This is a genomic window from Eubacterium sp. CAG:156 (assembly GCF_000434315.1).
In the GTDB taxonomy this organism is placed as follows: domain Bacteria; phylum Bacillota; class Clostridia; order Lachnospirales; family Lachnospiraceae; genus Eubacterium_U; species Eubacterium_U album.
On sequence record NZ_FR878163.1, the window covers coordinates 1 to 57671 of the forward strand.

46 protein-coding genes, 1 tRNA gene, 1 other RNA gene and 1 other annotated feature (1 of these 49 running past the window's edge) are annotated in these 57671 nt (G+C 31.5%); of the genes, 37 read left to right on the forward strand and 11 right to left on the reverse strand.

Annotation, left to right across the window (positions count from 1 at the left end; genetic code table 11):
• Nucleotides 1-272: 272 nt before the first annotated feature.
• The 3 genes from ABMA45_RS06420 (at nt 273) to ABMA45_RS06430 (ending at nt 3501) form a co-directional block, all read left to right on the forward strand.
• Entirely contained in the window at nt 273-1745 is a 1473-nt protein-coding gene (locus tag ABMA45_RS06420; RefSeq protein WP_022089063.1) for a nicotinate phosphoribosyltransferase, read from the forward strand.
• A 198-nt stretch (nt 1746-1943) separates the two neighbouring features.
• Nucleotides 1944-2477 carry an RNA polymerase sigma factor gene (locus tag ABMA45_RS06425; RefSeq protein WP_022089064.1) on the forward strand — a complete coding sequence of 178 codons (534 nt, stop codon included), beginning with the start codon at nt 1944-1946 and terminating at the stop codon, nt 2475-2477.
• A gap of 10 nt (nt 2478-2487) precedes the next feature.
• On the forward strand, nt 2488-3501 hold the full coding sequence (locus ABMA45_RS06430; RefSeq protein WP_022089065.1) for an anti-sigma-I factor RsgI family protein: 1014 nt from the start codon (nt 2488-2490) through the stop codon (nt 3499-3501).
• A 4-nt stretch (nt 3502-3505) separates the two neighbouring features.
• Here the strand turns inward: ABMA45_RS06430 and ABMA45_RS06435 are convergent, their stop codons facing one another.
• Both ABMA45_RS06435 and ABMA45_RS06440 read right to left on the reverse strand, forming a co-directional pair.
• Nucleotides 3506-4414, reverse strand: coding sequence for a TIGR01212 family radical SAM protein (locus ABMA45_RS06435; RefSeq protein WP_022089066.1), 909 nt, complete (start codon nt 4412-4414; stop codon nt 3506-3508).
• 651 nt (nt 4415-5065) lie between these two features.
• Nucleotides 5066-5155: transfer RNA gene (locus ABMA45_RS06440), tRNA-Ser, on the reverse strand.
• A 145-nt stretch (nt 5156-5300) separates the two neighbouring features.
• Between ABMA45_RS06440 and ABMA45_RS06445 the strand changes: the two genes are divergently transcribed.
• From ABMA45_RS06445 to ABMA45_RS06495, 11 genes are all read left to right on the forward strand, one after another.
• The gene (locus tag ABMA45_RS06445) at nt 5301-5831 is read left to right on the forward strand and encodes an RNA polymerase sigma factor (RefSeq protein WP_022089068.1); all 531 of its coding nucleotides are present in this window, start codon (nt 5301-5303) and stop codon (nt 5829-5831) included.
• 2 nt (nt 5832-5833) lie between these two features.
• On the forward strand, nt 5834-8035 hold the full coding sequence (locus tag ABMA45_RS06450) for a beta-propeller domain-containing protein (RefSeq protein ID WP_022089069.1): 2202 nt from the start codon (nt 5834-5836) through the stop codon (nt 8033-8035).
• An 88-nt stretch (nt 8036-8123) separates the two neighbouring features.
• A complete protein-coding gene (gene leuC, locus ABMA45_RS06455) occupies nt 8124-9389 on the forward strand; it encodes a 3-isopropylmalate dehydratase large subunit (RefSeq protein WP_022089070.1) in 1266 nt (421 codons plus the stop codon).
• Nucleotides 9390-9398: 9 nt separating this feature from the next.
• The gene (gene leuD / locus ABMA45_RS06460; protein WP_022089071.1) at nt 9399-9884 is read left to right on the forward strand and encodes a 3-isopropylmalate dehydratase small subunit; all 486 of its coding nucleotides are present in this window, start codon (nt 9399-9401) and stop codon (nt 9882-9884) included.
• A gap of 21 nt (nt 9885-9905) precedes the next feature.
• Nucleotides 9906-11393, forward strand: coding sequence for a threonine synthase (gene thrC, locus ABMA45_RS06465; protein ID WP_022089072.1), 1488 nt, complete (start codon nt 9906-9908; stop codon nt 11391-11393).
• A gap of 235 nt (nt 11394-11628) precedes the next feature.
• Complete coding sequence (yfbR, locus tag ABMA45_RS06470) at nt 11629-12201, forward strand: 5'-deoxynucleotidase (protein ID WP_022089073.1); 573 nt, start codon at nt 11629-11631, stop codon at nt 12199-12201.
• A gap of 24 nt (nt 12202-12225) precedes the next feature.
• Nucleotides 12226-14298, forward strand: a complete 2073-nt coding sequence (locus tag ABMA45_RS06475; RefSeq protein WP_022089074.1) for a DNA topoisomerase — start codon at nt 12226-12228, stop codon at nt 14296-14298.
• Complete coding sequence (gene glmS / locus ABMA45_RS06480; protein WP_022089075.1) at nt 14298-16118, forward strand: glutamine--fructose-6-phosphate transaminase (isomerizing); 1821 nt, start codon at nt 14298-14300, stop codon at nt 16116-16118. The genes ABMA45_RS06475 and glmS overlap by 1 nt, the downstream gene beginning before the upstream one ends.
• Nucleotides 16119-16205: 87 nt before the next feature.
• On the forward strand, nt 16206-16865 hold the full coding sequence (locus tag ABMA45_RS06485) for a transferase (RefSeq protein ID WP_022089076.1): 660 nt from the start codon (nt 16206-16208) through the stop codon (nt 16863-16865).
• Between the two features lie 158 nt (nt 16866-17023).
• Nucleotides 17024-17231, forward strand: a non-coding RNA gene (ssrS, locus tag ABMA45_RS06490) — 6S RNA.
• A 102-nt stretch (nt 17232-17333) separates the two neighbouring features.
• Nucleotides 17334-18746 (forward strand): SpoIID/LytB domain-containing protein, encoded by a 1413-nt coding sequence (locus tag ABMA45_RS06495; RefSeq protein ID WP_022089077.1) that lies wholly within the window; start codon nt 17334-17336, stop codon nt 18744-18746.
• Here ABMA45_RS06495 and ABMA45_RS06500 read toward each other — a convergent pair.
• Nucleotides 18736-19584 carry a YihY/virulence factor BrkB family protein gene (locus tag ABMA45_RS06500; RefSeq protein ID WP_022089078.1) on the reverse strand — a complete coding sequence of 283 codons (849 nt, stop codon included), beginning with the start codon at nt 19582-19584 and terminating at the stop codon, nt 18736-18738. The genes ABMA45_RS06495 and ABMA45_RS06500 overlap by 11 nt on opposite strands.
• Before the next feature lie 262 nt (nt 19585-19846).
• Nucleotides 19847-20074 (forward strand) — a binding site (T-box leader).
• A gap of 72 nt (nt 20075-20146) precedes the next feature.
• Between ABMA45_RS06500 and pheS the strand changes: the two genes are divergently transcribed.
• The 6 genes from pheS (at nt 20147) to aroA (ending at nt 27192) form a co-directional block, all read left to right on the forward strand.
• Nucleotides 20147-21166: a phenylalanine--tRNA ligase subunit alpha gene (pheS, locus tag ABMA45_RS06505; RefSeq protein WP_022089079.1), complete on the forward strand. Its 1020-nt coding sequence runs from the start codon at nt 20147-20149 to the stop codon at nt 21164-21166.
• A 30-nt stretch (nt 21167-21196) separates the two neighbouring features.
• Entirely contained in the window at nt 21197-23614 is a 2418-nt protein-coding gene (gene pheT, locus ABMA45_RS06510; RefSeq protein WP_022089080.1) for a phenylalanine--tRNA ligase subunit beta, read from the forward strand.
• Nucleotides 23615-23623: 9 nt separating this feature from the next.
• On the forward strand, nt 23624-24121 hold the full coding sequence (locus ABMA45_RS06515) for an HD domain-containing protein (protein WP_022089081.1): 498 nt from the start codon (nt 23624-23626) through the stop codon (nt 24119-24121).
• A 249-nt stretch (nt 24122-24370) separates the two neighbouring features.
• Nucleotides 24371-24823, forward strand: a complete 453-nt coding sequence (gene dtd / locus ABMA45_RS06520) for a D-aminoacyl-tRNA deacylase (protein WP_022089082.1) — start codon at nt 24371-24373, stop codon at nt 24821-24823.
• 11 nt (nt 24824-24834) lie between these two features.
• A complete protein-coding gene (gene queA / locus ABMA45_RS06525) occupies nt 24835-25878 on the forward strand; it encodes a tRNA preQ1(34) S-adenosylmethionine ribosyltransferase-isomerase QueA (RefSeq protein WP_117910201.1) in 1044 nt (347 codons plus the stop codon).
• A gap of 27 nt (nt 25879-25905) precedes the next feature.
• Nucleotides 25906-27192, forward strand: a complete 1287-nt coding sequence (gene aroA, locus ABMA45_RS06530) for a 3-phosphoshikimate 1-carboxyvinyltransferase (protein ID WP_022089084.1) — start codon at nt 25906-25908, stop codon at nt 27190-27192.
• 52 nt (nt 27193-27244) lie between these two features.
• Here aroA and ABMA45_RS06535 read toward each other — a convergent pair whose 3' ends face one another.
• Nucleotides 27245-28345 (reverse strand): prephenate dehydrogenase, encoded by a 1101-nt coding sequence (locus ABMA45_RS06535; protein ID WP_022089085.1) that lies wholly within the window; start codon nt 28343-28345, stop codon nt 27245-27247.
• Between the two features lie 360 nt (nt 28346-28705).
• Between ABMA45_RS06535 and ABMA45_RS06540 the strand changes: the two genes are divergently transcribed.
• From ABMA45_RS06540 to leuS, 4 genes are all read left to right on the forward strand, one after another.
• Complete coding sequence (locus tag ABMA45_RS06540; RefSeq protein ID WP_022089086.1) at nt 28706-30796, forward strand: elongation factor G; 2091 nt, start codon at nt 28706-28708, stop codon at nt 30794-30796.
• Nucleotides 30797-31075: 279 nt separating this feature from the next.
• A complete protein-coding gene (gene deoC / locus ABMA45_RS06545; RefSeq protein WP_022089087.1) occupies nt 31076-31738 on the forward strand; it encodes a deoxyribose-phosphate aldolase in 663 nt (220 codons plus the stop codon).
• A 109-nt stretch (nt 31739-31847) separates the two neighbouring features.
• The gene (locus tag ABMA45_RS06550; protein WP_022089088.1) at nt 31848-33236 is read left to right on the forward strand and encodes a L,D-transpeptidase; all 1389 of its coding nucleotides are present in this window, start codon (nt 31848-31850) and stop codon (nt 33234-33236) included.
• Nucleotides 33237-33287: 51 nt separating this feature from the next.
• Nucleotides 33288-35702, forward strand: a complete 2415-nt coding sequence (leuS, locus tag ABMA45_RS06555; protein WP_022089089.1) for a leucine--tRNA ligase — start codon at nt 33288-33290, stop codon at nt 35700-35702.
• Nucleotides 35703-35800: 98 nt separating this feature from the next.
• Here the strand turns inward: leuS and ABMA45_RS06560 are convergent, their stop codons facing one another.
• From ABMA45_RS06560 to ABMA45_RS06575, 4 genes are all read right to left on the reverse strand, one after another.
• The gene (locus ABMA45_RS06560; RefSeq protein ID WP_022089090.1) at nt 35801-36361 is read right to left on the reverse strand and encodes a M48 family metallopeptidase; all 561 of its coding nucleotides are present in this window, start codon (nt 36359-36361) and stop codon (nt 35801-35803) included.
• A gap of 271 nt (nt 36362-36632) precedes the next feature.
• Nucleotides 36633-36923: a hypothetical protein gene (locus ABMA45_RS06565; RefSeq protein WP_022089091.1), complete on the reverse strand. Its 291-nt coding sequence runs from the start codon at nt 36921-36923 to the stop codon at nt 36633-36635.
• Nucleotides 36924-37032: 109 nt separating this feature from the next.
• Nucleotides 37033-37422 (reverse strand): hypothetical protein, encoded by a 390-nt coding sequence (locus ABMA45_RS06570; RefSeq protein ID WP_022089092.1) that lies wholly within the window; start codon nt 37420-37422, stop codon nt 37033-37035.
• A gap of 137 nt (nt 37423-37559) precedes the next feature.
• Nucleotides 37560-37787, reverse strand: a complete 228-nt coding sequence (locus ABMA45_RS06575; protein ID WP_022089093.1) for a hypothetical protein — start codon at nt 37785-37787, stop codon at nt 37560-37562.
• A gap of 167 nt (nt 37788-37954) precedes the next feature.
• Between ABMA45_RS06575 and ABMA45_RS06580 the strand changes: the two genes are divergently transcribed.
• From ABMA45_RS06580 to ABMA45_RS06595, 4 genes are all read left to right on the forward strand, one after another.
• On the forward strand, nt 37955-38860 hold the full coding sequence (locus ABMA45_RS06580) for a S8 family peptidase (protein WP_347996298.1): 906 nt from the start codon (nt 37955-37957) through the stop codon (nt 38858-38860).
• A 181-nt stretch (nt 38861-39041) separates the two neighbouring features.
• On the forward strand, nt 39042-40250 hold the full coding sequence (locus tag ABMA45_RS06585; RefSeq protein WP_022089095.1) for an NADP-dependent isocitrate dehydrogenase: 1209 nt from the start codon (nt 39042-39044) through the stop codon (nt 40248-40250).
• A gap of 86 nt (nt 40251-40336) precedes the next feature.
• Nucleotides 40337-41470: a PPC domain-containing protein gene (locus ABMA45_RS06590; RefSeq protein ID WP_022089096.1), complete on the forward strand. Its 1134-nt coding sequence runs from the start codon at nt 40337-40339 to the stop codon at nt 41468-41470.
• A 196-nt stretch (nt 41471-41666) separates the two neighbouring features.
• A complete protein-coding gene (locus ABMA45_RS06595) occupies nt 41667-43397 on the forward strand; it encodes an ABC transporter ATP-binding protein (protein ID WP_022089097.1) in 1731 nt (576 codons plus the stop codon).
• A gap of 151 nt (nt 43398-43548) precedes the next feature.
• Here the strand turns inward: ABMA45_RS06595 and ABMA45_RS06600 are convergent, their stop codons facing one another.
• The 3 genes from ABMA45_RS06600 to abc-f form a co-directional block, all read right to left on the reverse strand.
• A complete protein-coding gene (locus ABMA45_RS06600) occupies nt 43549-45750 on the reverse strand; it encodes a DUF2339 domain-containing protein (protein ID WP_022089098.1) in 2202 nt (733 codons plus the stop codon).
• 147 nt (nt 45751-45897) lie between these two features.
• Nucleotides 45898-46830, reverse strand: coding sequence for a carbamate kinase (gene arcC, locus ABMA45_RS06605; RefSeq protein WP_022089099.1), 933 nt, complete (start codon nt 46828-46830; stop codon nt 45898-45900).
• Between the two features lie 116 nt (nt 46831-46946).
• A complete protein-coding gene (gene abc-f, locus ABMA45_RS06610; protein ID WP_022089100.1) occupies nt 46947-48869 on the reverse strand; it encodes a ribosomal protection-like ABC-F family protein in 1923 nt (640 codons plus the stop codon).
• Between the two features lie 196 nt (nt 48870-49065).
• Between abc-f and ABMA45_RS06615 the strand changes: the two genes are divergently transcribed.
• From ABMA45_RS06615 to ABMA45_RS06655, 9 genes are all read left to right on the forward strand, one after another.
• Nucleotides 49066-49704, forward strand: a complete 639-nt coding sequence (locus ABMA45_RS06615) for a redox-sensing transcriptional repressor Rex (protein WP_022089101.1) — start codon at nt 49066-49068, stop codon at nt 49702-49704.
• A gap of 13 nt (nt 49705-49717) precedes the next feature.
• Entirely contained in the window at nt 49718-51214 is a 1497-nt protein-coding gene (locus ABMA45_RS06620) for a bifunctional ADP-dependent NAD(P)H-hydrate dehydratase/NAD(P)H-hydrate epimerase (protein WP_022089102.1), read from the forward strand.
• Between the two features lie 130 nt (nt 51215-51344).
• Nucleotides 51345-52541, forward strand: coding sequence for an alanine racemase (alr, locus tag ABMA45_RS06625; RefSeq protein WP_022089103.1), 1197 nt, complete (start codon nt 51345-51347; stop codon nt 52539-52541).
• Between the two features lie 90 nt (nt 52542-52631).
• Nucleotides 52632-52979 (forward strand): type II toxin-antitoxin system PemK/MazF family toxin, encoded by a 348-nt coding sequence (locus tag ABMA45_RS06630; protein ID WP_022089104.1) that lies wholly within the window; start codon nt 52632-52634, stop codon nt 52977-52979.
• Between the two features lie 126 nt (nt 52980-53105).
• Nucleotides 53106-53834, forward strand: a complete 729-nt coding sequence (locus tag ABMA45_RS06635) for a YebC/PmpR family DNA-binding transcriptional regulator (RefSeq protein ID WP_022089105.1) — start codon at nt 53106-53108, stop codon at nt 53832-53834.
• Nucleotides 53835-53848: 14 nt separating this feature from the next.
• Nucleotides 53849-54583 carry an HAD family hydrolase gene (locus ABMA45_RS06640; protein WP_022089106.1) on the forward strand — a complete coding sequence of 245 codons (735 nt, stop codon included), beginning with the start codon at nt 53849-53851 and terminating at the stop codon, nt 54581-54583.
• A 74-nt stretch (nt 54584-54657) separates the two neighbouring features.
• On the forward strand, nt 54658-55536 hold the full coding sequence (locus tag ABMA45_RS06645; RefSeq protein WP_022089107.1) for a DMT family transporter: 879 nt from the start codon (nt 54658-54660) through the stop codon (nt 55534-55536).
• Nucleotides 55537-55721: 185 nt separating this feature from the next.
• Nucleotides 55722-57380, forward strand: coding sequence for a serine/threonine-protein kinase (locus ABMA45_RS06650; protein ID WP_022089108.1), 1659 nt, complete (start codon nt 55722-55724; stop codon nt 57378-57380).
• Nucleotides 57381-57397: 17 nt separating this feature from the next.
• A protein-coding gene (locus tag ABMA45_RS06655) for a hypothetical protein (protein ID WP_022089109.1) crosses the window boundary here: on the forward strand, nt 57398-57671 show its start. 389 nt of this gene lie beyond the right edge of the window; 274 of the gene's 663 nt are visible here — the first part of the coding sequence; it begins with the start codon at nt 57398-57400; the stop codon falls past the right edge of the window.

A 57671-nucleotide genomic window follows, 5' to 3' on the forward strand; every position in this document is an offset into this window, starting at 1 on the left:
CAAGTTAATCAATAACTAAGATTGATTTTTAATGAAATGCGGTTAATTCGATAGGATTGACCGCATTTTTTAGGCTCTTTTTTAGCATGAGGTAATCCAAAGAGTATAATCAGGTTGCGAATAACATCCACAGTTTGGTATTTTTTATTTTAAAAGGTAGACAATTTAAACTTCAAGTAATAAAATTAAAAAGATATACAAATATAATAAAGAAATAAGACTAAGTAAAATGGGAATAGTGAAAAACAAAAAGAAAGACAGAGGTAAGTTTGATGAAAATATATAATGGATATAAACGTTTACCAAGAAATTATACTCTTATGACAGATGAATATGAATTTACAATGGCGAACGGATATTATCAGAATGGAATGCAAAATCAGATTGCTGCATTTGATGTTTTCTTTAGAAAAGTGCCTAACAATGGCGGGTATGCTATTATGGCAGGATTAGATAAAGTAATAGAATACATTAAAGATTTCAGTTTTGGAGAACAGGAATTATCATATTTAGAAAGAAAAGGATATGGTAAGTCATTTGTAGAATATTTAAAAAAATTGAAATTCTCGGGTGATATATATGCAATACCTGATGGAACTCCTGTATTTCCAAATGAGCCTATAATAACGGTAAAAGCACCTATAATTGAAGCACAGATAATTGAAACTGCAATTTTATCTATGGTTAACGGAGCAATGGAACATGCAACAGGAGCAAGAAGAATAGTAGAAGCTACTCCTGATGATGTGACAATAATGGAATTTGGAGCTAGAAGAGCAGATGGTTGTGAAGCAGCAATAGATGCGTCAATATATGGAATTATGGCAGGATGTGATGGAACAAGTAATGATATTGCTGCGGATATGCTTAATATGAAAGGACTGGGAACTCAGGCACATAGTTGGATTGAGTCATATGACACTGAGTATGATGCATTTTTAGCATATGCAAAAGCTTATCCGGATAATTGCTTATTATTAGTTGATACAATTGATACTCTAAGAAGTGGCGTTCCAAATGCTATAAGAGTTGCAAAAGAGTATTTAGTTCCAAACGGTTATAGATTAAAAGGAATTAGAATTGACTCAGGAGATTTAGCTTATTTATCTAAGAAAGCAAGAAAAATGCTTGATGATGCAGGATTAGAAGATGCAGGAATATGCTTAAGCAATGGACTTACAGCTGAATCAATAGAATCATTAATTATACAGGGAGCAGAGTTCTCAAGTCTTGGTGTTGGCGATAACATTTCTAAACCTGAAGGAAGAATGGGATGCGTATATAAAGAAGTTGCATTAAAGAAAGATGGAAATTGGATTCCTAAAATAAAATTAAGTAATGATGTTTCAAAGACAATCAATCCTGATTTTAAAAAATTATATAGAGCATATGATAAAGAAACAGGATATGCAATTGCAGATATAATGGCAAGAAGAATAGAAAATGTATCAAGGGATAAAATAGTTATTGCTGATCCGGCCAATATATTAAAACATACTACAATTACTAATTTTAAATTAGAAAAATTACAAAAAACAATATTTAAAAATGGTGAATTAGTGTATGACGATCCGGAAATTTTAGAAAAACAGAAGTATTGTAATGAACAAATGAAAAAAATTTATCCTGAAGTAAAGAGAACAAAAATGCCACATGAGTATTATGTTGACGGAACTGAAGAATATGTGGAATTTAAAAATGTTTTGATTGATGAAACAAAGAAAATAGCTAAAAATAAAATATAAAACTTAAAAAGTTGAATAGAAACTAAACTTTTTGCTTAATTTTTATTCAATTTTTTAGTTTATATGCAATAAAAATCAGTTTTGCATTTAATTTATGCAATAAAAATTGAACATATCACGTTTAATTAGTAGATAATAGAGTATGAGATGATACTAATTACGGGGTGAATAAAAAGGGGATATAATAAGGTAATATTTATGCAAAGTGAAAATAATAAAATAGATGAAGGATTATTTGCAAAAATAGCAGATGGTGATAATGAATCTTTTGCACAATTATATTATGCATCGTATAAACAATTGTATGGGTTTTTATTATCGCTTACGAGAAACAAAGAAGATGCAGAAGATATGCTGCAAAATACATATATAAAAGTGCGTAATGGAAGTCATTTATACACAAAACAAGGTACACCTATGGGGTGGATGTGTCGTGTCGCAAAAAATGTATATCTCGACCACATAAGAAAATATGGAAAAATTACAAAAGTTGATTTTGATTTGGTGGAGAATTATGTGACAGATAATGAAAATAATGTTAGTGAACAACGAATTTTATTAGAACAGGCACTTGCGTCATTAAAAAAAGAAGAAAGAACGATTGTAATTATGTACATATATATGGGGATGAAACATAGAGAAATTGCTGAAATTACAGGATTACCGCTATCAACTGTATTATCTAAATATAACAGAGCATTAAAAAAAATGAAGAGTAAAATTGAAGCATAGGAGGCATATGATGAAAGAAAAGGATATAAAAGAAATTTTAGATGACAAATTTGAATCAATGGCTCCGGATTTAGTTAATAAAATTTGTGAAAATAAAATAGAAAAAATAAAAGACGAGTCTGAACTTTTTGGTAATGATGAGCCGTTATTTAGAAAGAATAATAAAGTTATATTTGGTGGTATTGTTACTGCTATGGTGGCGTGTATTATGATTGTTATAATGGTATTTTCTCCAAAACAGCAGTTTAAGGAGGAAAAATATGCTTTTTCCATAATTGTAGATGTTAATCCAAGTATTACGGTACAATTTAATAAGGAAGGATGCGTTGAAAAAATTGTAGCAGGAAACAAAGATGCAAAGTTAATTGTAAAAAAATTGAGAAACAAATTGAATGAAAAATCTAAATGCGAAGATGTAATGAATGGAATTATAAAAGAAATATCGAATGAAGGATATTTGAAAAAAAATAAGAATTCTATGCTTGTAACAGTTGTGTCAGATAATGCAAAGACAAGAAAAGAAGTACTAAATTCAGTTCAATATAATACTGAAAAATACGAAATTGATAAGGGAAAGAAATTTAAAACAATTTATCAGGATATAAAAGTAGATAAAAAGGTTGAAAAAGTTGCAAAGAAAAATAATGTTTCACTAGGAAAAGCTGCATTGTGTATAAAATTGGCAGAAGCAGGAAAGGAAGATTATAATAAACTATGTAGGAAAAGTATTAATACCCTGGCAGGAGAAGTTGAAAAAAAGGGTGTGGCAAATGACGATGATGAGCTAATATTGAATATAGAACCAGCAATAGTTGAAGAAGAGATTTCTGAACCTTTTACTGAAGAAGAAATCACAGAAACGATAAGTGAAACAGAAAGTCAGGAAACTACTTCTGAATATGAAAGTGAAGTAACGACAGAAGAAACCAGTGAAGTAGAAAATACACAGGAAATTGAAACTACACAAAGTCAGGAAATACAAACAACTCTTGAGAGCGAAACAAAACAAGGTGTAGTTAAGTAAATAGTTAGTTGATAACTTTACTCCCTTGAATAATGTCCATATCAGATAAATATTTATTGAGAGTATTTAAAACTAATTTTTTATTTCCGCTCCATAAAGGCTCTATTAATAAAGATTTTGGACCATCTCCGGTTAATCTATGAATAACAATGTTTGAAGGAATGTGCTCAAGACATTTGCCTATCAGGGAAACATATTCATCCATAGTGAAAACATGAAAAGGATTTCGCATATAAATATCTGCAAGAGTAGTGTTTTTTAATATGTGGAGTAATTGAAGCTTAATGCCTTGAATATGTAAGGAGCAAACATAATCAACTGATTGTAATATATCTTCCATAGATTCTCCGGGAAGTCCTAATATTAAATGTACTATAATATCTATATTAGCTTGATTGAGACGTGTTACAGCGTTATTAAAACAATCCAAATTATAACCGCGATTAATGAATTCTGCAGTTTTTTCGTGAATTGTTTGTAATCCAAGTTCAATCCAGACAGGTTTAATTGAATTTAATTCATTTAAAAGTGCAATTACTTCGTCAGGCAAACAGTCAGGTCGGGTCCCAATTGACAAAGCAACAATATCAGGATGATTTATTGCTTCTGTAAATATTTTTCTTAAATATTCAACAGAACCATATGTATTTGTAAATGATTGAAAATAGGCTATGTATTTACCTGATGATATTTTCTTTGAAACTTTTTCTTTTGCTTCCTCAATTTGGGCAGTTATTGAATATGAAGGATTGCTGGCAAAGTCACCTGAACCACCTTCACTACAAAAAATACAACCACCCGTACTAATATTACCATCTCTGTTAGGACATGAAAGGCCGGAACTTATAGACAATTTATATACTTTACATCCAAATTTATTTCTTAAATAAGCATTTAAAGAGTTGTAATACATTGCGGATACTCCTTTATAAATTAGTAAAATGATAAAAGTGACAATATTGAAATTGTCAGCATAAATAATAGTATAAAGTTTATGCCAGGGGCAAAAGGTTTAAGTCCACATAAGCTTGCTAATGAGTGGGTGAAAGACCTTTTTGATTCCAACATAAAGTTATAAACTATTATAATAAACACACTTTGTAGTTTTATGTTTTTGTTTTGACATAATAATATATCTTATCATAAAAAGTAGCAAAAATAAAATATACATACAGGTGAAATAAGATATAAAAATAACCAAAAAAGAAGACGTAATATTGGCTATATTTGTCCGTGGAAAAACAAGCTTAGTCATAGAAAAACAAAGGAAAAAATGATATAATTTTATATAAATAAAGGAGACGGATTTTAGAAAGGAGGAATTCATTATGGAATTTTATGAAAACAAAAAAGGAATGGTGATTTTCTTCGGATATTTAGCTGTTATGTGCTTTTTATTATGGTGTTTTATGATGGCAGTATAATTTGATTTCATAAGGTCAAAGTCACGTAAACGAAAAAACTCATCTTACATGAAGAGTAATGCATGTGAATATGCAAATAATCATGTAAGATGAGTTTTGTTGTTATATACAAAAAAGTCATGTGTATAACAAGAGAAAAGCGGAGCGAGTGGGATTCGAACCCACGTGCCCAAGTAAATGGACAAACTGATTTCGAGTCAGTCTCGTTATGGCCTCTTCGATACCGCTCCAAAAAGCAACAAGAAATTTATAACATATTTTAAAGAAGAATGCAACAAAACGGAAAAAGAAGAACACTATATATTTGAAGGGTAAAGTGTACACAACCTGGAAAACACTATTGTTTATTCAGGAATAAATTATGGAGAAAACAATATGAATTATGAAATCAATGATGTAGAAAAAGCAAAGGTGGGAAATAAGACTGCATTTGAAAATCTGTATTCAGCAGTATATAGAGATTTGTACAAATTTGCATTTTACACAATAGGAAACAGTGAACAGGCTAAAGATGCAGTAAGTGAAACATTTTTAGATGCTTATAAAGGAATTGGAAAACTAAAAAACACAGATAAATTTGATATTTGGATTATAAAAATATTATCAGGCAAATGTAAAAGACAAATGCGGGAAAAATATGATAAAGTAACAATTCAAAATCCTAAAGTTATCCAATTTGATGAATTAACAGGTGTTGAAGGAAAAACAGATAATAAAGAAGAAAAAATCGACTTGGAAATGGCTATGAGCATATTGAATAAAACAGACAGAATGATTGTGACTTTATGCATTATAGAAGGATATAAAAGTGAAGAAGTCGGAAAAATATTACATATTAAATCATCAACCATAAGATCTAAATTGAATAGAAGTTTAAACAAATTGAAAAAATATTTGGAGGATTAGGAATGGATAAGAAAGATTTTTTTGAGGATGTAAATAAAGAAAATAAAAAAATTGCAAGTTTTATAAAAGAAGAATCTGATAAAACAATAATTCCTGACAAAATGAACAGTGAAGAATTAAACGGATTATTAAACAAAAGTAATGAAAGAAAAAAACAGGGGAAAATACTTAAAATTGGAACAATTGCCGCATGCCTTGCGTTAATTGTTGGAGTATTTAATGTTACATACAATTATATAACTAACGATAATAATAGTGGAACGTTCAATGTAGTTGTAAATGAAAAGAATAATGAGAGCAAATCAGACAATAATGAAAGTTATTCGGATATATATGATAAACTTAAAAATTTACAAATTGCAAATAATGCAATTTACTATGGAATGAAAGAAAGAAACGGACTTAAAACTGCAAAATCTGAAAGTACTAATGTAGCAGATTCTTCAGCATCATCACAATCTAAATCTTACAATACAAATGTACAGACGCAAGGCGTAGATGAAGCAGATATCGTAAAGACGAATGGCAAGAATATATTTCTTCTTAATCAAAGCAAGAGTAAAGTTTTAATATGCAATGCTGATGGAGAAAATACTAAACAGGTTGGAGCAATAAACTTATCATCAGGAAAAAATAAAAATAAATATGAGTATCAGGAAATGTACGTTAATGATAATAGACTCGTAGTTTTTGCAAGTAAATATAGTTCTTCAACCGGAAAAATGGGATGTTATGATATAGCAATTTATTCGGGAAATACAGAAGTATTGATTTACGATATAACAGATATTGAAAATGCTAAATTAGCATCAACTTTGAAGATAGAAGGCAATTATAATTCTTCAAGATTAGTTGGAAATATTTTATATACTGTTACAAATAAACCGATAGACAATATTTCAATAGATAATTGCGTACCATATGTTCAAAATGAAAAAATGGCAGCTTCGGATATTTATATTCCTGAAAATAGTGATGGTAGTGATTATGTTATTGTTACATCAGTTAATATTTTAAAACCCGACAAAATAATGGGAACAAAGGCTATAGCTGTCGGAAATACTAATGTTTATATGAGTGAGGACAATTTGTATTTATGCATATCAAAAAGCAGTGAGGAAGATATTTCTGACACAAAGGAAGGAAAAAAAATTATAAGCAAAATAGATATAAAAGATAAAGATGTAAAAATAAGAAAGGAATATAAAAAATATCTTAAAAAAGCATATCCGGATATTAATTTTAATGAAGTATATGCAAAAGAAAAAGTTGTTTATGTACGTGAAAAAAGCAATACCGAAATAATAAAAATACAATGCAAAGATGGAAATTTGAAAATAATTGCAGATGGAGTTGTAGATGGAACAATAGATGACAATTTATCTGTTGATGAATATAAAGGGCATATTAGAATGGTTACAACCGTTAATGATTATAAAAATCTTGTTAGTAGAATTGTTGTTTATAATAAACAGGATGAAGTAATCGGATACGAAGACATATATAATGAAAAAGTTTTAGAAAATGATTTCTATAAAAATGATATGCACAATAATCTGTATGTTTTAGATTCAGGCATGAAAGTTGTTTCAAAAACAGAAGGATTAGCTGAAAATGAAGAAATTTATTCAGCAAGATTTATGGGCGATTATGGATATTTTGTTACATATAGAAATACAGACCCTCTTTTTGCAGTTGATTTTTCTGATATAGAAAATCCAAGTATTATTGGAAAATTAAAAATTTCCGGATACTCAGATTATTTGCATTTCTATGGAGAAGATAGTTTATTAGGATTAGGAATGAATACAGAAAATGAAAATAATCAGGAAATAAAACTTGATATGTATAATATTAAAAATGGAAAAGCTGAATTAGAATCCAGAAAGGTGATAAGTGGAACTGAATATTCAGAAGCGTTATATAATTATAAAGCGGTTATGGTATCTTATGAGAAAAATATAATCGGATTCATGGCTGAAGAATATAAAAATGGTAATATAGAAAATTATTATTATATATTTGGATATGATAAAGAAAATGAAAAATTTGTAAGAAGAGCAAAAATAAAAATGTCCGGAAATATATATTCTTCTAGAGGATTATATATAGACGATAATTTGTACGTTATTGGATTTGATGGAAATGTAATAGTTCTCGATATGGATAATTATAATGAATTGTTAAGATTTAAAATGAAATAAATAATTATCATCAATTGACGCTGATTGAATTTTGTTATAAAATAGTGCATTAGAATAAAAGCGTATTCAATTAAGGAGGAATCTGAACATGGGAATGACTATGACTCAGAAAATTCTTGCAGCACATGCGGGATTAGATAAAGTCGAAGCAGGACAGTTGATTGAAGCCAATTTAGATTTGGTTTTAGGTAATGATGTAACAGCTCCTGTAGCGATTGGCGAAATGAAAAAAATGAATGTTGATTGTGTGTTTTGCAAAGATAAAATTGCATTAGTACCAGATCATTTTACACCAAATAAAGATATTAAATCAGCAGAATTATATAAATGCGTTAAAGATTTTGCAGAAGAAAACGAAATTACTAATTACTTTGAAACAGGAAGAGTTGGAATTGAACATGCATTACTTCCTGAAAAAGGGTTAGTTGTTGCCGGAGACGTAGTTATTGGTGCAGATTCACATACATGTACATATGGAGCCCTTGGAGCTTTCTCAACAGGTGTAGGAAGTACTGATATGGCAGCAGGTATGGCTACAGGTCAGGCTTGGTTTAAAGTTCCATCAGCTATTAAATTTAATCTTACAGGTAAACCGGCTAAATGGGTAAGTGGAAAAGATATTATTTTACATATAATTGGTTTAATCGGTGTTGACGGTGCATTATACCGCTCAATGGAATTTGTTGGAGATGGAATTAAATACTTATCTATGGATGACAGATTCGCTATGACAAATATGGCAATCGAAGCAGGTGGAAAGAATGGTATTTTCCCTGTAGATGATTTGGCTATTCAGTATATGAAGGAACATTCTACTAAAGAATTTACAGTATATGAAGCAGATGAGGATGCTGAATATGATGAGGAATACACTATTGACTTAAGTAAATTAAGACCGACAGTTGCATTTCCACATCTTCCTGAAAATACAAGAACAATTGACGAAGTTGGCGAAGTTAAGATTGATCAGGTTGTTATTGGTTCATGTACAAACGGAAGAATTGAAGATATGAGAATTGCTGCCAAAGTATTAGAAGGCAGAGAAGTTAAAAAAGGTGTAAGAGCCATAATTTTCCCAGCAACTCAGGCAGTATATTTACAGGCAATTGAAGAAGGCTTAATTCAGACTTTCATTAAAGCCGGATGCGCAGTAAGCACACCAACATGTGGCCCTTGTCTTGGAGGACATATGGGTATTCTTGCAAAGGGAGAAAGAGCAATAGCTACAACAAACAGAAACTTTGTAGGACGTATGGGAGACCCTGAATCAGAAGTTTACCTTTCAAGCCCTGCAGTAGCAGCAGCAAGTGCAGTTACAGGTAAGATTTCAGGACCGGAAGAATTAGGACTATAGGAGGCAGAAATGGAAGCTAAAGGAAGAGTGTTTAAATACGGCGATAATGTTGATACAGATGTAATTATTCCAGCAAGATACTTAAATGTTCCTGATGCAAAGGAACTTGCAAAACATTGTATGGAAGATATAGATGTTGATTTTGTAAAAAATGTCAAAGAAGGCGATATTATAGTAGCTGATAAAAATTTTGGATGTGGTTCATCAAGAGAACATGCACCAATAGCAATTAAGGCATCGGGTGTAAGTTGTGTTATAGCTGAAACATTTGCCAGAATTTTTTATAGAAATGCAATAAATATTGGTTTACCAATTATTGAATGCCCGGAAGCTGCTAAAGGCATTGAGGCAGGAGACGTGGTAAGAGTTAATTTTGATACAGGTATGATTTACAATGAAACAAAAGGAACTGAATTTAAAGGTCAGGCATTCCCGGAGTTTATGCAGAAAATCATTAAAGCAGAAGGTTTAATAAACTATATAAATAACAAATAAGGTTATCAGTAGGAGGAAAAGATGGAAGTATTATACAGAAGTACCCGTGGACAAGGTGGAGAAGTAAAGGCATCACAGGCTATTTTAAAAGGATTAGCAGATGATGGAGGATTATTTGTACCTACAACTATTCCGAAGTTAGAAGTATCTGTAAATGAATTGTCAAAAATGACATATCAGGAAGTTGCATATGAAGTTATGAAATTATACTTTACAGACTTTACAGAGGAAGAATTAAAGAATTGTATTAATAAAGCATATGATTCTAAATTTGATACAGAAGAAATTGCTCCATTAGCAGAAGTTGATGGCGCATACTATTTGGAACTTTTCCATGGCGCAACAATAGCATTTAAGGATATGGCATTGTCAATACTTCCACATTTACTTACAACATCAGCTAAAAAGAATGATGTTAAAAATGAAATTGTTATTTTGACAGCTACATCAGGTGATACAGGTAAGGCTGCTTTGGCAGGATTTGCAGATGTTAAAGGAACAAGAATTGTAGTATTTTATCCACATGGTGGAGTAAGCCCTATTCAGGAAAAACAGATGGTTACACAGAAAGGTGATAACACATTTGTTGTAGCAATAAATGGAAACTTTGACCAGGCACAGAGTGGAGTTAAAGCTATATTTGGAAATAAAGAACTTGCAAAAGAAATGGATGAAAAAGGATTCCAGTTCTCATCAGCAAACTCAATTAATATTGGACGTCTTATCCCACAGGTTGCTTATTATGTATATGCATATGTAAAATTATTTGCAGAAGGAAAAGTTGCTAAGGATGAAAAAATTAATGTTGTAGTTCCAACAGGTAACTTTGGTAACATTTTAGCAGCTTACTATGCAAAGAATATGGGACTTCCGATTGATAAATTAGTATGTGCTTCAAATGATAATAAAGTACTTTATGATTTCTTTGAAACAGGATGCTATGATAGAAACAGAGAGTTTATTTTAACCAACTCACCATCTATGGATATTTTGATTTCAAGTAATCTTGAAAGATTAATTTATAAAATTGCTGAAAATGATTCAGAAAAGAATGCTGAATTAATGGCAGAACTAGCAAAAGACGGAAAATATACTATTACTGATTCAATGAGAAAGCAACTTGCTGATTTTTATGGAAATTATGCTACTGAAGCTGAAACAACAGAAGAAATTAAACGAGTATATGACAAGACAGGATATATTATGGACACTCATACTGCAGTTGCTTCATGTGTATATGGTAAGTACAAGAAAGATACAAATGATGATAAGGTAACTGTTATTGCAAGTACAGCAAGCCCATTCAAATTTACAAGAAGTGTTATGAATGCAATTAATCCTGCATATGATAAGCTTGGCGATTTTGAATTAGTTGATGAATTAAGCAAGATTGGAAATGTTAAAGTTCCAAATGCAATTGAAGAAATCAGAAACGCAGAAATCCGTCATAATAACTTATGCAATGTAGATGAAATGGAATCTGTTGTAAAGAAATTTTTAAATATGTAAAGAGAGCATAATTGTGTAAACATGTAGTGCACAAGAGTTTGTGAAGTATTATTTTATTTCTCAGATATATATTTAAAAATTTGAAATATGAAGTTAAATAATATAAATATATTGTAAGCGAAGGTAATACCGTAAATTACAAATACAAAGGTCTTTTTGTTGATGATGTTTAATGACAAAAAGACCTTTGTATCTATTTAAAAGGTAGAAAACTTTTGTAATATGGAGAGAATAAATGAACAATTTTTTTGGTATGCTTGCCCGAATGAAATATATAAACAGATGGGGGCTTATGCGAAATACAATTCAGGAAAATATAGCAGAACATAGTTTAGATGTGGCTGTTATTTCCCATGCTTTAGCTACTATAGGAAATATCTATTTTAATAAACAAAATGATGCAGAACACATAGCGGTTTTAGCGATGTTTCATGATACATCCGAAATTATTACGGGAGATTTGCCTACACCTATAAAATATTATGCACCTGAAATAAGAGATTCTTATAAAAAGGTAGAGGAAGTGGCTACTAATCAGCTTATAAATGAATTGCCGGAAGAAATGAGAAAGGTTTACAGAACTATCTTAAAAGAAGAACAAAATGAAGAGTGGAAATATGTAAAGGCTGCAGATAGATTATCAGCATATATAAAGTGCATAGAAGAGTCAAAAATGGGAAATACAGATTTTGTTAATGCACAAAATTCAATTAAAAAGAGTATAGACGAAATGAAGATGCCGGAGATTGCTTTTTTTATTGAAAAATTTCTTCCATCATACAGTATTACATTAGACGAGATAAATTAATTACCGGACAAGGCAGGAGTGTTAATGGGAAAATCACTATTTATAGCAGAAAAACCAAGTGTTGCTGCTGAATTTGCAAAAGCATTAAAAGAGAATACAAAACGTGGTGACGGATATTTAGAAAGTGAAAATGCTGTAGTAACATGGTGTGTGGGTCATTTGGTTACTATGAGCTATCCGGAATGTTACGATGAAAAATTGAAAAAATGGAATATTCAGGATTTGCCTTTTATTCCGGAAGGAGAATGGAAATATGAAGTAATTCCTGGAGTAAAAAAGCAGTTTAATATTGTAAAAGGTCTTTTGAACAGAGAAGATGTAGAGACGATATATGTTTGCACTGACTCAGGAAGAGAAGGAGAATATATATACAGACTGGTGGCTCAGGAAGCAGGAGTACATGATAAAGTACAAAAACGTGTATGGATTGACTCTCAGACTGAAGAAGAAATTTTAAGAGGAATTAGGGAAGCAAAAGATATATCTGAATATGATAATTTGTCTGACGCGGCTTATTTAAGAGCGAAGGAAGATTATTTAATGGGAATTAATTTCTCTAGATTATTAACTCTTAGATATGGAAATTCAATTGCAAGATTCTTAAATAAAAAATACACAGTAATTTCTGTAGGTCGGGTTATGACGTGCGTATTAGGAATGATATGCAATAGAGAACGGGAAATAAGAAATTTTGTAAAAACACCATTTTACAGAGTAAATGGTAAATTGCAGATTGAAGATTACAAAGTAGATGCAGAATGGAAGGCAGTTGAAAATACAAAATATTTTGAAACACCATTTTTATATAAGGAAAATGGTTTTAAAGAAAGAAAGACGGCAGAAGAATTAATTGAGGCAATAAATGTTTCACAGCCGGTCGAATTAATGGTTAAGTCAATTACTAAAAAAGATGAAAAAAAGCAACCTCCATTGTTATTTAATCTTGCAGAACTTCAGAATGATTGCTCTAGATTATTTAAGATAAATCCTGATGAAACATTGAATGTAGTTCAGGAACTATATGAAAAGAAACTGGTAACTTATCCAAGAACTGATGCACGAGTTTTATCTACTGCGGTATCAAAAGAGATTTATAAGAATATAAATGGATTAAGAGGATTTACTCCGGTAAAAGGATTTGCTGAAAATATTTTAAAAGCAGGTTCTTACAAAGGGTTAGAAAAAACTAAATATGTAGATGATAAGAAGATAACAGACCATTATGCAATAATTCCTACAGGACAGGGATTAAATGGCTTAAATAGTTTAAAACCGGTTGCACAGAAAGTATACGTGCTTATTGTAAGAAGATTTTTAAGTATTTTTTATCCGCCGGCTATATACAAAAAAGCATCATTGATAGGAAATGTTAAATCTGTTTTCAAAGATGGTAGTGAAACAATGGAACAATTTGGAAGCAATTTTAAAATATTAGTTCAGAAAGGTTATTTTGAAATTGCAGGCGTTCCGGGCGAAAAGAAAAGCTCAAAAGATAAGCAGGAAAATGATGCTGAAAATCAAGATGGCACTAATGATAGTGAAAATCAGGAGTTAACACTAGACAGCAAATTTTTTGAATTGTTGAAAAATATAAAGAAAAATGATAAAATTTCAATGGTAGGTCTGGATATTAAAGAAGGTGAAACAAAACCACCAAAAAGATATAATTCAGGTTCTTTAATTCTTGCAATGGAGAACGCAGGTCAGCTTATAGAGGACGAGGATTTAAGAGCTCAGATAAAAGGAAGTGGAATTGGTACAAGTGCTACCAGAGCTGGAATAATAACCAAACTACAAAAAAATGAATACATTAAGTTAAATAGTAAAACACAGATTGTGACACCAATGCAATTAGGAGAAATGGTTTATGGCGTAGTTTATATGTCAATAAGATCTCTTCTTAACCCTGAATTGACAGCAAGTTGGGAATTAGGTCTTACCAAGGTTGCAGAGGGTGAAATAACAGCTGATGAATATATGAAGAAATTAGATGATTTTATAAGAGGTAGAACAGATAATGTTCTAAGAATCAACAATGCTAATCAGATGGTGAATTACTATAATTATGTGGCACAATTTTACAGGAGGAACAAATAATGTGTGGAATAGTAGGATATGTGGGCAGTAAAGACTGCGCTGATGTATTAATAGACTCATTAAGTAAACTTGAGTATAGAGGATATGATTCAGCAGGAATAGCAGTATTTGAAAAAGGTGAAATATCTGTATGTAAGGCAAAAGGAGAATTAAAGAACCTTACAGAAAAAATGAAAAAAGAACATAAACCATATGGACATTGTGGTATTGGACATACAAGATGGGCAACACATGGTGAACCATCAGACATTAACTCTCATCCACATGGAAATAAGAGAGTATCAATTGTACACAATGGGATTATAGAAAATTATAAAGAAATTAAAGATTTCCTAATTGATAAAGGATATACATTTGTAAGTGAAACAGATACAGAAACAGTTGCAAAATTATTAGATTACTATTATGAAGGTGATCCTATAGATGCAATAATTAAGACATTAAAAGATGTTACAGGTGCATATGCATTGGGAATTATTTTTAAAGATTTTCCTGATACAATTTATGCAGTAAGAAAAGACAGCCCGTTAATTATTGGAAAAGGTGAAGAAGAAAACTTTATCGCCAGCGATGTACCTGCAATCTTAAAATATACAAGAAATTATTATCTTCTTGAATATGGTGAGATTGCAACAATTAAGTCAGATAGAATTGAATTTTGTGATTTTCATAAGCAGAATATTAAGAAAGAAATTCAGGTTTCAGAACTTGATATGGATGCAGCTGAAAAGGGTGGATATGAACATTTCATGTTAAAAGAAATACATGAACAGCCAACAGCAGTAAATACAACAATTGCACCAAGAATTGTGAATGGTATGCCTGATTTATCAGAATGTGGACTTACACCTGAAAAATTAAAATCATATCATAAGTTATTTATTGTTGCATGTGGTACAGCAATGCATGCAGGAATGGTTGGAAAGTATGTAATTGAAAAATTAGCAAGAACAGAAGTCACAGTTGATATTGCATCAGAATTTAGATATAGAGACCCTATAATTGGAAAAGATGATTTGATGGTTGTTGTATCACAGTCAGGTGAAACGGCAGATACTAAGGCAGCATTGCAGTTAGCACATGAAAGAGGCGCAGAAGTACTTTCAATTGTTAATGTTAAGGGCTCTTCAATTGCAAGAGAATCAGATATGGTTCTTTATACTCATGCAGGTCCTGAAATCTCAGTAGCATCAACAAAAGCTTTCTCAGTACAGATGTCTGTTATGTATTTAATAGCATTTGAAATGGCATATGCTAAAGGATGTATAGACGAAGCAGAGTGTAAGAGACTTACAGAAGAGTTAAAGAATATTCCTGAAGTTTTAGAAAAAACAATGCAGGCTGAGAGTAAATGTAAATATATTGCCAGCAAGTTAATAACAGCGTCAAGCTTATTATATATTGGTAGAGGGCTTGATTATGCACTTAGTATGGAAGGCTCACTTAAGTTGAAAGAGATTTCATACATTCATTCTGAAAGTTATGCTGCAGGCGAATTAAAACACGGAACAATTTCTCTTATTACAGATGGTATGCCGGTAATAGCAGTTGCTACACAGAGTCACTTACTTGAAAAAACAGTAAGCAATATTGTTGAAGTTAAATCAAGAGGGGCAATGACAATTACTGTTTGTAAGGAAGGAGAGCAGTTTGCAGAAGGTGTAAATGATTATATAGTAGAAGTACCTGAATTAGAAGATGTATTAATGCCAATGGTAACAGTTATTCCGTTACAGATGATAGCTTATTATACTTCTGTATTAAAAGGATTAAATGTAGATAAACCAAGAAATCTTGCAAAATCAGTTACAGTAGAATAAGATCATATCGAAAAACTGTTACTTATATTAGTAACAGTTTTTCTTTAAATAGTGAAAGAAAAATAATTCACAAAGAGAGGTGCTAGAATGTACAAAATAAAAGATTTATATGATTTAAACGAAACAATTGCAGCTAAATTATTTGATGGGGTAGAATATCCATGGGAAGTATTAGCTAATATAGGTGATTTTATAATTGAATTAGGTAAGACTTTGCCGAAAGATAAATTTGACCATCCACAGGAAGATATATGGATTGCTAAAGATGTAACAATAGCAAAAACAGCAACATTAAACGGACCATTGATAATTGATGAAGGTACAGAAGTAAGACCTGGGGCATTTATCCGTGGAAAAGTTATTGTTGGAAAAGATTGTGTTGTTGGTAATTCTACAGAATTAAAAAATGTTGTATTATTCAATACTGTTCAGGTCCCACACTATAATTATGTTGGAGATAGTATTTTAGGAACGCATTCGCATATGGGAGCCGGATCAATTACTTCAAATGTAAAATCAGACAAAACATTAGTTGTGGTTAAAGATGGAGAAGAAAAGATTGAAACAGGTTTAAAGAAATTTGGAGCAATGCTTGGAGATTACGTAGAAGTAGGATGTGGTTCAGTCCTAAATCCGGGAACAGTCATTGGAAGAAATGTAAATATCTATCCTTTATCAAGTGTTAGAGGCGTAGTTAAAGCCAATTCAATCTACAAAAAGCAGGGAGAAATAGTAGAAAAAAGATAAGGTAAAAAATAGATTGTTATACGACAATCTTCAAGTGGAAATGCAAATTATAATGTTAAAGTTTTGTGAAAATAATAAATAGTCAGTATTTTCCATTGATAAAAAGAATAATATATTCTATAATAATATTACAAACAACACAGTCATTGATTGTGTTTGTTTCCTTGGAATGCTCGTAGACTTGTATATTTTGAACCTACATTTATCGAGACGGGATTCCTATATCTTTGCATGGATGTCAGGCCTCATATATGCCGTCAGTACATAGTACAGGTGGCTAGCTAGTGGAAGGCAGAAGTGTGAATGCGGTTGCCCACCTGGCGCAAGCTAGGACTCAAAAGGCAAGGACGGCATTTCGAGTATAAATCAAAAGATAAGTTGGCACAGCATTTTTGCTGTGCCTTTCTTATGTAATAGTAAATTTAGATATAAAGCTGTAAGTCGTATTTGAAAGGCTGGGTGCAAAAAATGAAAAAGATAATTTTTGCTTTATCTACAATACTTATAGTTACTTTTTGTGCATATACAATTAAGTGTCAGGATGTACTTATAAAAATCAATCAGTTAAAAACATATGGTCAGGATATCATAGTTAATAAAATTATATATGATGATGAAAGCAAAGCAAATGAAGAAAAAAATCAGACTGAAAAAATTATAAATATGGAATTGAATAATGTAAGAATAGTTCTTATGAATAGTGATTTTAGTTCGATTTATCACAATAATATAGAAATAAAGAAAAAAGAAAAAATAAATATTAATTATGGAAAAGACTTTCAAAATTCAGAAATTGTAAATGAAGATAAAATAATTTCATGTGGGTCAGAATATTTTAATGGAAGTAGTATAATAAAGATTTCAAATAATAAGAAAAAAATTCATATTAACTCGATAAAAAGAAATGGAAAAATCAACGGTTACAAAGGAGATATATATTTATATAAGACAGAAAATGGAATTGTTGTAGTAAATGAAGTGGGAATTGAAGACTATGTAGCGGCTGTTGTATCAAGTGAATTAAATAACTCATATCCAAATGAAGCATTAAAAGCCCAGGCTGTTTGTGCAAGAACATATATTGCAAAAAGAATTAATAATGAAAAATATAAGGAATATAATGCTTTTGGAGATGATAGTACAGCGTATCAGGTATACAATATAGTTGAGCCTGATAATAAAATAAAAGATGCGGTAGCACAAACAAAAGGCGAAGTAGTTACTTATAATGATAATTTAATAAACACTTATTTCTTTTCTACATCATGTGGGTATACTACAGATTATAAAATTTGGGGAACAAAAAAACAAAAATATCTGGAAAGCGTTCATGTAAAACAAAATTTAGAAGAAGCAGAAACGCAGGCAGATTTTGATACTTATATAAAAAAGAAATCTAAAACGGATTTAGAAAATAAATATCCGTTCTATAGATGGAATGTAAAAATGTCTAAGTCTCATTTAAGATATGTTGTAAATAATTATATAGGATACGATATAGGAAAAATTAGCAAAATAGAAATTAATAATAGAGGTGCAGGAGGTATAGTTTCTAATATTACCGTGTACGGAAAAAATAAGCAGATTAGCATAAGCAACCAAATTAATATAAGAAAAGCACTTAATCCATATGGCTTAGGGATAAAGCTTAATGATGGTGATATAAGGAGTAATATGTCAATGCTTCCTAGTAGTTTTTTTTCAATTGAAAACATTTATAGGAATGGAAAATGGTGGGGGATTAAAATATATGGTGGAGGATTTGGACACGGTTGCGGAATGAGTCAGAATGGTTGCAAAGAACTTGCACTTTCCAGCTATAGTTACGAAGATATAATTGAATTTTTTTATAAAAAAACAGCAATTGCCGTTATTGGTTAATTGCTGTTTTTTTTGAAATTTCAGGATAAAAATAAACATTTATTTCTGCTCCGATAAATAAAATGTAAATACAAAAGTAAATCCAAAACATCATAATTATAACTGCGGTTAAGCTGCCATACATATATGTCATATTAGAAAAATTATCTACATAAATTGAAAATGCAAATGAAAACAAAATCCATCCAAGAGAACTGAATACAGCTCCAGGTAATATTTTCCTGAATTTAGCTAACTTTAAATTTGCAACCTTGAATATTATTAGAAAGAATAGTGTTAATATTATAAAAACTGCCGAGTAACTTGTTATTGTATATAAAACAGAAACATTTATCAAAGGCGGAACAATTGAAATTGCAAGTTTAAACAGTTTGTTTCCAAATACTAAAAGTACTAATGTGACAACCATGGCAATTACAAAGAAAACAGTATATATCATAGAGATAAATCGTGATATAAAATAGTTCCTTGATGAATGCACATTATAAATATTATATATACCAAACATAACAGATAATACACCTTTTGACGCAGACCATATAGCGACAATAGCTGTAATGGAAATAACAGTACCGGATACATTTGAATACATCTCGTTTATTATTTGAATAATAAGAGGCTTAACGCTATCAGGTAAATAAGAATTTGCAAAATTAACTATGTAGTCTTCAGTGATTGGAGTAAGCCCAATCATATTTAAAATCAACATAGCAAATGGAAAAATTGAAAGCATAATAAAGAAAGAGGCCTGAGCACTATATACACCAACCTTGTCTTTACCAATTGCATTAACAAAATCCATGATAGTGTTGATAAATTTATTTTCTATTTTTTTCATAAATATACCCTTTTCATTTTAAATAGAAGAAAATGATATTACTTCTAATAAATAATTATATTCTTTTTGTATTTAAATAATTCCTTTAGTAATTTAAGGAAAACATATTTATTATAACATTTTTTGTTTAATGAAACAAGAAAGACGAAAACTAATAATGAACAGAGTAACAACAGCAGAATGGTTATTGCTGCAAAATGAGTTAAATAATGCCTAATTAGCGTGTTGACACTAAATTTTATGTGTGTTAGAATTACTAAAGTTAAAGGCAATGATAGTGTAAGTAAAGTTGCAGTATTCTTTAAGAGAGAAAGATTCATCGGCTGAGAGATTTTTTAGGTTACGCTGCAATTTGAATTTCCCACTGGAGCTGCATTTGTAAACGGAATTTTCTTAGTAATGAATGACGTTTATGCGCGTTAAGCATATAGAGAGCTTGATTATTTTAATCAGGAACTAGGGTGGTACCGCGGATATTTCCGTCCCTTAATCAAGGGTACTTTTTTTATGCAAAAAAATATTTTAAACAGTATCCGAAAATAAGTGAAAGGAAAAATAAATAATGAAGGAAAAGTTAAAAGCAATCAGAGAAGAAGCTGTTTCTAAAATCTTAGAATCAGAAAACTTAGATAAGTTAAATGAAATTAGAGTTGCTTATTTAGGTAAAAAAGGTCAGTTAACAGAAGTACTTAAAGGAATGAAGGATGTTGCTCCTGAAGACAGACCTAAGGTTGGACAGATGGTAAATGAAACAAGAGCAGCCATCGAAGAAAAAATGGAAGAAGTTAAAAATAATTTAGCTGCTAAAGCAAGGGAAGCTAAATTAAAAGCAGAGGTAATTGATGTTACACTTCCTGCAAAGAAAAATAAGATTGGTCATTTACATCCAAATACAGTTGCATTAGAAGAATTAGAAAAGATTTTCGTAGGACTTGGATATGAAGTTGTTGAAGGTCCGGAAGTTGAATATGATTACTATAACTTTGAAGCTTTAAATATTCCGGCAAACCATCCGGCTAAAGATGAACAGGATACTTTCTACATAAACAGAAATATGGTTTTAAGAACTCAGACATCATCAGTTCAGGTGCATGTAATGGAAAATGAGAAACCTCCTATCAGAATTATTTCACCGGGAAGAGTTTTCCGTTCAGATGAAGTAGATGCAACACATTCACCATCTTTCCATCAGGTAGAAGGACTTGTAATAGATAAGAATGTTACATTTGCTGACTTAAAAGGAACATTACAGGAATTTGCAAAAGAATTATTTGGAGCAGATACAAAGGTTAAATTCAGACCTCATCATTTCCCATTCACAGAGCCAAGTGCTGAAATGGACGTTACATGCTTTAAATGTGGAGGAAAAGGATGCAGATTCTGTAAAGGTGAAGGATGGATTGAAATTTTAGGATGTGGTATGGTTCATCCTCATGTATTAGAAATGAGTGGAATTGATCCTGAAGAATATACTGGATTTGCTTTCGGCGTTGGTTTGGAAAGAATCGCATTATTAAAATATGAAATCGATGATATGAGATTGTTATATGAAAATGATGATCGTTTCTTATCACAGTTCTAATTTTGTTTATAGAGAAAGGAAGAATTAATCATGAATACACCATTATCTTGGATTAAAGCATATGTTGATGATTTGGATTGTACAGATCAGGAATATATGGATGCAATGACTTTGTCAGGTACAAAGGTAGAAGGATTTGAAAGATTAGATGCTGACCTTGATAAAATTGTTGTAGGTAAAATAGAAAAAATTGAAAAGCATCCTGATGCAGATAAACTTGTTGTCTGTCAGGTTAATGTTGGAAAAGAAACAGTACAGATTGTTACCGGAGCACAGAATGTATTTGAAGGTGCCATCGTACCAGTTGTTCTTGATGGAGGAAGAGTTGCCGGAGGACATGACGGCTCAAAGACTCCGGGTGGTATTAAAATCAAAAAAGGAAAACTTCGTGGAGTTGAAAGTTTTGGTATGATGTGTTCAATAGAAGAATTGGGCTCAACAAATGAAATGTACCCGGAAGCACCTGAAAATGGAATTTATATTTTCCCTGAAGGAACAGAGGTAGGAAGTGATGCAGTAGAAGCATTAGGATTACATGACAGTGTATTTGAATATGAAATTACATCTAACAGAGTTGACTGCTACAGTGTAATTGGTATTGCAAGAGAAGCTGCAGCAACATTTAGAAAACCATTCCATGCACCTGAAACTCATGCAGTTGGAACAGATGGAGATGTTAACGAATATATTAAAGTAGAAGTTAAAGATTCTGATTTATGCTCAAGATATTGTGCAAAAGTAGTTAAAAACGTAAAAATTGGACCATCACCTAAATGGATGCAGAGACGTTTAGCAGCTTGTGGAATCAGACCAATTAACAATCTTGTAGACATTACAAATTATGTTATGGAAGAATTTGGTCAGCCAATGCATGCTTACGATTTAGATACAATTGCAGGTAAACAGATTGTTGTAAGACGTGCAAATGATGGTGAAACATTTACAACACTTGATGGACAGGAAAGAAATCTTGATAGTGAAATGCTTATGATATGTGATGGAGAAAAAGCAATTGGATTAGCAGGAATCATGGGTGGAGAAAATTCAAAAATCACAGATGATGTTAAAGATATGGTATTTGAGGCAGCATGCTTTGATGGAACTAACATCCGTTTATCATCAAAACGTTTAGGCTTAAGAACAGATGCATCAGGAAAATTTGAAAAAGGATTAGACCCTAATAATGCTGAAGCAGCAATCAACAGAGCATGTCAGTTAATAGAAAAACTTGGAGCAGGTGAAGTTGTTGCCGGAATAGTAGATATCTATCCTGAAAAGAAAGAAGAAAATACAGTTAAATTTGAGCCTGAAAAAATTAACAAGTTATTAGGAACAGACTTATCAAAAGAGGAAATGTTAAGTTACTTCCCTGCATTAGAATTAAAATATGATGATAATACACAGTTAATTACAGTTCCTACATTTAGACAGGATTTATACAGAACATGTGATATTGCAGAAGAAATCGCAAGATTTTATGGATATGACAAGATTCCAATGACACTTCCGTCAGGAGAATCAACATCAGGTAAGATTCCACTTAAAGTACAGATTGAAAAAATTGCAAGTTCAGTTGCACGGTTCTGTGGATTCTCTCAGGCAATGACATATTCATTTGAAAGCAAGAAAGTATTTGATAAACTTTTATTACCTGAAGATTCAGAACTTAGAAATACAGTTTCTATAATGAATCCATTAGGTGAAGATTTTAGTGTAATGAGAACTACATCGTTAAATGGAATGCTTACATCACTTGCAACAAACTTCAATAGAAGAAATAAGAATGTTAAGTTATTTGAACTTGGAAATATTTATCTTCCAAAATCAATGCCTGTAACAGAACTTCCAGATGAAAGAATGCAGTTTACACTTGGATTTTATGGAGAAGGTGATTTCTTTACAATGAAAGGTGTTGTAGAAGAATTCTTTTCACAGGTTGGAATGGATAAAAAAGTAACATATGATGCTAAAGCAGGAAAGACATTTTTACATCCGGGACGTCAGGCAAATGTTATTTATAATGATACAGTTGTTGGTTATTTAGGAGAAGTTCATCCTGAAGTATTAGATAACTATAATATTAAAGACAGAGTATATGTTGCAGTAATTGATATGCCATATATCGTTGAAATGGCATCATTTGATACAAAATATAAAGGAATTGCTAAATATCCTGCTGTAACAAGAGATATTAGTATGGTAGTTCCAAAAGAAATACTTGTAGGTCAGATTGAAGAAGTAATAGAGAAATGTGCCGGAAAGAATCTTGAAAACTATCAGTTGTTTGATATTTATGAAGGAAATCAGATTGAAGAAGGATTTAAGTCAGTTGCATATAAGATTGTATTTAGAGCAAGTGACAGAACACTTGAAGAAGCTGATATCACAAAGGCAATGGACAAGATTCTTAAAGGATTACAGGAACTTGGTATTGAATTAAGAGGTTAAAGGACAAAAATGGATCATATAGAACTTTTTAATAAAATGATTGAGTATTATGAAGGCAATCCAAAGAGAATACAGCATTTTACAAAAGTATTTGAATATTGTAGACTCATTGGAACAATGGAAAATATTCCTGAAAAAGAGCAGTTCGCTTTAGAAACAACAGCTTTAGTTCATGATATTGGAATAAAAAAAGCAGAAGAAGTACATGGAAAAGGAAACTGTAGTGGAAAATTACAGGAAAAACTTGGACCTGAAATTGCTGAAAAAATGTTAAATGAATTAGGTTATCCTAAAGATGTCATTGAAAGAGTAAGTTATTTAGTTGCTCATCATCACACATATAATGATATATGTGACAGCGATTACCAGATTTTAGTTGAAGCAGATTTTTTAGTTAATATGTATGAAGACGGATTGCCGTCTCAGAATGTAAAGGCTGCTTATGAAGCTGTATTTAAGACAGAATCAGGCAAGCGTATATGCAGAACGATGTTTGGAATTAAATAATTTTAATTCATGCATTATTTGCAAAGTTCCAATAAAGAAAGGAACATTGTCTGTGCGGATGTATGTGAACAAAGTTTTTCATATATCTGTAGGATTAAATTAAACAGGGAAGGTTGGAATAAAATTTCAACCTTTCCTTTGTTGCTATAGTAGGAAACAAAATGAACGAAGTTCATTTTTTATAAATGTTTCCGACGAATAGCCGCTGACAGAAGGGCAGGGGCATTACATATTGCACAGGAGAATAAAATGAAATTTGTAATACAAAGAGTAAATCATGCATCAGTTAAGGTTGATGGAAATGTAGTAGGTAAAATAGATAAAGGCTATATGGTACTTATAGGTATATCTGAAAATGATACAAAGGAAATAGCAGATAAAATGATTAAGAAAATGATTGGCTTAAGAATTTTTGAAGATGAAAATGGAAAAACAAATATTAGTTTAAAAGATGTATCAGGTGAACTTTTACTTATTTCACAATTTACTTTGTATGCAGATTGTAAAAAAGGAAACAGACCTTCTTTTATCAATGCGGGAAAACCAGATATGGCAAATGAAATGTATGAATACATTATAGAACAATGCAAAAAAGAAATAAGCGTTGTTGAAAAAGGAATATTTGGCGCAGATATGAAAGTTAGTCTGGAAAATGATGGACCATTCACAATTGTTTTAGATAGTAAGGAAATTATAAAATAATGGAAAAAACAATGAATTTACATGATTTTTATTATGATTTACCACAGGAACTGATAGCTCAGGACCCACTTGAGGACAGAAGTAGTTCAAGACTTATGGTATTAAACAAAAACACAGGAAAAATACAACATCATATATTTAAAGATATTGTTAAATATTTGCATAAAGGAGATTGTCTTGTAATTAATAATACAAAAGTTATTCCTGCCAGACTTTTTGGAAGTAAAGTCGGAACAGATGCGAAGATTGAAGTATTATTATTAAAAAGAAAAGAAAATGATGTTTGGGAAACATTAGTTAAACCGGGTAAAAAATGCAAAGTTGGAACTGAAATTTCATTTGGTGAAGGACTTTTAGTTGGAAAGGTTATTGATGTTGTTGAAGAAGGTAACAGATTAATACAATTTAAATATGAAGGCATATTTGAAGAAATACTTGATAAGTTAGGACAGATGCCGCTTCCACCATATATTACACATCAGTTAAAAGATAAAAACAGATATCAGACAGTATATGCAAAGTATGAAGGTAGTGCCGCAGCGCCTACAGCAGGTCTTCATTTTACAAAAGAATTGTTAAATGAAATCAAAGAAAAGGGTGTTGAAATTGCAAATGTAACTCTTCATGTCGGACTAGGTACATTTAGACCTGTAAAAGTAGAAAATGTATTAGAACATCATATGCATTCCGAATTTTATGATGTAGAGGAAGAAGAGGCTAAAAAGATTAATGAATGCCGTAAAAATGGTGGACGAGTTATTGCTGTAGGAACAACAAGCTGTAGAACACTAGAATCTGTTACAGGTGAAGATGGCATTGTTAAGGCAGGAAATGGCTGGACAGAGATATTTATTTATCCGGGCTATAAATTTAAGGCAATTGACTGCCTTATAACTAATTTTCATCTTCCTGAATCAACACTTTTAATGCTTGTATCAGCACTTGCAGGAAGGGAAAATATTATGGCAGCTTATGAAGAAGCAGTAAAAGAAAAATATAGATTTTTCTCATTTGGAGATGCTATGTTTATAACAGATAATGAAACAGAAGAATAGACACATAAACTTATATGAGGATTAGTAATGACAGATGTTTATATAGTACAGAAATTAGAAAATAATAAAGATATTATTGTAAATGTGCCGGGTTCAAAAAGCATAACTAACAGAGCATTAATGTTAGCTGCATTGTCTGATGGAGAGTGTAACTTAGATGGGGTACTTTTTAGTGATGATTCCAGAGCATTTTTAGATTGCCTTGAAAAATTGGGATTTCAATTATTTATAGACGAAAATGAAAAAAGAGTAAAGGTTGTTGGAACATCAGGGAAAATACCAAATAGAAAAGCAACAATAGATGTAAGAAGCGCCGGAACTGCAGCCAGATTCCTAACGGTTATGCTTGCAGTTACAGGAGGAGAATATACTCTTAATTCTTCAGAACAAATGAAAAAAAGACCGATGGGTGAAATTATTGATTTGCTAAGAAATGCAGGAGTTAAGATTAGTTGTTTAGAAGAAGAAGGTCATTTTCCATTTATTATTTCTTCAAATGGTTTAGACAAGAAAGAAGTTTCGATTAACACAGATACAAGTAGTCAGTATGCAAGTGCATTATTAATGGCTGCTGTTATGACAGGTTTGAAAATAAAACTAACAGGAAAACGTGTTAACGGTGCATATATAAAAATTACCTTAAATATGCTTAAGCAATTTGGAATTAAATATGTTCAATTTGAAGAAAATAAATATAATATAGAAAAACAAAGGTTCAGATTAGAAAAATATCAGATAGAACCTGATATGTCAGGAGCATGTTATTTCTATGCAATGTCATTAATGATTAAGAAAAAAGTTTTGGTAAAAAATCTGCATTTAAATTCAATGCAGGGAGATATTAAATTTTTATATGCTTTGAAAAAAATGGGATGCCTTGTAAAAGATACTGATGAAGGGATTATAATTGATGGTTCAAATGTATCTGAATACAAAGGAATAGAAATTGATATGAATGATTTTTCTGATCAGGCATTGACAATGGCGTGTGTAGCTGCATTTGCAAAAAGTAAAACATTAATAAAAAATGTAGGACATATAAAAATGCAGGAGTGTGATAGAGTAAATGCCATAATAACTAATCTTAATTGTTTAGGAATAAAAGCAAGAGAAGAATTAGCGGATGGTAAAGTTAATATTTGCATTGAACCGGGAAAAGTCAACAGTGGAGAGATAGAAACTTTTAATGACCACAGAGTTGCTATGGCATTTACACTTATTGGGTTAGTTTGCGGAGGCATAACTATAAAAAATCCGATGTGCTGTAAAAAAACATTTGAAAATTACTTTGATATAATTGATTCGTTGTATTAAATAAAAAAGTGTAACAGTTATTTTTGTTAATTGTTACACTTTTTTGTTATATTTATTGTCTCTTTACTATGTCATATTTATGTCTTTCAAGCATTTCTACAGCTCTATCAGCTGAATCCTGGTCATAGAAAGAAATTTTAAGAACACCATCTTCAAATTCCCTATTATGAACAATTCCGATATTTTTAATGCTGACGCCACTTGTTGCAAGGATAGTTGCAATAGTAGCAATTGCACCTGATTCATCGATAATATTACAGTAAATTCTGTAACTTCTAGGTATGATAGAATTGTTATGTTCTTCAATGTTATCTCTGTAATCACGGCTTTCAGTAATAAGAGCATTGATGTCTGAGCCACGTTTGTTATCAAGGCTTGATTTAATATCTTTTAAATCATGAATATATTTGTCAAGCATAATGCTGATGTTTTTGGTGTTAGTCATACAAATCTGTTCCCACATTTCAGGTGAAGAACTGGCGATTCTTGTTATGTCTTTAAATCCTCCGGCAGCTAAAGTTTTCATATACTCTTCCTTTGAGTCGTTATGTTTTACTAAGTTAACAAGACTGGCTGCAATCAAATGAGGAAGATGACTAATTGCTGCAACAACTTTATCATGTTCTTCATAAGATATACGAATTGGAATTGCTCCAATCATTTTAACAATTTTAGTTAATTCATCTACATATTTTTGCTCGACTTTATTTGTAGGAGTAAGAGGGTAGTATGCATTTTCAACAAGTCGGTCATTAGCATTTTCATATCCTGTTTTCTCAGAACCGGCCATAGGATGTCCGCCGATAAAATGTTCTTCAAGACCAAGGGCATTTACAGCCTGATGAATATTTGTTTTTACACTACCAACATCTGTTATAATACAGTTATCATTTATAATTTTTTTTAAAATACTTAGGTATTCAACATTTTTTTCAACAGGAGTGCATAAGAAAATATAATCACATTGTGAAAATGTTGAATCAACCTTATCAGTTGCAATATTTGCAGTACCATCATTTAAAGCTAATGTTCTGGATGATTCACGTCTGTTATATACAATAATTGTTGATTCCGGTAAAACACGTCGAATAGCTTTTGCAATAGAACCACCAATTAATCCGATTCCAATAAATCCAAATGTTAGTTTTCTCATTTTTTAAGTCCTTTCTTCCCGTAAATTAATCTTCCAACTTTAACGCTTTAAAGTTTAGCACTTTAAAGCAAGATATTCAATATAAAATTTAAACTTTATGTATTAAATAAAAAATTATAAGAATTATTCAAGGCATTATAACCCATTTTATAGGAAAAAACAAATTTTTATTGTAACGTTTTTTAACATAGAGGAATGTTGTAAATCATATAATAATTTTGTAAAATAGATTGTATGATAGTGAACGGATTAATTAAATATTAAAAATGGTGAACGAAATTATTTTTTATAAATGTTTCAAGAAATAAGCCACCAACCACTGGAAGGGGCAATACATAATAATATTAGGAGGGTACAGCTATGAATGTGTATAAAACATCTCAGGTTAGAAATGTAGTTTTTTTAGGACACGGAGGCGCAGGTAAAACTACATTAGCAGAAGCAATGGCGTATGCAACAGGAGTGATAACCAGAATGGGCAGTGTCGATAATGGAAACACTATAAGCGATTATGACTCAGAAGAAATTAAGCGTAAGTTTTCTATTAATGCGGCAGTTATTCCAATAGAATGGAATGGATTAAAGATTAATATATTGGATGCTCCGGGTTATTTTGATTTTGTCGGACAGACAGAGGATGCCATGAGTGTGGCAGATGCAGCTGTAATAGTAGTAAATGGCAAAGTAGGATTAGAAGTAGGAACGATAAAGGCATGGGAAATATGTGAACGAAGAAAAATCCCAAGAATATTTTTTATTACAGGAATGGATGATCCTAATGCTAAATATATGGAAACCGTAAAGCAATTAAAGGAAACATTTGGTAAACAGATTGCTCCGTTTCATTTGCCAATAATTGAAGATGGCATTTTAACAGGATATGTAAATGTTGTTAAAATGGGTGGACGAAAATTTGTAGGTGATAATGGCGAATATGTGGAAAGAGATATACCGGATAATCTTGAAAGTGATTTGATTCCATGTAGAGAACAGCTTATGGAGGCTGTGGCGGAGTCAGACGAAGAACTTATGGATAAATATTTTAGTGGGGAAGAATTTTCAAATGAAGAAATATCAAAAGCACTTAGAAAAAGTGTAATAAGTTGTGATATAGTTCCTGTACAAATAGGAGCAGGTATTAACTGTAAAGGTGTAAATATGCTTTTACAGACATGCGAAAAATATTTCCCATCACCTGATAAGGCAGAGGTATTTAAGAAAGGAAAAAATCAGGATACAGGTGAGGATGTAATAGCTGATTTTGATGAAACTAAACCTGTAACGGCATATGTATTTAAAACAATAATGGATCCGTTTGTCGGTAAATATTCATTAGTAAAGGTAAGAACAGGTATACTTAAGGCATCAACTACAGTTTATAATCCGTCAAAAGGAATCGAGGAAAAATTAGGAAAACTTTATACTATATGTGGCAAAAATATTTCTGAAATAACCGAATTACACGCAGGAGATATAGGAGCGGTAGGCAAGCTTACAGGCACCAGAACAGGCGATACTTTAGCAACAAAGGAATGGCCGGTAGTTTATCACCCGACTACAATGTCTAAACCATATACATATAAACGATATAAGGCAGTAAAGAAAGGTGAAGAAGATAAATTAGCACAGGCATTGGTTAAGTTGTGTATAGAAGATTTGACACTTAAGACAGTAAGTGACGAAGAAAACAGACAACTTTTACTTTATGGTATAGGAGATCAGCAGTTAGATGTTGTAGCAAGTAAATTAAAGGAAAAATATAAAGTAGAAATTGAATTGTTAAAACCAAAATTTGCATTTAGAGAAACAATTAAAAAGAAAGTTCAGGCTCAGGGCAAACATAAAAAACAGTCAGGCGGACATGGACAGTATGGCGATGTAGTAATTGAATTTGAGCCATCAGGAGATTTATCAAGACCATATGTATTTGAAGAAAAGATATTTGGTGGTTCAGTTCCTAAAAATTATTTTCCTGCGGTCGAAAAAGGAATACAGGAAAGCGTTTTAAAGGGACCGCTTGCAGGATATCCTGTTGTTGGAATTAAGGCAACATTAATTGATGGTTCGTATCATCCTGTAGATTCGTCAGAAGTTGCATTTAAAGCAGCAACCATGATTGCATTTAAGAAAGGATTTATGGAAGCGATGCCTGTATTACTACAGCCAATGGCATTACTTACAGTTACAATACCTGATAAATTTACAGGAGATGTAATGGGAGATTTAAATAAGAGACATGGAAGAGTTGTTGGAATGACTCCTGATAAAAATAATATTCAAATTATAGAAGCAGAAATTCCTATGTCTGATTTGTATGGATATTCAACAAGCCTTAGAGCAATAACAGGTGGACTTGGTGAATTTGAATATGTATTGTCCAGATACGAGCAGGTACCGGTTGATGTACAGGAAAAAGAAGTGCGTGAAAGAAGTGAGGCTAATAATAAATAATTTTGCATGATTCTTGTGTAAAGTATTATGTTTGAAATTATAAAAACTAAATGATATGTTAAATGTAAGTGACTATAGGGTTATTTGCTTAAGCAAATAATCCTATAGTTTAATATTGTGGTAGGATTGTGAGAGCGCGTAGCACAGAACAATCCGTAGGCATCAAAAACTCAATATTATATTGTAAAAGAAAATAAAGTGAACACGACTCATTTAGTTTAACGTTTCTAACGATTAGTTGTTAAATAAAGAAAAATAAATTATAAAGGAGAGAATGAGATGGATATTAAAGAAATATTATCAAAAGTTGATCATACGTTATTAAGACCGGAGGCGACATGGAATCAGATAAAAAATATATGTGATGAGGGCATTAAATACAATACAGCTTCAGTATGCATACCTCCTAGCTTTGTAAAACAGGCTGCAGAATATGTTGATGGAAAAATTGCAATATGTACGGTAATTGGTTTCCCAAATGGATATAATACTACAGAAGTAAAATGCTATGAAGCACAAAGTGCCGTTAAAGATGGTGCTAGTGAAATTGATATGGTTATAAATATCGGATGGGTAAAAGAGGAAAAATGGGGAGAAATATTTAATGAGATTAACAAAGTAAAAGATTCATGTAATGGAAAATTACTTAAAGTTATTATTGAAACCTGTCTTTTAACAGATAAAGAAATAGAAAAAATGTCAGAAATAGTTTCTCTTTCAAAAGCAGATTATATAAAGACATCAACAGGATTTTCCACAGAAGGGGCAACTTTCCATTCGGTAAAATTATTTGCTGACAATGTATTCAACAATACTAAAATTAAAGCCGCAGGTGGAATCAGTAGCTTAGAAGATGCAGAAAAATTTATTGAATTAGGAGCAGACAGACTTGGAACAAGCAGAATTGTAAAAATAGCTAAAGAAAAAGAAGAAAATCAGTAGGGAATATCATATATCAGGGCTTATGAGCGACGTCTATATTCTATTGCAAAAATAACCATTTGTTGTATAATATAACAGTATGCGTGAAATTATGGGAAGGAATGATTTTGTGAGTAGAAAAGATAATTCAAAAGCTAAAAATTTAAAAAATATAATTACAACATTAATAGAGGTTATTATTGTTGCAGCTATTATTTTTGGCGGCCTGATGTATGTTCAGCATAGATTACAGTTAAGAGGAACTGCAAGTACACAAGGAAAAGGAATTGACAGTAAAGAAGAAACACAGGATGAAGAGCAGAATAGTGGGACAGGTAAATATAATCTTGTGGTCAATATAAAAAAGAATGCTCTCATTGTATACGAGACAGACAAGGATAATAATGAGGTTCCTACCTATGTCTTTCAGTGTTCCGTTGGAGATGGAATAAATGAAGGCAAGGGTAAGGTTCAGAAAAAATACACTTGGCTTGATATTAATAAATCATGGCATAAATATAACTCACAGATTTCTGAAAACAGTTGGATTCAGTCAGTTAATTATAGTGAAAAATATAGTTGGACTTTAAATAAAAAATCATATAACAGTTTAGGAGAAAAGCAAAAAGCAGGTTCATGTATTTTGCTTACTGCAAGAGATGCAAAATGGATATATGATAACTGTGGAACAGGAACTAAAGTTAAAATTGTAAAAGGTTCAAAGAAGGATGTATTACCTATGGAACCGCTTGCAAAGACTGAAACATATAAAAAATGTGGGTGGGATCCTACTGACACTGATGAAGCTAATCCTTATTTAAAGCTTGCTAACAGTACAATTGCTGTTGGTGATAAGGTTGTATATGTTGAAAAAGGTACAGATGTAAAATACCTTGAAAATATAATTGCAATTAATGCTAACGGACAGGATGTTACATCGAAATTAAAATACAATAAAATAGATTCAGGCACGCTTGGAAAAAATAAAGTTAAATTTACATATAAAAATAAAGCCGGAGAAAAATTTTCTCAGACAGTTGTATTTAAAGTAATTGATACGACCTGTCCTAAGGTAACATTATCAACATATAAATTTAAATATGAAGTTAAGAGTGCAAGCATAAAAGATTATCAGAAAGATAAAGTAAAAAAAGCAATAGAAGATTTAGTTAAGTCAAAAGCAAGTTGTGATGAAAGTGGAGTTACAATTAAAGCAGTGGCTTTTCCTAAAGATCAATTAGAAATTGGAGATAATTCCGTTAAAGTAATTGCTACTGATGAATCAGGTAATATTGGAAACTGTGAAGCAACAGTTGAATTAGTTATTAAGGAAACTAAATTAAATAAGAAACCAAAAGTACCTGAATCGACTAAGCATAAAAAAGAAGAAACTACTACAAAGAAGAGTAAAGAAGAAACAACGACAAAGAAAAAGTCTGAGGAAACAACAACACAGAATTCTAAGGAAACTACTTCTCAGACAAGTGATATGCAAACAACAGCAAATTTAGCTGAGTAAATAATAAAATGATTATAAATTATAATCTATAATCTAGGAGGAAAAATAATTATGTCTACAGCTTATAATCATAAGACAGTTGAAAAAAAATGGCAGAAATATTGGCAGGAAAATGAGACATTTAAAACGGATGTCTGGGATTTTAGCAAGCCAAAATATTATGCTCTTGATATGTTCCCATACCCATCAGGTGTAGGACTTCATGCAGGACATCCGGAAGGCTATACAGCTACAGATATTATGTCACGTATGAAAAGAATGCAGGGATACAATGTACTTCATCCAATGGGATATGACTCATTTGGACTTCCTGCAGAACAGTATGCGGTAACTACAGGTAATCATCCTGCAGAATTTACACAGAAGAATATTGCAACATTCTCAAAACAGTTAAGAGAGTTAGGATTTGATTATGATTGGTCTAAGATGATTGCAACATCTGATCCTAAGTTTTATAAATGGACACAGTGGATATTTAAAAAATTATATGAAGCAGGATATGCAAAACATATTGATATGCCTGTAAACTGGTGTGAAGAATTAGGAACAGTTCTTTCAAATGACGAAGTAATTGATGGAAAATCAGAACGTGGAGGATATCCTGTTGTTAGAAAGAATATGAAACAGTGGGTAATCGACCAGCCTGCATTTGCAGAAAAACTTTTGGAAGGCTTAGAAGAAATTGACTGGCCTGAATCAACAAAAGATATGCAGAGAAACTGGATTGGTAAGAGCACAGGTGTAGAAGTTGAATTTGAAATCGTAGACGGAGGAAAATTCTCTATTTTTACAACATGTATTGAGACAATATATGGTATCACATTTATGGTATTAGCACCGGATGGTGAAATTGTTAAGAGTCTTATGGACAGAGTGGAGAACAAGGAAGAAGTTGAGGCATATATTGCTGAAACAGCTAAGAAGAATGATTTTGACCGTACAGAATTAAATAAAACAAAATCAGGTTGCAGACTTGAAGGCATTTATTGTATCAATCCTGTAAATGGTAAGAAAGTGCCTTTATTTATTGGTGATTTCGTACTTGCAAGTTATGGTACAGGAGCTGTTATGGCAGTTCCAAGTCATGACCAGAGAGACTTTGAATATGCGATAGCACATAACATCGATATGATTCAGGTAATTGAAGGTGCAGATGTATCTGAGCATGCATTTGAAAAACAGGATTATCTTGGAAAAGGTTGCAAGCTTATTAATTCTGAAGAATTTACAGGCCTTACAGTTGAAGAAGCAAAAGTTGCAATTACAAAGAAATTAGTAGACATGGGAGTTGCAAAGGAAACAGTAAATTATCACTTCCGTGAATGGATTTTTGCAAGACAAAGATACTGGGGAGAACCTGTTCCTTGTGTATATAAAGAAGATGGAGAAATTTATTTCCTTCCTGACGAAGAACTTCCATTAATTCTTCCACCATTGGATGATTATAAAGGAAAGAATGGTAAAGCTCCTCTTGAAAATGCTGTTGAATGGAAGCAGTATGATAAAAATGGAATTAAGGGTGTGCGTGAAACAGCAACAATGCCCGGTTCAGCAGGATCTTCATGGTATTATATGAGATATATTGACCCTGATAATGATAAAGAATTTGCAAATCAGGAATTGTTAAAACACTGGATGCCTGTAGATTTATATGTAGGTGGTCCTGAACATGCTGTAGGTCATTTAATGTATTCACGTATTTGGAACAGATTTTTATATGACCAGGGTCTTTCACCTGTAAAAGAACCGTTTAAGAAGTTAGTTCATCAGGGAATGATTCTTGGCGAAAATGGTATTAAGATGGGTAAAAGATTCCCTGAATTTGTTGTAAATCCAAGTGATATTGTAGAGGAATATGGTGCTGACACATTAAGATTATATGAAATGTTCATGGGACCAATTGAAGTTTCAAAGCCATGGAATTCTGATGCAGTACAGGGAGCTTATCGTTTCATTAAGAGAGTATGGGCATTCTTTACTGATGAAGAGAAAATCGTAGATGAAAACGATAATACATTAACAAAGATTTATCATCAGACAGTTAAGAAAGTAACAAATGACTTTGAAGAGTTAGGATATAATACAGCTATTGCTCAGATGATGACATTTGTTAATGAAGTATACAAAGCAGGAAAATGTCCAAAAGAATATGCAGAAAACTTTATTAAAATGTTTTCATGTATATGTCCTCATGTAGGTGAAGAAATCTGGCAGATTTTAGGTCACAATGATACAATTGCATTTGAAAAATGGCCTGAATATGATGAGAGCAAGATGGTAGAAGATACAATTAAAGTTCCTGTACAGATAAATGGTAAAACAAAAGCAGTCGTAGAACTTCCGGCTGATGTTTCAAAAGATGATGCTATTTTAGCAGGAAAAGAAGCAATAGCAGACAAGCTTACAGGAAACGTTGTAAAAGAAATTTATGTTCCGGGACGAATCATTAACATAGTAATGAAATAATTGGGACAAAAAACACAATAAAATAATTTCTTGAAATAAAATAGAATTTATATTTCGGGAAATATAAAATGACGCAGGTAATGTTATCTGCGTCATTTTTATCTTGGGATTCTGCTAATCAGTTTGTATCCATTTTCCTTTAGCCATTTTCTTTGAACTCTGTAATTTGGTAATACATTTTCAACAATAGACCAAAAACGGGGAGAATGGTTCATTTCAATTCTATGACTTAGTTCATGAATAACAACATAATCAATTATGTCTTTAGAAGTAAGCATAAGTAGAGCATTAAAATTAAGATTGCCTTTGTTGCTGCAACTTCCCCATCTCGTTTTCTGTGTTCTAATTGAAATACGGTTATAGGAAACACCCATTATTTTTGCAAAATAAGAAACACGTGTTGGAATATAATCGGAAGCAGTAGATATTAAATTGTTTATTTCATCTTTTGTCAAATAATTATTTTCTAAATCAGCCTGATTGTTTTTTATTTTGCTTAAATGGGAATTAATCCAATCCTGTTTACTGTTAACAAATTTTAATACATCATCATTTCTCATGAAAAACGGAACTCTTACAATAAGCGTTCCGTCATGTTTTATTTCTAAACACATAGTTTTTCTTTTACTTTTAATTATTTTAATAGGATATTCGCTCATCTTTAAGGTACCTTTCATATCGTCAAAAGCATAGATAGTGTATGTAAATAATTTGAATTACATGCAAGTTATAGTATTTAAAACATCCATATTTAATTTACACGCAGATTACAGTATTCAAACTGTCCATATCTAATACATTTTTTACACAATCTAATACAATTTATACATAATCTAATAAATATATATATGTAATAAATATACTTATTAAAATGAGTAAAATCAAGAAGCTATCTTGCAATTTAAAATTCTATCAAATTATCAGGAAAAATCAGCTTTTCTTATTTTTACTCATTAGTTTTGTAAGGCGTTTAACCATTTCAATTCTTTGTTGTTCTTTTGGTGTCATTTTTTGCTTTAAAACATTAAGAATTGCATCAGTTTCTTCATTTGTAAAAGAGGCACCTTGCTTTGTCGCTTCATTAGATGCTTTTATGAAATAAGGAATCATTTGCTTTGCATCCATTTCACCTGTGTTCTCAACAATGTCTGTAAGAATCTTTAATTTTTCATTAGAAATACCTGATAAAACAGGATCATTCATCCATTCGTTATTGCTCATATAAAATCTCCATTCTGCTACAATAAATGCAGCACATAATAATTTTTAATCTGCATTACTATACGCTAAAAATTTATAAAATGTATTATGAAAGCAGATAAATTTTAAGTTAAAACATTTCTTTAAACATATCCATATATTCACCAAACATAGATTCTTTTGCCTCGTTATCCATTGAAAACATATCCATCATACCGATAAATGTTTCAAACATTTCCTGTTCATCAGTTGTAAGATAATCTTTTACAATGGGATATAAAGTAGAAAAATCAAGAGGCTTGTCACAATTCATGGCTTTATAATTTCCGTTTTTATCTTTAATCATGTATGAACCGGGGTTAATAGAAAATGAATTTTTTAATTCCTGAAATTTTATATATATTCCAAGAGATTTGCCCGTATCATAATCTATGTATGGGAGAACAGCCTTTAGAATCTGCAGATTTCTGTTAGTAAGCATGCTGTCATATAACGTTTGCTTCATATTTGCATTATCCATAAGGCTGACCTCCTTTTTAATTTAAATGCTTAATGCCATTAGTAATAAAAACAGATTTGTATCTTCTAAAAAATTAGTGGCAAGTGCATTTTTCAAAAGACATTCTAAATCATATTGATAATAATCTTTCGAATCAATTAACAGCCGCAACCATTTCCAAAGAAGCCACCGTTATTATTTCCGCATGCACAAAGAAGTACTAAAATCCAAAGAATGCTCTGGCAACCACAGCCATCGTTTCCTCCACAACCGCATCCGTTATTTCCACCACAGCAGAATAAAAGGATAAGAATTAAAAATAAAGTATTGTTTCCTCCTTCACAACCGCATCCACATCCGCAGTTTGTTGCTGCTAAATCACTCATATTTGTTTCCCCTAAAATATTGTTTACACTAAATAATATGTAATGAACTTAAAATTGTTTACAAAAAAATAAACTTTAAAAGAAAAAAACATATATTAAAGTATAGACAACATAAGAACTTTTATATGCCTGCTTATTACATATCATATTTTTATTGGAAAGTTGAAATGAATACAGTTAGAAAATTATTGAAAATAGATTGTATAGAAGAAAAGGGAATTATCGGGAAGGATATTGTTGTAGCTATACTTGACACAGGAATGGCAGAACATCCTGATTTGAAGGGAAAAATTATATTATTTAAGGATTTTATTGGAGACAGGGAAAAATGTTATGATGATAATGGACACGGAACTCACGTTGCAGGGATAATAGCCGGAGAATCTAAGGATAGATTATATGGAAGAATGAATATAAATGGAATTGCAAAAAGGTCTCAGCTAGTTGTTTTAAAGGTTCTTAATGCAAAGGGAATAGGCATAGAAGATAAAGTTATAGATGGTATTAAGTGGATAATAGATAATTATGAAAAATATAATATAAAAATAGTAAATATATCCTTTGGAACAATTCATAATAATTGCTCAGAAATGCGCTTGGTTAAATATGTAGAAATACTATGGCAGTTAGGATTAGTTGTGGTTGCAGCTGCAGGTAATAATGGTCCTGATATAGGCAGTATAACTGTGCCCGGTGTGAGTAAAAAAATTATTACTGTTGGTGTAGTAGAGGATGGGAAAAAAGTAAATGTAAATGGGAGATACACATCGAATTATTCTGGAAGAGGTCCAACATGTGAATGTATTCAAAAGCCTGATTTGATAGCTTATGGTAATAATATTGTAAGCTGCAACAATAATTATAAATTGAAAAAATATACAGTAAAAAGTGGAACATCGATGGCAACACCTGTTGTTACAGGATGTGCTGCATTGTTGCTATCTAAATATCCTGAATTAAAAAATATAGATGTGAAAAGAAAGATGATAGAATCATGCAAGGATGTTAATTTGCCGGCTAATATTCAGGGCGCAGGAGTTATAAATCCTGTAGAATTATTGGGTGTTAAATGATGATTGTTATATTTGCTTTTATATATTTATGATGATTAAACTATAATACGCATCAAATATTTTGCCGGTTATAGATTTTTAAATCAAGTCTTTAAAAGTGTAAAGTGTTAAAATGTTTAGTTTACAAAGATGGTTCAATGAAGTATAATTTAACACGAGTATATTTCTAGGAGGAAGTAAGATGGCAAAAATTAAGATGACAACTCCATTAGTTGAAATGGATGGAGATGAAATGACAAGAATTCTTTGGAAATTAATCAAGGATGAGTTATTAGAACCTTTCGTAGAGTTAAAGACAGAGTACTATGATTTAGGCCTTGAGTACAGAAATGAAACAAATGACCAGGTTACATTTGATTCAGCAGAAGCTACAAAGAAGTATGGGGTAGCTGTTAAGTGTGCAACAATCACACCTAATGCAGCAAGAATGACAGAATATAATTTAAAAGAAATGTGGAAGAGTCCAAATGGAACAATTCGTGCAATTCTTGATGGAACAGTATTTAGAGCTCCAATTATTGTTAAAGGAATTGAACCATACGTTAAGAATTGGACAAAGCCAATTACAATAGCAAGACATGCATATGGTGATGTATATAAGGGAAGCGAAATGAAGATTCCGGGACCTGGAAAGGCTGAAATTGTATACACAAATGAAGCAGGAGAAGAAACAAGAGAATTAATTCATGAATTTAAGGGTGCAGGAATTGTACAGGGTATGCATAACCTTAACGATTCAATTGAAAGTTTTGCAAGAAGCTGCTTCAATTTTGCATTAGATACAAAGCAGGACTTATGGTTTGCAACAAAAGATACTATTTCTAAGAAGTATGACCATACATTCAAGGATATTTTTGCTGATATTTATGAAGCTGAATATAAAGAAAAATTTGAAGAAGCAGGAATTGAGTATTTCTATACATTAATCGATGATGCAGTAGCAAGAGTTATGCGTTCAGAGGGCGGATATATTTGGGCTTGTAAGAACTATGATGGCGACGTTATGTCAGATATGGTTGCAACAGCATTCGGTTCATTATCAATGATGACATCAGTACTTGCTTCACCAAATGGTTACTATGAATATGAAGCTGCTCATGGTACAGTTCAGAGACATTATTATAAGCACTTAAAGGGTGAAGAAACTTCAACAAATCCAATTGCAACTATTTTTGCATGGTCAGGTGCTTTAAGAAAACGTGGTGAGTTAGATAATATCCCTGAATTAATGGAATTTGCTGATAAGCTTGAAAAGGCATGTATTGATACAATTGAAGATGGAGAAATGACAGGAGATTTATATATTATTTCTACATTAGAGAATAAAAAGAAATTAAATACACAGGATTTCATTTTAGCAATAAGAAGACACTTAGAAGCATTACTTTAATTTTGATGTATATAATTATCGATTTAAAATATAAGATGAACATTTTATATTTTGAATATAAAAAATTTATTTAAGGAGAAAGTATAATGAGAAAATTAGGAAAAATGATTACTTTACTTGCAGCTACAACTATTATGGCTGTAGGAATGATTACAACAGCGTTTGCGGCTGATGCAATTACACCGACAGAATTTTATTATGGCACAGAAGCAATGACAGCTCCACAGACATTTAGCTATAATAATAGCAATTTTATTAATGGAAAGTATTATCAGGGTGTTGTTGTACCTGTAAATGTTACTAAGGCGGGAAGCTTAAAAGTTGTAACAACAGCTACAAGTGTAGTAAAGGATATTAATATTGAAGTATATTCTGATGCAGCATGTACTAACAGAATGGAATATTTAACAGATTTGAAGGTTGGTTCAACAACAGTTGAAGATTATGTTTCATTTTCAAATGCGGGAACATATTACATAAAATTTGATTCATATTGCTATAACGGTGAAGATGTTTATACAAATACATTCACAGTACAGACAGGATTCTATACACTTGATGCAAAAGTAATCAAGGATGGTGAGACAATTACATATTATAGAAACTCAGGCGAAGATAAGTATGTTTTTAATTATACAGCTACAAAGACAGGAAAAGTTACAGTAACACTTCCTTATTCTATGGGCAGTTATGTAACATTTGTTGATTCAGGTAAGACTGTATGTGAAAAAAAATGGGTATCTGATTTGACAAGTGACAGTCAGGCATCTTTTGCAGTAAAGAAGGGTAAAACTTATAAATTTGAGGTTACTTCTAATGGAACATCATATGGTAAAGAACAGAGCTTTTCTTTAAAGGAGACAGCTGTTAAGGCTAAAAGCAGAGCTAAGAGAGCTAAAGCAGTAAATATAAAAAAAGGAAAAACAGTAAAGGGAATTGTTACAGCAGGAGATAAGAAAGCAAATTGGTATAAATTTACAGTAAAGAAAAAGAAACCTGTTACAATAACTCTTGACGGTAATGTAGAAAATAATCTCAAATTTACTATTTACAATAAAAAAGGTAAAAAGATTGATAGCACATCATATTATGGATACAAGAGAGATTTAAAACTTACATATAGTACAACTTACGGAAAGGCTAATGCAGGAACATACTATATTAAGATTGAAAAAGCAAATGCAAACAGCAATGGAGTTTATTCTATAAAGTGGAAGTAAATTTATTTGAATATGGAATAGACAATTTTTATTATTAAAATTAAAACATAAAATTATAGCACTTGGCTCATAATGTGGGTCAAGTGTTTTTATGCGTTATAATAAATATTTATTCCCAATGCCAATAGACTAATAAAATATTAGTGTATTGGTATTAGGAACAAATCAGAAAAAAAGAAAGGATAGTGTGTAAAAAATGAAAGAAAATTTAAAGAAATTATTTCAGTATTACAAACCGTATAAACATGTATTCTTTATAGATATGTTTTTCGCATTTTTAGCATCAATTATAGCGCTTGTAATTCCGTTAGTAGTTAGATATGTGACTTCAACAGTAGTATATTTACCGGCTAAAGATGTTTTTAGACAACTTATAGTTATAGCAGTAGTTGTAACAATATTAATTGCAATACAGGCATATTCTAATTTTTATATTTCAAATTATGGACATGTTATGGGAGCAAAAATTGAATATGACATGAGAGCAGAAATATTTGCACATTATCAGAAATTATCTTTTTCATTTTATGATGACCAGAAGGTAGGACAGCTTATGTCAAGGGTAACATCAGATTTATTTGACATAACAGAGTTACTTCATCACGGACCGGAAAATTTGACAATTTCTTTTATAAAAATAATAGGGGCTCTTATTATTCTTTGTACAATAAGTCCACAACTTACAATTGCAGCATTTATTCTGGTACCGTTTATGATTTGTTATGCTTACTTTTTTAATAAAAAAATGAAAAAAGCATTTAAGAAAAACAGAGTAAAAATAGCAGCAATCAATGAAAAAATTGAAGATAATTTATCAGGAATACGTGTTGTTAAATCATTTGCAAATGAAGAACTTGAAAATGAAAAATTCCAAATTGGAAATCAGGAATTTTTAGAAGCTAAAAAAGATAATTACAAATATATGGGTGGTTACAATTCGGGATTAACTGCATTTACTACAATGATTAATCTGATTGTAATAATCGTAGGTGGATTTTGTATAACAAGAGGAATTGTAAATGTAACAGACATGATTACATTTTTACTTTATATAAATATATTTACGGATCCAATTAAGACTCTGATTGATTTTACTGAACAGTTTCAAAATGGGTATTCAGGTTTTGAAAGATTTTTGGAAATATTGGAAATTGAACCGGATATTAAAGATAATGCTGATGCAATTGAATTAAATGATGTAAAAGGAAATATTAAATTTAATGACGTTTCATTTAAGTATAATGACACAGCACATAGAGTATTAAAGCATATTAATTTGGAAATTCCACAAGGACAGTATGTAGCTTTAGTTGGTTCATCAGGTGCCGGAAAAACCACTTTGTGTAATTTAATACCGAGATTTTACGATGTTACAAAAGGTGAAATTACAATTGATGATACTGATATTAGAAAAATAAAATTAGAGAATCTTAGAAATAATATTGGAATTGTGCAACAGGATGTGTATTTGTTTGCGGGAACAGTGTATGACAATATACGTTACGGAAAGAAAAATGCAACGAAAGAAGAAGTTATAGAGGCTGCAAAAAATGCAAATGCCCATGAATTTATTATGTCACTTCCTAATGGATATGAAACTGATATAGGGCAAAGAGGAATTAAATTGTCAGGTGGACAGAAACAACGATTATCAATTGCAAGAGTATTTCTTAAAAATCCGCCTATTTTGATTTTTGATGAAGCAACATCAGCTCTTGATAATGAAAGTGAAAAAGTAGTTCAGGAATCTTTAGAAAAGCTTGCAAAAAACAGAACAACATTAGTTATTGCACATAGATTAACAACAATCAGAAATGCAGAAAAGATTCTTGTTCTTTCTGAAAATGGAATAGAAGAGCAGGGAACACATGATGAGCTTATAAATAAACATGGAATATATTATGATTTATATAATGTAAATAATTAGTAGAAAATAAATACAAATGCCGCCATCCGTATAGCAGGTGGTTTATAGTCCGAAAACAATAATATGCTGCGTGATTGTTTTCGGACAGACTAAAGTCCATAAACAAAAAATCAGGGTGGGTTTAAACCATCCTGATTTTTATTTAAAGGACCTATTGCTTATTTATTTTTTTGTCTACTATATTATAAATTGTACTAATTACAAAACATAATATTCCACAGACAAAAAAGCTTAAAGCATGTCCGATAGTGTTATCATATGTAATATCTAATAAAATTAGTTTTGCAATGCTTACTAAAGAAAGTACAAGCCCGTAAATACGAAGCGATTTGAAAGAAAAACAAAATCCTAACACAATACATAATATTGCAAACAAAAAGGCAAAAATGCTAATTAAGTAATTTGGTGAATTGAATGAATTTAAAATTATAACCATTAGAATAGTGAATTTAATTCCAACATATATACCAAAAGTAATTTTTTCTTTCTTTAAATAATTCTGTGAATTTATCAAAAATAGTACTAGAGTCACTAGTATGGCAATGATATGTAATGCAGGACTATTTAGTTTGATAATAAAACGTAATCCACAAATCATTAAAAATAAATTTACAATATCAGTTGTAATATTTGTACTTTTTTCATTCTTTCCTGATATCCAGTTTTTAGAGAATGGCGTGAACTTTGCCACAATATTAACTAAACATATAATAATAAAGCTTGTAAAATCCTTAGCTATATGTGTAGAAAATAAAGGAGCAATTATATTGCTAAAATCATTTATCGTAATAAAGATGAACATACAGTATAATAATATTTTTATTTTATTACTATAATCTTTTGTATATTTCATTAAGAATGAAAATAGACATAAAAGTGAAATACTAATGAGTAATCTTGAAACATTATTAGTAGAACTGTTTAGTACGAAAAATATAAAATACACAATACTGAATATCTTATATATATATTGCTTGTAAAAATAACCGTATACAGCAAATGGGATAATAAATATTGATAAATAAAAATAATTATAAATAAAATTCCCGCTGTTATCAAAAGCAATTTGTACCATACTAATTATCGGAACAAGCATCATGGCAGTTTGAAGAAGTATAATATTAAATTTGTTTTCATCTTTAAATTTTAATTCAATTCCAATAAGAATTAAGAGTGCTACGGCTATATTAAAGAATTCATTGAAACTAAAACAATATAAGGTCGTTAAAGCAATATAATAAAACATATTTGTAATACTGAATACAGCAGAAAAATTGTTATCTACTTTCATTTTAACAAACCCGGTAATAATAATAGAGGATATAAAAAGTAGTAGGATGCAGTAAGACAAAATAATCACTGTGCTATTTCCTGCATAAAGTTTATAGTCAGGCATTGTAGCATTAAAAGTGAATAAGCATATTATATTGAATATATTGCAAATTGAATTTTTGTGATATTCATCTTGAATATTAGTGTAATAAAATATTGATTCTGTTACTACAAAAAATGCAGAGAGAAAAAGCAATTTGTTCCAATCGCCTGAAGCGTGACAAAAATAAGTGCCAAATAAAATGGAAATTGTAATACCTGCCTGACCAATAATTGCAAAAATATATGATTTTGTTTTAGATAATACACAAACAAATAATGCCCATACAAATATAAATAAATATAATGTTATTTCGTTAATAATTTTAAAATACATGTTACTCAGCAACAATGAAATGAATATTGCCCCTGTGCCACATCCACTAATTGAAATATAAAGCTTGTTATGTGAATCTTTTTTTAGAAGAAAAATTCCGGCTATCATAAGTGCAAAACTGAAAATATATAAAATTAAAATTTTTGCAGTATCAGATAACATTGGCAATACTAAAGTGGCAAATAAAATTAAACTGATAAAAATTAATACAGAGGCAAAAATTCCCATTAAAGATTTGCCCATGAGTAATTCAAAATTATTGAAATTTTTAGTTGAATTTTTTCTAACACCATTGTCAATGCTAGTGCCTGTAGTAGAAGTGACAGGTGAATAAGGATGAACCTGACCCTTAGAATAATAAGGCTGTGGTGCAGAACTGTGCCCGGCAGAATAATAAGGTTGTGGATTAACCGGAGGTTTGTCCGCAGAATATGTATTATTATGTTCGGTTTCATTCTCAACAGATAATTTTAAAAGATTTAACTGGTTGTTAAGATAGTCTAATTCTTTTGTTAAGTATTCAATTTTATTTTCGATTATAGCTTTGTCTATGTTTCCTTTATTGTTAGAATACTTTTCAATTAAATCATTTAGTTCTAATCTGGTTTTAATTAGCTTTTCTTCATATTGTAAAATATCGTGCATAAATACCCCTTTTATATACAGAAATAATAAAAAAATAATTTCTGTATGTATACATTATTTTTGAATAAATAATATGCCCGCTACTAAAATACGCATTGTATATTTTGTAGAGAGCATATTGTAAACATTTGTTAATTAAATTGACTGTTATTCAATTACAGTACCAATTTTTCCTCTGATTGCATCTTTAGCTTTAGCAAGGTTAGAAATGATAGCCTTTCTTCCCTTCTTTGCTAATACGAAATTGAGAGATGCATCAATCTTAGGAAGAGAAGTGATAGGATCAAAGTATCCTTTATCAATTAAATCTTCAGCTTCTTTTGTAGTTAAAGTACCGAGTTCTTTAACTTCTCCGTCTACATCAATTGTAAGATTATCACTTGATGTAAGAATCATAAGAGCATCAGCATCTAACATGTCTGCAAGTTTAGCTGCTGTATAATCTTTTTCAATAACAGCACTGGCACCTTTTAATCCTGTACGCTGTTCAAGAACAGGAATTCCACCGCCACCTGCTGCGATAACTAACTGATGAGCATCAACTAAAGCCTTGATTGCATCAATTTCATAAATATCAATTGGCTTAGGACTTGCAATGATTCTTCTGTAGCCTTCATCGCCTTCTTCGTATTCAACGTAGTTACCTTTTTTCTTCTCATTTTCAGCTTCTTCCTTAGTCATAAGACGTCCGATAACTTTAGAAGGAGCGTTAAATGCTCTGTCAAAAGGATCAACTCTTACCTGAGTAATAATAGTACTTACAGGTTTATATAATCCTCTTGAAAGTAACTCTGAACGAATTGCATTCTGTAAATCGAATCCAATATATCCCTGACTCATTGCACTACAGATTGACATAGGTGCAACAGTTCTGTCAGGATCAAGTCTTGAAAATTCAGTCATTGCAGTCTGAATCATTCCGACCTGAGGACCATTACTGTGAGTAATAACAACATCATATTTTTCTTCTACCAAATCTGCAATAGCTTTTGCAGCAAGTTTTACACGTTCCTGTTGTTTAGGAAATGATTCACTAAAAGCATTTCTTCCTAAAGCAACTACAATTTTTTTGTTAGCCATAAGTAGTCTCCTTTACTGATATCAGGATAAAACCTGATGTAATTTGAGGTCCGTTGAGACCAAAATCTTATAAATATTTTAACTTATAATAAGGAAAAATACAATAAATAAACCGTTTATTCGTCAAGTAAATCGGATAATTCTTCCCATTGAGCCATTAGCTTGTCGAGAGTTTCGCTAATTTTATCCTGTTCTTTACTGATTTCGTTTAATTTAGCTGAGTTTTTAGCAATTTCAGGGTCAGCTAAAAGTTCATCTAATTCATTTAAACGCTCTTCATTAGTTTTTATCTTTTCTTCAACTTTTAAAATATCATTTTTCAATTTTCTAATCCTTGCCTGTTCGGCTTTCCTTTCTAAATAATTTTGCTTATTAGTAGAAGTAGAAGGAGTATTAGAAGAAGTTTGCTCTTCTTTTGGAGCATATATTGCTGTAAGTTCGTCCTTCTTTTCTTCGTAATAGTCATAATTTCCAATATAATTTACAATTGCTTTATTTGTTAATTCAATGATACGTGTGGCAGTTTGATTAATAAAATATCTGTCATGAGATACATAAAAAATTGTGCCGGTATAATTGTTTAATGCGTTTTCAAGAATTTCTTTTGAAACCATATCAAGATGGTTAGTAGGTTCATCTAATATAATGAAATTAGCTTCTGAAAGCATTAATTTTGCTAAAGAAAGACGACCTTTTTCTCCACCACTTAAATCTCCTATGCGTTTAAATACATCATCACCTGTAAACATAAAAGCGGCTAACACATTTCTGATTTTTGTGTTTGTAAGATTAGGATAAGAATCGCTCACTTCATCAAACAAAGTATTTGAATCATTTAATGTATGATGTTCCTGATCATAATATCCGATATTAACGTTTGTTCCGAGAGTAAAAGAGCCGCTATCTGCAGCAATTAGTCCGTTTATAATTTTTAAAATTGTAGTTTTTCCGGTTCCGTTATCACCGATAAGAGCAACACGTTCACCTCTCTTAATTTCAAAAGAAATATCGGAAAATAATGATTTGTTATCAAATGACTTTGCTAAATTTGAAACACTTAAAACATCATTGCCACTCGTACAGTTTGGTTCAAGTCTAAGAGTCATGGCATTTTCATATGTATCAGGATTATCGATTACTTCCATTTTACTTAAAGCTTTTTCACGACTTTCAGCACGCTTATAAAACTTTTCCTGTTTATATGAGCGAAGCTTGGCAATGACTTCTTCCTGATGCTTTATTTCAGCCTGTTGTTTGATATAGAGTTTAATTGCTGCTTCTCTAAGTTCTTTCTTTTTAACAGCGTAAGCTGAATAGTTGCCATCGTAAACATGGCAGTGTGTATTTTCTATTTCAACAATCTTAGTTACAATCTTATCTAAGAAATAACGGTCGTGGGCAACGATTACAACAGCTCCGTTATAGTTAGACAAATAAGTTTCCAGCCATTTGATAGAATTTAAATCAAGATGGTTTGTAGGTTCATCCAATAAAATAATATCCGGTTTTTGAATTAAAAGTTTACATAGTGCAACACGGGTTTTTTGACCTCCGGATAAAGTTGAAATTTTTTTATTAAAATCACTGTCTTCAAAACCGAGTCCACGAAGAGTACCATCAACCTCACTTTTGTATGCGTATCCGTTTAACAATTCAAACTGATGATGTAGATTCGTGTAACTGTTAACTATATCATCATAGTTGTCGCATCCATTTGCCATTAAGGATTCATATTCCCTTAATTTATTTTCCATATCTATAATATTTTGCTTTACGGAACGTACTTCTTCATATATAGAATTGTCTGTATCTAAATTCTGATATTGGGCAAGATAACCAACAGACTTGTCCTTTCCGATAATTACATCCCCTGAATCGGATGAAAGTTCATTCATTATTATTTTTAATATAGTAGACTTTCCGGCTCCATTATTGCCTACAATGGCAGCTTTTTCATGGTCATTTACAAAAAAACTGCAATCGTCAAGAATAACTTCTTCACCATAAGCCTTGCTTATATGATTGCATGATAAAATCATAGGAATCCTCCTGTGTTTGTAGTGTTTTTATATAATCAGCAAAAATAGGCTGATACCACGTAAGATTATAAAACGAAAAGCTAAAACAATCAATGAAATACTGTAAAAGAACAGTGTCAAAAAGAATGATAAATATTTGACAATGTTTGCCCTAAAACATATAATTGAAGTGGTTAAATAACGAAGGAGAACGGAAATGAGAAAAATATCCAAGGCGGTAATCACAAGATTGCCAAGATACTATAGATATTTAGATGAATTAATACAGCAGGATGTCGAAAGAGTTTCGTCTAAAGAATTAAGTGACATGATGAATGTTACGGCCTCTCAGATACGACAGGATTTGAATAATTTTGGTGGGTTTGGACAACAGGGGTACGGATATAATGTTAAATATCTGTATGATGAAATCGGAAAATTATTAGGACTTGATGTGACGCATAAGATGATAATTGTAGGTGCAGGAAATCTTGGACAGGCAATTGCAAACTATGGAAATTTTAGAAACAGAGGTTTTGAAATTACGGCTTTATTTGACAAAAATAAAGATTTAATTGGTAAAAAGACAGTGAATGGGACTGAAATCAGAGACATTTCTACTATAATAGATTATGTGAAAAATGAAAATATTGAGATTGTGGCATTGGCACTTCCTAAAGGACCGGCAACAGATATTGCTGAAAAATTAGTCGAATGTGGAGTGAAGGCATTTTGGAATTTTGCTCACACTGATTTAGGATTTAGCGATGACATAATAGTTGAGAATGTTCATTTATCAGAAAGCTTAATGAAACTTACATATAGAATATCAGAAAAAGCAAATAAAAATAAATAAGAGGTGAAGTACTATGGAAAGAATAATTTCTGGTACGGATATGAAAAAGGTTGATGAATATACAATTAATGAAGTTGGAATCCCAAGTTTAGTATTAATGGAAAGAGCAGCAAAGAGTGTTGCTGATTTAATTGAAGAAACAACAGATAAAAACAGTGAGGTAATTGCTATTGCCGGAACTGGTAATAATGGTGCCGACGGCGTTGCAGTTTGCAGGATGTTATACATAGATGGATATAACACCTGCATTTATATTATGGGAAACATAGATAAGGCAACACAGGAATGCAAAACACAGATTGAGATAGCACAGAAAGTTGGAATTGAAATCAAAGATGCTTCAAGACTGACAAGAGATGAAATGGATAAGAAACACGTAATTGTTGATTCAATATTTGGAGTCGGATTATCAAGAAATGTAGATGGCGATTACAAAAAGTTAATTGAAGCAATAAATCAAAGCAAGGCTAAAGTTTATGCTGTAGACATTCCATCAGGCCTGAACGCAGATACAGGAAAAGTGATGGGTGTGGCTGTTAAAGCGGATTATACTGTATGCTTTGGAGAACTTAAACTTGGAGCAGTTCTTTATCCGGGAGCAGATTATTGTGGAAAACTATCATTTGATAATATAGGTTTTCCGGATGTTTCCTATAAGAAGTGTGAAACAGTTTATAAATACCACACAAGCGATGATTTAAAACTAATTCCGAAACGACCGAATTATTCTAATAAAGGTACATATGGAAAACTTCTTGTTATAGCAGGTAATAAAGATATAACAGGGGCAGCGTTTTTATGTGCAAAGGCAGCGTTTAGGACAGGAGCCGGACTGGTAAGAATATTTACTGCAAAGGAAAATCGTGAAGTAATACAAAAACTATTACCTGAAGCAATGGTAAATGTATATGATACAGATGATTTTGACAAAAAGGCTTTAGATGCCTGTATAGAATGGGCAAATGTTATTGCAATTGGTCCGGGAATTGGAACAGGTGGAATACAAAAAAATATGGTTGAAGCAGTTCTTGAAAGCAGAAAGAACACGGTAATAGATGCAGATGGAATTAATGTTATTTCACAAAATGTTAAACTAAAAAAAATGCTTCATAAGAATGTAATATTGACACCGCATTTAGGCGAAATGGCCAGATTTGAAAATAAAACGATAGATGAAATAAAGGACAATCTTGTAAAAAGTGCTTTCAATATTAATTATATGTACAATGCAAATGGAATTCTAAAAGATGCAAGAAGCGTTGCTGTTACGCAAGATGATATATACATAAATATGACAGGAAATAGTGGCATGGCGACTGCAGGCTCGGGAGATGTGCTTACTGGAATTGTTGCAGGATTGTTGGCTATTGGGTGCAATGTAGAAAACGCTACAACGCTTGCACCATACATTCATGGAATTGCCGGAGATTTGGTAGCAACAAAGATGCCTAAAGCCTCTATAATGGCTACTGATATAATTGAGGAAATAAAAAATATTATGCCTCAGTAAATAATTGTGACACAATAATGATAAAGTTTCATTTAAAACTGTACATAATAGAGATAATTTGAAATTGTAATGTAATAAAAAACGATAAAGATATAAATTCAAATAATTTATAAACGTGGAGAAGAAGAAAATGAAAAGAGAAATATGTGAAGAAGAATATTTTAGGGGCTATGCAGAAATCAATCTGGATGCAATATACAAAAATGTATATGAGATGAAAACAAGACTTAATAAAAATACAGGAGTTGTTCTTGTAATAAAAACAGATGGGTATGGGCATGGAGCAGTGCCTATAGCTAAAGCACTTGATGATTTGTGCTATGGATATGCAGTTGCAACTCCATATGAAGGCAATAATTTAAGAAATCATGGACTTAATAAACCTACATTTTTATTAGGTTATGCGGATGAATCATCGTACGATATGATTATAGAAAAAGAATTAATTCCAGCAATTTTTTCTTTAGAAATGGCAACAAAATTATCAAAGCACGCACAAAAACTTGGCAAAGAAGTAAAGATTAATATTGCTGTTGACACGGGAATGAGCAGAATTGGTTATATTCCGGGAAGTGATGCAGTAAAAGAAATTGTTGAAATAAACAAACTTCCTTTTATAAAAATAGAATCTATATTTACACATTTTGCAAAAGCAGACTATGTTGACAAGTCATTTGCTGACAAGCAGTTTGATGAGTTTGTAAATTTTGTTGATGAAGTAGAAAAAAATGGAGTTAAGATTCCGATACATCAGTGTGCAAATAGTGCAGCAATGATGGAAATGCCAAAGACTTCATTATCATTGTCAAGAGCAGGAATTTCAATGTACGGATTGTATCCATCAGATGAAATGAGCCGTGAAAATATGAAACTATATCCTGCATTATCTCTTCACAGTCATGTAGTTTACGTAAAAACAATTAAAAAAGGAAGAGGAATAAGTTACGGACAGACTTATATAGCACCTCATGATATGAAAATTGCTACAATTCCACTTGGATATGGGGACGGATATCAGAGAAATCTTAGCAATAAAGGATATGTACTCATTAATGGCAGAAAAGTAAATATTGTGGGTAGAGTATGCATGGATCAATTTATGGTTGATGTTACGGGAATGGATGTTAAAGAAGGAGATAAGGTAACTCTTATTGGAAAAGAAGGAGACGAAGAAATAACAGTTGATGAATTAGCAGCATTAGCAGGAACCTTCAATTATGAATTTGTATGTGACTTAAGCAAACGTATTCCAAGAGTTTATGTTAAAGATGACAAAATAGTTGGAACAAAAGATTACTTTGATGACAGATATGACGTTGATCTGTAAAATAATTAAATTTTTCCAAAAATGAATACACATTTTGAAAAGTGGAATAATATAATTGTGTTAACACAATCTATTTTTTGGAGTGTGGATATGGTTATTAGACGTGGTGATATTTATTACGCTGACTTAAGACCTGTAATTGGGTCAGAACAGGGTGGAATAAGACCTGTGCTTATTATTCAGAATGATACAGGAAATAAACACAGCCCGACTGTTATTATTGCAGCAATTACGTCAAAGATGAATAAGGCGAAACTGCCAACTCATGTTGAGGTTGATTCGCATAAGTATAATATAATAAAAGATTCAGTTATTTTATTAGAACAGTTAAGAACGATAGATAAAAAAAGATTGAAGGATAAGGTATGTCATTTAGATGATGAAATCTTAAGTGCAGTCAATGAGGCATTAGCTATAAGTTTAGAACTCAATACATAATTTGCAAAAGTTGACTAATAATAGATAAAATGATATATTTTTATAGTGTGTGTTTTGATTAAGACACAATGAAAATCAGGATTAAATCCTGTTATAAGTTATAAATACGGAAGAGAGGATATATAAATGTCAGGACATTCAAAATTTGCTAATATTAAGCATAAAAAAGAAAAAAATGACGCAGCAAAAGGAAAGATGTTTACCATCATTGGTAAAGAAATTGCAGTTGCAGTAAAGGAAGGCGGAGCTGATCCGGATAATAACAGTAAGCTTCGTGATGTTATTGCTAAGGCTAAGGCTAACAATATGCCTAACGATACAATTGAACGTGGAATTAAGAAGGCTGCAGGTAACGTTAATGCAGTTAATTATGAATCAGTTACATACGAAGGATATGGTCCTAACGGAACAGCTATTATCGTTGATGCGTTAACAGATAATAAAAACAGGACAGCAGCTAATGTCAGAAATGCATTTACTAAGGGTGGCGGAAACGTTGGAACTCAGGGATGTGTATCTTTTATGTTCGATAAAAAAGGTCAGATTATAATTGACAAAGAAGAATGTGATATGGAAGCAGATGAGTTAATGATGATTGCACTTGATGCAGGTGCAGAAGATTTCTCAGATGAAGAAGAATGCTATGAAGTTCTTACTCAGCCTGAAGAATTTAGTGCAGTAAGAGAAGCATTAGAAGCAGCTGGTGTTAAGATGACAGAAGCAGAAGTTACAATGATTCCACAGAATTATGTAACACTTACTGACGAAGAATCTATTAAGAAGATGAATAGAATTATCGACTTATTAGATGAAGATGATGACGTACAGGAAGTTTTCCACAATTGGGATGAATAAATAAAAGGAAAAATATGAATACAGTACTGTTTGATTTAGACGGAACGCTTTTACCGATGAATATGGATGATTTTATGGATACATATTTTAAGGCGTTAGAGTCAAGATTTGAAACGTTAGGATTTGATCCTGAGAAGATTAAAAAATGTTTATGGGCCGGAACAAAAGCCATGGTTGCTAACGAAGGCTACATAACAAATGAAGAATGTTTTTGGAATGTTTTTGAAAAATATTTTTCGGACGACGGGAAAAAATTAGAACGTAGAAAAAGAATTAAGATAGAAAGAGAAATGACTAAGTTTTACAAGAGTGATTTTCAGGTGGCAAGATTTAATACAAGACCTGACAGTCTTGCTAATGAATGTGTTGATTTACTTAAAAGTAAAGGATATCAGATTGTTGTAGCAACTAATCCTTTATATCCGCAGGTTGCAACATATGAAAGACTTAGTTGGGCAGGATTTGAACCGGATGAATTTTTGCATGTTACTACATATGAGAATTCGTGCTTTAGCAAACCTAATCTGAGTTACTACAGACATTTGCTAAAGACATTAGATAAGGATGCTGAAGATTGTCTGATGGTTGGTAATGATGTAGATGAAGACATGTGTGCATTAGAAATTGGCATGGATGTATTTTTACTTAATGAATGTCTAATCAACAGTAAGAAAAAAGATATTTCTCAATATAAAAAAGGAAATTGGAAAGTGTTTAGGGAATATATAGACACTCTTCCGAATATTTAATGAAGACAAAGGGGGCTTCAATAGAGGCTCCCTATATGTATGTATAAATTAATTTTTGTTTTTGGGAGAAAATTATGAAGGATAAAATAATTAATCCGTTGTTGTTACTTCTTACAGCAATAATTTGGGGAAGTGGATTTGTAGCACAGAGTGTTGGAATGAATTTTGTTCAGCCATTTACATTTAACTTTTCCCGATGTATTGTCGGAGGCATATTTTTAGCCATATATATTATGGTTATGGGTAAAGGAAGTAAGAAATCAAAAAAGAGTACGGAAGCAGTATTTATTGGAGGATTGTGTTGTGGATTATGCCTTTTTGGCGGGATGACATTTCAACAGATAGGAATTCAATATACTGAGGTCGGAAAAGCAGGTTTTCTCACAGCAATGTACATAGTGTTAGTACCTGTATTGTCAACTATGTTTTTAAGAAAGAAAACAGGAATACATATTTGGCTTGGAGTTGTATTAGCAGTTGTAGGAATTTATTTGTTGTCGATTTCTTCTGACTCATTTACAATTGCCAAAGGCGATATATATGAAATTATATGTGCATTAATGTTTGCCCTTCATATTTTGGTAATTGATTATTTCAATACAAAAGCAGATCCGGTAAAAATATCATGTGTTCAGTTTTTTGTATGTGGCATTTTAAGTGGTGTGTTTATGATGACAGCAGAACAGCCACAGGTTCAATATATATTAGCTGCATGGCAGCCGATATTGTATGCAGGCATTGTTTCAACTGGAATTGGATATACATTACAGGTTGTAGGACAAAGAAATGTTAATCCAACGGTTGCATCTTTAATTTTGAGTTTAGAGTCAGTTGTATCTGTAATTGCAGGGCTTTTAATTTTAAATCAGCAGTTGACTCAGCGTGAAATATATGGCTGTATATGTATGTTTGCTGCAATTGTTCTTGCACAGTTGCCAATAAAGAATACATAATCAGTTAGCAACAGATTAATATGATAAGTTCAATATAGTTGCAAAATTATATTGTCTTAAGTATAATAAACCTATTGTAAAAATAGGAGGAAACAAAATGAACCAAGTTCATTTTATGTAAATGTTTCCGACGAATAGCCATCGACCGAAGGGCGGGGGCAATACATATTATTTAGGAGATAAATATGGACTCTATTATAGGCAGAACAATACTTGGATATAAGATTATAGAGAGAATAGGTGCAGGTGGATTTGGTGATGTCTACAAAGTTGAAAGAAACAACATTGTAGGTAATGTAACAAGAGCCTTGAAAGTCATTACTTTGCCAAGAGACAATGAATATATAGAAATATTAAATTCAATGGGTGGCGATAAGGAAAAAGCCGATACATATTTTCATAAAGAATTAGACAGAGTTGTAAATGAAATTCGTGTATTTTCCATGATTTCTGAAAAAGACAACCACCATATTGTTTCGTATTATGAAAGTGATGTCAAAAAGTTTGGTGAATATAGATACAACATATACATTCTTATGGAATTTTTGACTCCACTTGACAAATGGATGCAAAATAACAACATAACAGTGGAAAATGCATTAGATATAGGAATCGGAGTAGCTGATGCTTTGGACATTTGCCATAAAAACGGAATAATTCACAGAGATATTAAATTAAGTAACATATTTGTGTCTAAGGATGGAGTATTTAAAATAGGTGATTTCGGTGTATCTAAAAATATAAATAATGCAACTATGGCAAAGACAATCAAAGGAACACCAAATTATATAGCACCTGAGGTTTACATAGGAAAAAGCAAATATGATAGTTCAGTAGATAATTATTCTCTTGGAATTCTGCTTTACTATCTGTTCAACAAATTAAGATTTCCGTATTATCCCAATTTTCCAAATGAGTACACACAGGAGGATTCGGATAAGGCATTTTATAAGAGAATGAATTATGAAGAGGTAGAAAGTCCTGTTTGTGCACCTGAATGTGTTGCAAATATAATAAAAAAGGCAATTTCAGAGCGTACTAAAAGATATAGTAGTGCCAAAGAGTTGTCTAAAGATTTATTAGATGCTAAATCGAATTTAACGCAGAAAGAGTTGAAAACAAAGATAGGATTTGAACCAAGGGTTGCTGCGGATGATTGGGTTGAAAATGATAAAGAACGAAGGCTTGTGCAGGATTTAAACGGAGATAGCGAAAGCACTGTTAGTTTTATCGAACAGGGAATTACCGTTTTTGAAAAAAGAGAAGAAGATAAAACCGGTAATTTGCAAAAAAGAAAATTAGTAATCGCAGGTTCGGTTTGCGTGATTTGTATAATCGTAGTAATTTTATTTGCAGGGAAAATGTTTTCGGACAGACCAAATAATGGTAATTCATCAGCAACGGCCGAAACATCAGAACAGGTAAATGAAAGTCAGAGCGAAACATTAAAAGAAAATAAAGAATCAGCGGTGGATGCTTTAAATGCAAATCAATCACAGCTGGATGAAAATTTAAACTCTGAATCCGGAGCAAATCAAGTAGAACCAAACCAAAATTCTGAGCCTGAGGCAGGACAGATAAATAATAATCAAAATTCTGAACCTGGAGCAGGACAGATAGATAATAATCAAAATCCTGAAAATGTGACAGTAGTAGAGACTACAAAGAAAGCAAAAAAGAAAAAGCAGCAGCAGGCAACTAAGGTACAGGTTCAGGAAACAACGAGTGCTCCAAAACAGAATAATGTAACACAAAAAACAACTCAAAAACCGACACAAAAACCAACGCAAAAGCCAACGCAGAAAAAAGACGAGGATTTTGATTTTAAGAGTGTAGTTGAATAGGAAAGAAGGGATTATTTATGAAAAAGAAATTAATGGTATTCTTTTTAGCACTTATGTTATGTGTAACAACAATTCCTGTGGCAGTTACAGCCAATACTCTGAAAGGAAAAATTAACAATTCAGGATATAAGACAGAAAATGAAATTTATTTTAATCTTCCACATCGCGGATTGATGAAATACGATGTCGAAAGTGGCGATGCTGTTAAACTCAATTCACTAAAGCAAGGAGACGGATACAGTACATGGGGAGTGACAATCGTATCACATAAAGGTGAATGGTTATACGGAG

Bases quoted from the DNA above. Each gene is read 5' to 3' on its own strand.
- ABMA45_RS06420 (WP_022089063.1), top strand. From the start codon at position 273: ATGAAAATATATAATGGATATAAACGTTTACCAAGAAATTATACTCTT.
- ABMA45_RS06425 (WP_022089064.1), top strand. From the start codon at position 1,944: ATGCAAAGTGAAAATAATAAAATAGATGAAGGATTATTTGCAAAAATA.
- ABMA45_RS06430 (WP_022089065.1), top strand. From the start codon at position 2,488: ATGAAAGAAAAGGATATAAAAGAAATTTTAGATGACAAATTTGAATCA.
- ABMA45_RS06435 (WP_022089066.1), bottom strand. From the start codon at position 4,414: ATGTATTACAACTCTTTAAATGCTTATTTAAGAAATAAATTTGGATGT.
- ABMA45_RS06445 (WP_022089068.1), top strand. From the start codon at position 5,301: ATGAATTATGAAATCAATGATGTAGAAAAAGCAAAGGTGGGAAATAAG.
- ABMA45_RS06450 (WP_022089069.1), top strand. From the start codon at position 5,834: ATGGATAAGAAAGATTTTTTTGAGGATGTAAATAAAGAAAATAAAAAA.
- leuC (WP_022089070.1), top strand. From the start codon at position 8,124: ATGGGAATGACTATGACTCAGAAAATTCTTGCAGCACATGCGGGATTA.
- leuD (WP_022089071.1), top strand. From the start codon at position 9,399: ATGGAAGCTAAAGGAAGAGTGTTTAAATACGGCGATAATGTTGATACA.
- thrC (WP_022089072.1), top strand. From the start codon at position 9,906: ATGGAAGTATTATACAGAAGTACCCGTGGACAAGGTGGAGAAGTAAAG.
- yfbR (WP_022089073.1), top strand. From the start codon at position 11,629: ATGAACAATTTTTTTGGTATGCTTGCCCGAATGAAATATATAAACAGA.
- ABMA45_RS06475 (WP_022089074.1), top strand. From the start codon at position 12,226: ATGGGAAAATCACTATTTATAGCAGAAAAACCAAGTGTTGCTGCTGAA.
- glmS (WP_022089075.1), top strand. From the start codon at position 14,298: ATGTGTGGAATAGTAGGATATGTGGGCAGTAAAGACTGCGCTGATGTA.
- ABMA45_RS06485 (WP_022089076.1), top strand. From the start codon at position 16,206: ATGTACAAAATAAAAGATTTATATGATTTAAACGAAACAATTGCAGCT.
- ABMA45_RS06495 (WP_022089077.1), top strand. From the start codon at position 17,334: ATGAAAAAGATAATTTTTGCTTTATCTACAATACTTATAGTTACTTTT.
- ABMA45_RS06500 (WP_022089078.1), bottom strand. From the start codon at position 19,584: ATGAAAAAAATAGAAAATAAATTTATCAACACTATCATGGATTTTGTT.
- pheS (WP_022089079.1), top strand. From the start codon at position 20,147: ATGAAGGAAAAGTTAAAAGCAATCAGAGAAGAAGCTGTTTCTAAAATC.
- pheT (WP_022089080.1), top strand. From the start codon at position 21,197: ATGAATACACCATTATCTTGGATTAAAGCATATGTTGATGATTTGGAT.
- ABMA45_RS06515 (WP_022089081.1), top strand. From the start codon at position 23,624: ATGGATCATATAGAACTTTTTAATAAAATGATTGAGTATTATGAAGGC.
- dtd (WP_022089082.1), top strand. From the start codon at position 24,371: ATGAAATTTGTAATACAAAGAGTAAATCATGCATCAGTTAAGGTTGAT.
- queA (WP_117910201.1), top strand. From the start codon at position 24,835: ATGAATTTACATGATTTTTATTATGATTTACCACAGGAACTGATAGCT.
- aroA (WP_022089084.1), top strand. From the start codon at position 25,906: ATGACAGATGTTTATATAGTACAGAAATTAGAAAATAATAAAGATATT.
- ABMA45_RS06535 (WP_022089085.1), bottom strand. From the start codon at position 28,345: ATGAGAAAACTAACATTTGGATTTATTGGAATCGGATTAATTGGTGGT.
- ABMA45_RS06540 (WP_022089086.1), top strand. From the start codon at position 28,706: ATGAATGTGTATAAAACATCTCAGGTTAGAAATGTAGTTTTTTTAGGA.
- deoC (WP_022089087.1), top strand. From the start codon at position 31,076: ATGGATATTAAAGAAATATTATCAAAAGTTGATCATACGTTATTAAGA.
- leuS (WP_022089089.1), top strand. From the start codon at position 33,288: ATGTCTACAGCTTATAATCATAAGACAGTTGAAAAAAAATGGCAGAAA.
- ABMA45_RS06560 (WP_022089090.1), bottom strand. From the start codon at position 36,361: ATGAGCGAATATCCTATTAAAATAATTAAAAGTAAAAGAAAAACTATG.
- ABMA45_RS06565 (WP_022089091.1), bottom strand. From the start codon at position 36,923: ATGAGCAATAACGAATGGATGAATGATCCTGTTTTATCAGGTATTTCT.
- ABMA45_RS06570 (WP_022089092.1), bottom strand. From the start codon at position 37,422: ATGGATAATGCAAATATGAAGCAAACGTTATATGACAGCATGCTTACT.
- ABMA45_RS06575 (WP_022089093.1), bottom strand. From the start codon at position 37,787: ATGAGTGATTTAGCAGCAACAAACTGCGGATGTGGATGCGGTTGTGAA.
- ABMA45_RS06580 (WP_347996298.1), top strand. From the start codon at position 37,955: ATGAATACAGTTAGAAAATTATTGAAAATAGATTGTATAGAAGAAAAG.
- ABMA45_RS06585 (WP_022089095.1), top strand. From the start codon at position 39,042: ATGGCAAAAATTAAGATGACAACTCCATTAGTTGAAATGGATGGAGAT.
- ABMA45_RS06590 (WP_022089096.1), top strand. From the start codon at position 40,337: ATGAGAAAATTAGGAAAAATGATTACTTTACTTGCAGCTACAACTATT.
- ABMA45_RS06595 (WP_022089097.1), top strand. From the start codon at position 41,667: ATGAAAGAAAATTTAAAGAAATTATTTCAGTATTACAAACCGTATAAA.
- ABMA45_RS06600 (WP_022089098.1), bottom strand. From the start codon at position 45,750: ATGCACGATATTTTACAATATGAAGAAAAGCTAATTAAAACCAGATTA.
- arcC (WP_022089099.1), bottom strand. From the start codon at position 46,830: ATGGCTAACAAAAAAATTGTAGTTGCTTTAGGAAGAAATGCTTTTAGT.
- abc-f (WP_022089100.1), bottom strand. From the start codon at position 48,869: ATGATTTTATCATGCAATCATATAAGCAAGGCTTATGGTGAAGAAGTT.
- ABMA45_RS06615 (WP_022089101.1), top strand. From the start codon at position 49,066: ATGAGAAAAATATCCAAGGCGGTAATCACAAGATTGCCAAGATACTAT.
- ABMA45_RS06620 (WP_022089102.1), top strand. From the start codon at position 49,718: ATGGAAAGAATAATTTCTGGTACGGATATGAAAAAGGTTGATGAATAT.
- alr (WP_022089103.1), top strand. From the start codon at position 51,345: ATGAAAAGAGAAATATGTGAAGAAGAATATTTTAGGGGCTATGCAGAA.
- ABMA45_RS06630 (WP_022089104.1), top strand. From the start codon at position 52,632: ATGGTTATTAGACGTGGTGATATTTATTACGCTGACTTAAGACCTGTA.
- ABMA45_RS06635 (WP_022089105.1), top strand. From the start codon at position 53,106: ATGTCAGGACATTCAAAATTTGCTAATATTAAGCATAAAAAAGAAAAA.
- ABMA45_RS06640 (WP_022089106.1), top strand. From the start codon at position 53,849: ATGAATACAGTACTGTTTGATTTAGACGGAACGCTTTTACCGATGAAT.
- ABMA45_RS06645 (WP_022089107.1), top strand. From the start codon at position 54,658: ATGAAGGATAAAATAATTAATCCGTTGTTGTTACTTCTTACAGCAATA.
- ABMA45_RS06650 (WP_022089108.1), top strand. From the start codon at position 55,722: ATGGACTCTATTATAGGCAGAACAATACTTGGATATAAGATTATAGAG.